Annotated in this window: 56 protein-coding genes (1 of these 56 only partly in view); 47 read left to right on the top strand and 9 right to left on the bottom strand. The window is 59.8% G+C overall.

Annotated features, from left to right (window positions below; translation table 11 throughout):
* Window positions 1–56: the start of a flagellar transcriptional regulator FlhD gene (gene flhD / locus AWX27_RS07930; RefSeq protein ID WP_033643537.1), read on the bottom strand. It extends 295 nt beyond the left edge of the window; the window shows 56 of its 351 coding nt (coding positions 1–56); it begins with the start codon at window positions 54–56; the stop codon falls past the left edge of the window.
* Window positions 57–1,404: 1,348 nt separating this feature from the next.
* Here flhD and ydgT point away from each other — a divergent pair.
* The 3 genes from ydgT to AWX27_RS07915 all read left to right on the top strand — a co-directional run bounded on the left by ydgT (window position 1,405) and on the right by AWX27_RS07915 (window position 3,354).
* Entirely contained in the window at window positions 1,405–1,620 is a 216-nt protein-coding gene (gene ydgT, locus AWX27_RS07925; RefSeq protein ID WP_004934895.1) for a transcription modulator YdgT, read from the top strand.
* Window positions 1,621–1,817: 197 nt separating this feature from the next.
* Window positions 1,818–2,237 carry a universal stress protein UspC gene (gene uspC, locus AWX27_RS07920; RefSeq protein WP_060420775.1) on the top strand — a complete coding sequence of 140 codons (420 nt, stop codon included), beginning with the start codon at window positions 1,818–1,820 and terminating at the stop codon, window positions 2,235–2,237.
* An 85-nt stretch (window positions 2,238–2,322) separates the two neighbouring features.
* Window positions 2,323–3,354 (top strand): NADP-dependent oxidoreductase, encoded by a 1,032-nt coding sequence (locus AWX27_RS07915; RefSeq protein ID WP_060420772.1) that lies wholly within the window; start codon window positions 2,323–2,325, stop codon window positions 3,352–3,354.
* 34 nt (window positions 3,355–3,388) lie between these two features.
* Here the strand turns inward: AWX27_RS07915 and pcp are convergent, their stop codons facing one another.
* Complete coding sequence (gene pcp, locus AWX27_RS07910; RefSeq protein ID WP_060420769.1) at window positions 3,389–4,036, bottom strand: pyroglutamyl-peptidase I; 648 nt, start codon at window positions 4,034–4,036, stop codon at window positions 3,389–3,391.
* A 97-nt stretch (window positions 4,037–4,133) separates the two neighbouring features.
* On the opposite strand from pcp, the gene AWX27_RS07905 reads away from it, so the two are divergent.
* From AWX27_RS07905 to AWX27_RS07730, 39 genes are all read left to right on the top strand, one after another.
* Entirely contained in the window at window positions 4,134–5,066 is a 933-nt protein-coding gene (locus tag AWX27_RS07905) for a LysR family transcriptional regulator (protein WP_060420766.1), read from the top strand.
* Between the two features lie 512 nt (window positions 5,067–5,578).
* Window positions 5,579–7,924 (top strand): type VI secretion system Vgr family protein, encoded by a 2,346-nt coding sequence (locus tag AWX27_RS07900; protein WP_060420763.1) that lies wholly within the window; start codon window positions 5,579–5,581, stop codon window positions 7,922–7,924.
* A gap of 12 nt (window positions 7,925–7,936) precedes the next feature.
* Complete coding sequence (locus AWX27_RS07895) at window positions 7,937–8,326, top strand: DUF3592 domain-containing protein (protein ID WP_038876796.1); 390 nt, start codon at window positions 7,937–7,939, stop codon at window positions 8,324–8,326.
* A gap of 102 nt (window positions 8,327–8,428) precedes the next feature.
* Complete coding sequence (locus AWX27_RS07890; protein ID WP_060420760.1) at window positions 8,429–8,929, top strand: hypothetical protein; 501 nt, start codon at window positions 8,429–8,431, stop codon at window positions 8,927–8,929.
* Window positions 8,930–9,102: 173 nt separating this feature from the next.
* A complete protein-coding gene (locus AWX27_RS07885) occupies window positions 9,103–11,649 on the top strand; it encodes a DUF2169 family type VI secretion system accessory protein (protein ID WP_060420757.1) in 2,547 nt (848 codons plus the stop codon).
* The gene (locus AWX27_RS07880) at window positions 11,646–12,713 is read left to right on the top strand and encodes a pentapeptide repeat-containing protein (protein WP_060420755.1); all 1,068 of its coding nucleotides are present in this window, start codon (window positions 11,646–11,648) and stop codon (window positions 12,711–12,713) included. The genes AWX27_RS07885 and AWX27_RS07880 overlap by 4 nt, the downstream gene beginning before the upstream one ends.
* 30 nt (window positions 12,714–12,743) lie before the next feature.
* A complete protein-coding gene (locus AWX27_RS07875) occupies window positions 12,744–13,379 on the top strand; it encodes a DUF3540 domain-containing protein (protein WP_060420752.1) in 636 nt (211 codons plus the stop codon).
* A 16-nt stretch (window positions 13,380–13,395) separates the two neighbouring features.
* Window positions 13,396–13,788: a DUF4150 domain-containing protein gene (locus AWX27_RS07870; protein ID WP_004934933.1), complete on the top strand. Its 393-nt coding sequence runs from the start codon at window positions 13,396–13,398 to the stop codon at window positions 13,786–13,788.
* A gap of 47 nt (window positions 13,789–13,835) precedes the next feature.
* On the top strand, window positions 13,836–14,336 hold the full coding sequence (gene tagV / locus AWX27_RS07865; protein WP_019452982.1) for a type VI secretion system accessory protein TagV: 501 nt from the start codon (window positions 13,836–13,838) through the stop codon (window positions 14,334–14,336).
* Between the two features lie 29 nt (window positions 14,337–14,365).
* A complete protein-coding gene (tssJ, locus tag AWX27_RS07860) occupies window positions 14,366–14,896 on the top strand; it encodes a type VI secretion system lipoprotein TssJ (RefSeq protein ID WP_060420751.1) in 531 nt (176 codons plus the stop codon).
* 40 nt (window positions 14,897–14,936) lie between these two features.
* Entirely contained in the window at window positions 14,937–16,283 is a 1,347-nt protein-coding gene (tssK, locus tag AWX27_RS07855; protein ID WP_033638522.1) for a type VI secretion system baseplate subunit TssK, read from the top strand.
* Window positions 16,284–16,304: 21 nt separating this feature from the next.
* Window positions 16,305–17,507 (top strand): DotU family type VI secretion system protein, encoded by a 1,203-nt coding sequence (locus tag AWX27_RS07850; RefSeq protein WP_080432899.1) that lies wholly within the window; start codon window positions 16,305–16,307, stop codon window positions 17,505–17,507.
* Window positions 17,507–21,142 (top strand): type VI secretion system membrane subunit TssM, encoded by a 3,636-nt coding sequence (tssM, locus tag AWX27_RS07845; protein WP_060420746.1) that lies wholly within the window; start codon window positions 17,507–17,509, stop codon window positions 21,140–21,142. The genes AWX27_RS07850 and tssM overlap by 1 nt, the downstream gene beginning before the upstream one ends.
* Before the next feature lie 18 nt (window positions 21,143–21,160).
* Window positions 21,161–21,880: a type VI secretion system-associated protein TagF gene (gene tagF / locus AWX27_RS07840; RefSeq protein ID WP_060420743.1), complete on the top strand. Its 720-nt coding sequence runs from the start codon at window positions 21,161–21,163 to the stop codon at window positions 21,878–21,880.
* 23 nt (window positions 21,881–21,903) lie between these two features.
* A complete protein-coding gene (gene tssA, locus AWX27_RS07835; protein WP_060420740.1) occupies window positions 21,904–22,935 on the top strand; it encodes a type VI secretion system protein TssA in 1,032 nt (343 codons plus the stop codon).
* A gap of 121 nt (window positions 22,936–23,056) precedes the next feature.
* Window positions 23,057–23,593, top strand: coding sequence for a type VI secretion system contractile sheath small subunit (gene tssB / locus AWX27_RS07830; RefSeq protein ID WP_047730442.1), 537 nt, complete (start codon window positions 23,057–23,059; stop codon window positions 23,591–23,593).
* Between the two features lie 3 nt (window positions 23,594–23,596).
* Window positions 23,597–25,102 carry a type VI secretion system contractile sheath large subunit gene (gene tssC, locus AWX27_RS07825; RefSeq protein WP_060420737.1) on the top strand — a complete coding sequence of 502 codons (1,506 nt, stop codon included), beginning with the start codon at window positions 23,597–23,599 and terminating at the stop codon, window positions 25,100–25,102.
* Between the two features lie 67 nt (window positions 25,103–25,169).
* Window positions 25,170–25,553 (top strand): Rap1a/Tai family immunity protein, encoded by a 384-nt coding sequence (locus AWX27_RS07820; RefSeq protein ID WP_060420734.1) that lies wholly within the window; start codon window positions 25,170–25,172, stop codon window positions 25,551–25,553.
* The gene (locus AWX27_RS07815; RefSeq protein WP_060420731.1) at window positions 25,550–26,041 is read left to right on the top strand and encodes a T6SS effector amidase Tae4 family protein; all 492 of its coding nucleotides are present in this window, start codon (window positions 25,550–25,552) and stop codon (window positions 26,039–26,041) included. Before AWX27_RS07820 ends, AWX27_RS07815 begins: the two co-directional genes overlap by 4 nt.
* A gap of 26 nt (window positions 26,042–26,067) precedes the next feature.
* A complete protein-coding gene (locus tag AWX27_RS07810; protein WP_060420904.1) occupies window positions 26,068–26,496 on the top strand; it encodes a T6SS amidase immunity protein Tai4 family protein in 429 nt (142 codons plus the stop codon).
* Between the two features lie 195 nt (window positions 26,497–26,691).
* Entirely contained in the window at window positions 26,692–27,174 is a 483-nt protein-coding gene (locus AWX27_RS07805) for an Hcp family type VI secretion system effector (RefSeq protein WP_038876771.1), read from the top strand.
* A 60-nt stretch (window positions 27,175–27,234) separates the two neighbouring features.
* Window positions 27,235–27,720, top strand: a complete 486-nt coding sequence (locus AWX27_RS24460) for a type VI secretion system amidase effector protein Tae4 (RefSeq protein ID WP_072265414.1) — start codon at window positions 27,235–27,237, stop codon at window positions 27,718–27,720.
* The gene (locus AWX27_RS07800; RefSeq protein ID WP_060420730.1) at window positions 27,717–28,076 is read left to right on the top strand and encodes a T6SS amidase immunity protein Tai4 family protein; all 360 of its coding nucleotides are present in this window, start codon (window positions 27,717–27,719) and stop codon (window positions 28,074–28,076) included. The genes AWX27_RS24460 and AWX27_RS07800 overlap by 4 nt, the downstream gene beginning before the upstream one ends.
* Window positions 28,077–28,181: 105 nt before the next feature.
* On the top strand, window positions 28,182–28,694 hold the full coding sequence (locus tag AWX27_RS07795; RefSeq protein WP_230201186.1) for a T6SS amidase immunity protein Tai4 family protein: 513 nt from the start codon (window positions 28,182–28,184) through the stop codon (window positions 28,692–28,694).
* Window positions 28,695–28,712: 18 nt separating this feature from the next.
* On the top strand, window positions 28,713–29,060 hold the full coding sequence (locus AWX27_RS07790) for a T6SS amidase immunity protein Tai4 family protein (RefSeq protein ID WP_207188331.1): 348 nt from the start codon (window positions 28,713–28,715) through the stop codon (window positions 29,058–29,060).
* Between the two features lie 243 nt (window positions 29,061–29,303).
* Window positions 29,304–31,040, top strand: coding sequence for a type VI secretion system-associated FHA domain protein TagH (gene tagH, locus AWX27_RS07785; protein WP_060420725.1), 1,737 nt, complete (start codon window positions 29,304–29,306; stop codon window positions 31,038–31,040).
* A complete protein-coding gene (locus AWX27_RS07780; RefSeq protein ID WP_015378289.1) occupies window positions 31,040–31,813 on the top strand; it encodes a PP2C family protein-serine/threonine phosphatase in 774 nt (257 codons plus the stop codon). Before tagH ends, AWX27_RS07780 begins: the two co-directional genes overlap by 1 nt.
* A 28-nt stretch (window positions 31,814–31,841) precedes the next feature.
* A complete protein-coding gene (locus AWX27_RS07775) occupies window positions 31,842–32,828 on the top strand; it encodes a double-strand break repair protein MRE11 (RefSeq protein ID WP_060420722.1) in 987 nt (328 codons plus the stop codon).
* Window positions 32,829–32,843: 15 nt separating this feature from the next.
* Complete coding sequence (locus AWX27_RS07770; protein ID WP_060420720.1) at window positions 32,844–33,665, top strand: type VI secretion system accessory protein TagJ; 822 nt, start codon at window positions 32,844–32,846, stop codon at window positions 33,663–33,665.
* A 2-nt stretch (window positions 33,666–33,667) separates the two neighbouring features.
* Window positions 33,668–34,243: a type VI secretion system baseplate subunit TssE gene (locus AWX27_RS07765; protein WP_038876749.1), complete on the top strand. Its 576-nt coding sequence runs from the start codon at window positions 33,668–33,670 to the stop codon at window positions 34,241–34,243.
* A gap of 4 nt (window positions 34,244–34,247) precedes the next feature.
* Window positions 34,248–36,134, top strand: coding sequence for a type VI secretion system baseplate subunit TssF (gene tssF / locus AWX27_RS07760; protein ID WP_060420717.1), 1,887 nt, complete (start codon window positions 34,248–34,250; stop codon window positions 36,132–36,134).
* Window positions 36,131–37,201, top strand: coding sequence for a type VI secretion system baseplate subunit TssG (gene tssG, locus AWX27_RS07755; protein WP_048234377.1), 1,071 nt, complete (start codon window positions 36,131–36,133; stop codon window positions 37,199–37,201). Before tssF ends, tssG begins: the two co-directional genes overlap by 4 nt.
* A gap of 56 nt (window positions 37,202–37,257) precedes the next feature.
* On the top strand, window positions 37,258–39,912 hold the full coding sequence (tssH, locus tag AWX27_RS07750) for a type VI secretion system ATPase TssH (RefSeq protein ID WP_060420714.1): 2,655 nt from the start codon (window positions 37,258–37,260) through the stop codon (window positions 39,910–39,912).
* Between the two features lie 49 nt (window positions 39,913–39,961).
* On the top strand, window positions 39,962–41,407 hold the full coding sequence (locus AWX27_RS07745; RefSeq protein ID WP_060420711.1) for a serine/threonine protein kinase: 1,446 nt from the start codon (window positions 39,962–39,964) through the stop codon (window positions 41,405–41,407).
* A gap of 143 nt (window positions 41,408–41,550) precedes the next feature.
* Entirely contained in the window at window positions 41,551–43,479 is a 1,929-nt protein-coding gene (locus tag AWX27_RS07740) for a type VI secretion system Vgr family protein (protein WP_060420708.1), read from the top strand.
* Between the two features lie 98 nt (window positions 43,480–43,577).
* Window positions 43,578–44,108: a hypothetical protein gene (locus AWX27_RS07735; protein ID WP_154618172.1), complete on the top strand. Its 531-nt coding sequence runs from the start codon at window positions 43,578–43,580 to the stop codon at window positions 44,106–44,108.
* Entirely contained in the window at window positions 44,059–44,598 is a 540-nt protein-coding gene (locus AWX27_RS25030; protein ID WP_127554720.1) for a hypothetical protein, read from the top strand. Before AWX27_RS07735 ends, AWX27_RS25030 begins: the two co-directional genes overlap by 50 nt.
* A gap of 22 nt (window positions 44,599–44,620) precedes the next feature.
* Window positions 44,621–44,971, top strand: a complete 351-nt coding sequence (locus tag AWX27_RS25025; protein WP_072265415.1) for a hypothetical protein — start codon at window positions 44,621–44,623, stop codon at window positions 44,969–44,971.
* A gap of 257 nt (window positions 44,972–45,228) precedes the next feature.
* The gene (locus AWX27_RS07730; RefSeq protein ID WP_060420702.1) at window positions 45,229–45,981 is read left to right on the top strand and encodes a hypothetical protein; all 753 of its coding nucleotides are present in this window, start codon (window positions 45,229–45,231) and stop codon (window positions 45,979–45,981) included.
* Between the two features lie 166 nt (window positions 45,982–46,147).
* On the opposite strand, the gene sbmC is transcribed toward AWX27_RS07730, so the two are convergent.
* The 5 genes from sbmC to rclC all read right to left on the bottom strand — a co-directional run bounded on the left by sbmC (window position 46,148) and on the right by rclC (window position 50,028).
* Window positions 46,148–46,615, bottom strand: coding sequence for a DNA gyrase inhibitor SbmC (gene sbmC / locus AWX27_RS07725; RefSeq protein ID WP_060420699.1), 468 nt, complete (start codon window positions 46,613–46,615; stop codon window positions 46,148–46,150).
* 23 nt (window positions 46,616–46,638) lie between these two features.
* Window positions 46,639–47,481 (bottom strand): tryptophan 2,3-dioxygenase, encoded by an 843-nt coding sequence (gene kynA / locus AWX27_RS07720; RefSeq protein ID WP_025303311.1) that lies wholly within the window; start codon window positions 47,479–47,481, stop codon window positions 46,639–46,641.
* Window positions 47,482–47,628: 147 nt separating this feature from the next.
* Entirely contained in the window at window positions 47,629–48,966 is a 1,338-nt protein-coding gene (rclA, locus tag AWX27_RS07715; RefSeq protein ID WP_060420696.1) for a reactive chlorine resistance oxidoreductase RclA, read from the bottom strand.
* 37 nt (window positions 48,967–49,003) lie between these two features.
* Window positions 49,004–49,387: a DUF302 domain-containing protein gene (locus tag AWX27_RS07710; protein WP_060420898.1), complete on the bottom strand. Its 384-nt coding sequence runs from the start codon at window positions 49,385–49,387 to the stop codon at window positions 49,004–49,006.
* A 68-nt stretch (window positions 49,388–49,455) separates the two neighbouring features.
* Window positions 49,456–50,028 carry a reactive chlorine resistance membrane protein RclC gene (rclC, locus tag AWX27_RS07705; RefSeq protein WP_089186115.1) on the bottom strand — a complete coding sequence of 191 codons (573 nt, stop codon included), beginning with the start codon at window positions 50,026–50,028 and terminating at the stop codon, window positions 49,456–49,458.
* 137 nt (window positions 50,029–50,165) lie between these two features.
* On the opposite strand from rclC, the gene AWX27_RS07700 reads away from it, so the two are divergent.
* The 5 genes from AWX27_RS07700 (at window position 50,166) to AWX27_RS07680 (ending at window position 54,992) form a co-directional block, all read left to right on the top strand.
* Window positions 50,166–51,041 carry a cupin domain-containing protein gene (locus AWX27_RS07700; protein ID WP_060420690.1) on the top strand — a complete coding sequence of 292 codons (876 nt, stop codon included), beginning with the start codon at window positions 50,166–50,168 and terminating at the stop codon, window positions 51,039–51,041.
* Between the two features lie 159 nt (window positions 51,042–51,200).
* Complete coding sequence (locus AWX27_RS07695; RefSeq protein WP_060420687.1) at window positions 51,201–52,238, top strand: LacI family DNA-binding transcriptional regulator; 1,038 nt, start codon at window positions 51,201–51,203, stop codon at window positions 52,236–52,238.
* Between the two features lie 270 nt (window positions 52,239–52,508).
* Window positions 52,509–53,744 carry an MFS transporter gene (locus tag AWX27_RS07690; RefSeq protein WP_170310536.1) on the top strand — a complete coding sequence of 412 codons (1,236 nt, stop codon included), beginning with the start codon at window positions 52,509–52,511 and terminating at the stop codon, window positions 53,742–53,744.
* 20 nt (window positions 53,745–53,764) lie between these two features.
* On the top strand, window positions 53,765–54,526 hold the full coding sequence (locus AWX27_RS07685; RefSeq protein ID WP_060420684.1) for an SDR family NAD(P)-dependent oxidoreductase: 762 nt from the start codon (window positions 53,765–53,767) through the stop codon (window positions 54,524–54,526).
* Window positions 54,527–54,575: 49 nt separating this feature from the next.
* The gene (locus tag AWX27_RS07680) at window positions 54,576–54,992 is read left to right on the top strand and encodes an RbsD/FucU domain-containing protein (protein WP_060420681.1); all 417 of its coding nucleotides are present in this window, start codon (window positions 54,576–54,578) and stop codon (window positions 54,990–54,992) included.
* 8 nt (window positions 54,993–55,000) lie between these two features.
* On the opposite strand, the gene umuC is transcribed toward AWX27_RS07680, so the two are convergent.
* Complete coding sequence (umuC, locus tag AWX27_RS07675; RefSeq protein WP_060420678.1) at window positions 55,001–56,287, bottom strand: translesion error-prone DNA polymerase V subunit UmuC; 1,287 nt, start codon at window positions 56,285–56,287, stop codon at window positions 55,001–55,003.
* A 180-nt stretch (window positions 56,288–56,467) separates the two neighbouring features.
* Window positions 56,468–57,178, bottom strand: a complete 711-nt coding sequence (locus AWX27_RS07670; RefSeq protein WP_230200942.1) for an energy transducer TonB — start codon at window positions 57,176–57,178, stop codon at window positions 56,468–56,470.
* Window positions 57,179–57,267: the final 89 nt, after the last annotated feature.

The following is a 57,267-nucleotide window of genomic DNA, read 5'->3' as shown; positions in this document are numbered from 1 at the left end:
AGTAAATATGACAAATTGATGTCATAAATATGCTTAAGTAATTCAGACGTACCCATATTCCCCATCCCGACAGACTATGTTTAAAAACATACGCTGGGTGATAAATTTTATCGCCCGTGACCTGGGTTGTTTCCCAAAGTTGGCAAATTAATCTCTCAAAAACGACTGCTATAATTTTCGCCAATCGCTAAATTCGACCACTGTTCAGTATTTGCTACGAGCGTAAACCAACGTGTATGGATGTACAGCATTCTGCTTCGATAGTGTTTAGTCACCATGAAACTATTTTTACAAATTTAATAAGATTATTCCTAAAGCAGCGCAACTCTACCCCCGAACCATTAGCACACACAATGTAAGTGAGAGGCAATTTTAAATACAATGTGACATAGATCACAAAAATAAAAAATATTTAAGCCAAATACCCCCAAATACGCACATTTATTGACCACCATTTTGCTCACAAAACAGACACAGGTAAAAAAACGTCTTAAAAACAATGTTTATCAGCCAAAAAATTATCTTTTTTAGATCAATTCGAACAAAAGCATCACCAAACCAAAATAACAGAACAAAAATCTGCATGTAGCCGACAAACTCAGCATAAATAACCAGTTAAGCCGCTAAAAAATATCCAAGCTGAAAAATAACCGCTGTAAACTATAAGGTTATTAGCTATCAGATTTGACTTAAGCCCCCCGCTTGAGGCTGTTCTAATTTTCAACATCAGGTGATTAAGGCTTATCAATGATTCGCTGGCGTAGTGAACAAGCAAACAGACGTAACGATATGTTTCCGTATCAGCACGGCGAAAGAATGGTCTTTTTACGTTAAATCACCCCTAAAACGGCATATCGGCAGCACACCCTAAAACTTTAATGCTTTTTTATTTCTTTTCTGTCGCCGTTATAATTATTCCGCAGGTGAATAGATTATTAACCCGCCCCCGTTTCCATCCTTTCATTGCGATAAAATAAAACGCAGTTTTGTTTTACTCCCCCCAATCTTCAGCGTCAGGGAGGTGAAACCTCAACGCAAGCGGCAATGACAAACACCGCGTAATGCCGTTGCGCCTCTTAGGGCGGGTGAAAAAAACGCCGCAAAAGCGACAGCGCGAACTGGCGCGCAGCAGGAACAGCGGCGCTTCTGCCGTCATCCGCGCAGCCTCGTCCTGAGACTTTCCCTATTTCTTCATTTATCAGCAGGATGAGATTGCTGATGACGCACTTGCATATTATGATTTATCGAAGCGCCGCCGCAGGCGACGCCTCATTATTACCCAGTGCAATTTATCTACTTGAAATGATTTTTGTCAGGTCGTACATCACTGCCTCGGCGGCGTCGCCGTGAGCCGCTGATGTGTTATTCACCCGGCTTTAACTATTAACAGGCTATATTTTAATCATGACCGATACGCTCGAATATTTGCTGACATTCCGTAAATGCTCCTCTTTGGACAGCCTGGAAAAGGTGTACGACAAACTGAACTATTCCATTGAAAATGATACAGAAATGAGCAACATGTACCGCGCCGCCGACCACCGTCGCGCCGAGCTGGTTGCCGGTAAATTGTTCGATCTGGGCAAGGTGCCGAAAACGCTGTGGGCGCAGGTGCTTTAATTCAGCGAAATTACGTGCGGCAACGGTTTTATCTTTTATTGCTATATAACCGGGCAAACGCCGCTTTTATTGCCGCGCGTGATGCGAAACACATTTATTACGCCCATCAGGTTCTACCCTTTATCCGAGCGCAGCATGTTCTCTAAGGCCACCGACGCGGCAGCCTGAAACACGGCGGAAACAACAAGGAGTGGGATATGGGGTATCAAAACGTTCTGGTCACCGTCGCCGTCGCGCCTGACAGCCACCGCCTGGTGGAAAAGGCCGTCTCTATCGTCCGCCCCTACGCCGGCAACATCACCCTGTTAAGCACCCTCGCCAACCCGGAAATGTACAACAATTTCGCCGGGCCGATGCTGGGCGATTTGCGCACGCTGATGGAGGAGGAAACCCGGCTGTTTATGGAAGAGCTGCGTCAACGCGCCGGTTACCCGATTGCTGATATGCTGATCGTGCACGGCGAACTGGGTGACAGCCTGGAATACGCCAGCCGCAGCAGGCCGTTCGACCTGCTGCTGTGCGGCAATCACCGCGACGGCATGATGAACAAAGTCTCCTGTTCCGCCGCCCGCTTCATCAATATCAGCCATATTGACGTACTGATCGTCCCGCTCTAAGGCTAAGCACATTCGGTAACGTTGCCTTGCCGCCCCTGAACTAGGCTTAACGAACCTTGTTTGTCGCAATGCAAAGGAGCTCTCGATGTCCCCTTCTCAACAGAACCGCCGCTTCCTGCTGGCCTCGCGCCCCCACGGCGAACCGACGGCGGCGAACTTTCGTCTCGACACCGTCCCCGTGCCGCAGCCCGGCGCGGGACAGCTGTTGTTGCGTACCGTTTATCTGTCGCTGGATCCTTATATGCGCGGGCGCATGAGCGATGCCCCTTCTTATGCGCCGCCGGTCGAGATCGGTCAGGTGATGGTGGGTGGCACGGTCTCGCGCGTGGCGGTCTCACAGCATCCCGACTTCAACGTCGGCGATTGGGTGCTGGGTTATGACGGCTGGCAGGATTATGCCCTGTCCGACGGCAGCGGCCTGCGCAACCTCGGCCCGCACCTGCCGCACCCTTCCCGCCTGCTGGGCGTGCTGGGCATGCCAGGGTTTACCGCTTACATGGGGTTACTCGATATCGGCCAACCGCAGGCGGGTGAAACGCTGGTGGTGGCCGCCGCCAGCGGGGCAGTCGGTTCGGTGGTCGGCCAAATCGGGAAGCTGAAAGGCTGCCGCGTTGTCGGCGTTGCCGGCGGAGCGGAAAAGTGCCGCTATGTGGTGGAAGAATTGGGTTTCGACGCCTGCATCGATCACCGCGCGCCCGACTTTGCCGAGCAATTGGCCGCTGCCTGCCCGCAGGGCATCGACATCTATTATGAAAACGTCGGCGGTGCGGTGTTCGACGCCGTGTTGCCGCTGTTGAACGCCAAAGCCCGCATTCCGGTCTGCGGCATCATTGCCCATTACAATGCCACCGGATTACCCGCCGGACCGGACCGTTTGCCGCTGCTGGAGGGGCTGATCCTGCGTAAACGCATTCGTATGCAAGGCTTTATCATCTTCGACGACTACGGCTCTCGCTTTGATGAGTTCCTGCAACAGATGAGCAGTTGGGTCGAGCAGGGGAAAATCAAGTTCCGCGAGGACATCGTCGACGGGCTGGAACAGGCGCCGCAGGCGTTTATCGGTCTGCTGCAGGGCAAGAACTTCGGCAAGCTGGTGATCCGCGTCGCCGACGAGTAACCGGTAACAGGGCGTGGTACACCACGCCCTGCTTTTAATGCACGGCACCGTCGCCGAATCGCGCATCCTCCTCTACCGTCAGCGTCACCTGCACGATAGTGCGCACCGCTTCCACCATCGTCGCCAGCGCCATACTCGGCTTGCCCGGATGCGCCGCCGCCAGCGTGTGGCTGTACGGAATATGCACGAATCCCCCCCTGACCTTCGCGTGCTGCGTCTCCAGATAGTGTCGCAGACCGTAAAAGATATGGTTGCAGTTATAAGTGCCTGCCGTATAAGACACCCCCGCCGGGATCCCCTGCCGGCGCAGCTGCTGCACCGCGGCCTTGACGGGCAGCGTACTGAAATAGCCCACTGGCCCGCCGGCGACTACCGGTACGTCGATCGGCTGCTTACCGGCATTGTCGGGAATGCGGGCATCGATCAGATTGATGGCCACCCGTTCCAGCGATATCTCAGCGCGGCCCCCGGCCAGCCCCAGACAAATTACCGCCAGCGGCTGCAATGCCTCGATCGCAGCGATCAACTGCAGGTTGGCCTGGCCCAATACGCAGGGCAGCTCGAGCACCGCGATCTCCGCGCCGGCGATCTGCTCACCGGCCAATGCCTGCGCGACCTGCCAGGAAGGGTTCACCGCGTCACCATCGAACGGCTCAATGCCGGTAACCAAGACTTTGTTCATCATTTCTCCTGACTGAAGGCCAAATTCGTGTGCCACCAGCCTAGAGAACGCAGTATGATTCTGGAAATGGATTATCTGTATATAGAGTATTCATAAAATGAATTTAGCCAACGTCGATCTCAACTTGCTGGTGGTGTTCGAGGCGTTGTATCAGACGCGCAACGTGACCGCCGCAGGCCGGCGTCTCAACCGCGCCCAGCCCTCCGTCAGCAATGCCTTGGCGCGGCTGCGCACGCTGCTGAACGATCCGCTGTTTGTTCGCAGCGGCGGCGGCATGGCGCCCACGCCGCGCGCCCATCAGCTTATGCCGCAGATACGACAGGTGCTTGAACAGATCCACCTGGCATTGGCACCCCCTGCCCGTTTCGATCCGGCCACCGCCGGGCAACGGCGCTTTACGCTGGCGGCCGGCGACTATGCCGATATCTTGCTGTTGCCCGCCATCATCAGTCGGTTGCGTCAGACAGCGCCCGGCATTGATATTCGCGTTTCGCGCTTGGATCGTCACAATATTTACCGGCAGCTGGATCGTGGCGAGGTGGACATCGCGCTGGGAGGACATCTTTCCGGTACGGAAAGCCACTATGTGCGCACGTTGTTTGAAGAGCATCTGGTGTGCATCGCCAGCCGTTCGCACCCACAGCTGGCGGATGGCCGCTGGGATCTGGCGCGCTATCTCAGCCTGCCGCATGGGCTGTACGCACCGGCCGACGACGGCTCTGCCAGAGGATTAGTCGACCGTCGCCTGGCGGAAATCGGCGGCCAGCGGCGCGTCGCCGTAACCTTTTCGCATATTGTCGCTCTGCCGGCCGTGGTCGCCGACAGCGATCTGATCGCCACCCTGGCCGCCAGCGTGGCTCGACGCTTTTCCGATCCGCAACGCGTACGTTTTCTCCCGCTGCCCGACGAGTTGACCATCGCCCCCTTTCCCATTGAACTGATCGCCGGCCGGCAGGCGCAACGCGACCCGGCCTTAATCTGGCTCTGCGAACTGATCGGCCAAATTCCCTTCGATTTCTGCCCGGCTTAACGCCAGCACTCGCTGCATTTTCAACCGTTCAAACCCGCACCTCAGGCCCCGCCGCTGGGCCTTTTTTCGCCCACCAAATAGGAATCATCCGAATTCACATTCGATAAATTTATATATTTGATCATCTTTAACTGGCAAATGGTAAGGATAAAAAACAGTCAGTGACTTTTTTTACGAAAAAAAAGAGTTGTTTTATAAACACGTTGGTTTAAGTGTTACAGATTTACTTTTTGGTATTACCAATTTCCCAATAATTTGAGATAAAAAATGACCTGCTCGCATCTATATGTTTTAGATAATAAAAAGCAAGATCGTGAGCAAGTTAACGAATTGAGCATTGATCCACAAGGCTATTTTGCAAATGCAGAGCTCTATTGTAGACTGCACAAATCGTGCCTTTGTGTAAACTTTGTTAAATCTTTCGTCAGTTCCTGTCTCAATTCGTGACAGATACGCCATCGGGATCGCGCGTCAACTCTCGTGCGGTAGCTATGCCTAAACCGGGGAATAGTATGGATCGCCTTATCATTGCGCACACGCCTTTGCCCGCCCATCAGCTGTTGTTCCGAAGCCTTTCCGGTGAGGAAAAACTGGCCGGGCTGTTCGAATTCGACGTCGAGCTGCTCAGCCCCGACAATCGGCTCGATCTGAAAGCACTGCTGGGACAAAAAATCACGCTGGAGCTGCGGGGCAATCCGTTGGCGCCGCGTTATCTCAACGGCAATATCACGCGCATGACGCTCTCCGGAAGAGAAGCCGGCGGCAACCGTTACTATATCTACCGCGCCGTGCTGCGCCCCACGCTGTGGTATCTGACGCAAAACCGCGACTTTCGCATCTACCAGGAAAAGACCATTCCCGACATCCTGACTCAGGTGCTGGGGCAGTATCAGGTGAAAATCGATAATCGCCTGAGCTACGACTACCGCATCTGGGGATACTGCGTGCAGTACCAGGAGAGCGATTTCGACTTCATCAGCCGCCTGATGGAACACGAAGGCATCTATTACTATTTCACGCACCAGCAAGACGGCCATACGCTGGTGCTGGCTGATGCGCCGTCGGCACATCAGGAACTCGCCGGCTACGCCAGCATTCCCTATCAGCTCGCGGAAGGCGGCCTGGTGGAAAATAAAGACAGCATCAACAGCTGGAGCGTCTCGGACGCCATTACGCCCAGCCTGTATAGCCTGGACGACTACGATTTTCGCAAACCGCGCGCGCGGTTGCTGGAGGCCCGGCAGAATCCCGCCTCGTTCGCGCAGGACAAAGCCGAGGTGTTCGACTGGCCCGGGCGTTATACCGATCACGCCCATGGCCAGTTTTACGTCAAGGTTCGCCAGCAGGAGTTCGAAGCGCAGCATGAACAGATGAGCGGCGAAGGCAGTTCGCAGGGCATTGCCCCCGGCTACCGTTTCCAACTGAGCCAGGCGCCGCGCACGGAAGACAACCAGGCCTACCTGGTCGTCAGCGCGCATTACTTCATGCAGGAAAACAGCTACGCCAGCAATGATAACGACGCCGGCGAGCAACGTACCGAATTTCAGGTCGTCCCGGCGGGCATCAACTGGCGCCCCGCACGCACCACGCCCTGGCCGAAAACCCATGGCCCGCAAACCGCCGAAGTGGTTGGCCCGGAAGGCGAAAGCATCTGGACCGATAAATATGGCCGGGTGAAACTCAAGTTCCGTTGGGATCGCCACGGCAACGGCAATGAAACCAGCTCCTGCTGGGTGCGCGTCTCCAGCGCCTGGGCCGGCTGGAAATACGGCGGGATTCAGATCCCGCGCGTGGGTGAGGAAGTGGTGGTCGACTTTATCAACGGCGATCCGGATCGCCCGATCATCACCGGCCGCGTTTACAACGAAGACAGCATGCCACCGTGGGATCTGCCCGGCGACGCCACCAAAATGGGCTTTATGAGCCGCAGCAAAGGCGGCGGCACCGATAACGCCAGCTTCCTGTTCCTGGAAGACGCGCCCGGCAACGAATCTTTCGACATGCACGCCGAACGCAACATGAATATGACGGTGGAAAACGACAAGAACGTCAACATTGACGGCAGTCGCACCACCTCCATCGGCCGCCTGCAGGACGACACCGTCACTGGCGACGCCACATTCCTGTACAAAGCAAAACGCACCACCACCGTCAATGGGCTCGAAACCGCCAACCTGAACGCTCACCAGACGGTGAACATCAAAGGCGGCCGCGACCTGACGATTATCGACGGCGGCGATAAGATTGACATCACCGGCAATCAGTCCTTCAAGCTTGACGGCGCGCAGACGCAAGACATCACGCAGACGCAACATGTGACGGTGAAAGGCAATCAGACCCTCGACATTACCGAGGGGCAACAGACCAGCACCATCAACAAGGGGCAGACGGTCAACATCACCGCCGGCGGCCAGCACACCACCATCACCGCCGGCGGGCAAACCACTACGGTCACCGCAGGCGGTCAAACGCTGACGGTGGAGGCTGGCGGCCAGACCACCGATATCACGGGGAATGTCAAAGAAACCTACAAAAACGATCAGCAAACGGCCATTAGCGGTTCGCTCACCATCACGGCAAAAACCATCAACATTACCAGCGAGGACGGCGTTTCTATTTCGGCGCCCACCTGGAAAGACAACTGCCATGGCTATAAGTGGACCGCGATAGGCGCCAACCTTGCCTTAACGGGGCTGAGCGTCAAGCACACGATGTTCGATGTTTCCCATAACCCGCTTTCGATCAGCAAAACCAATTTCAAGCTAAGCAACGATCCCATGACGTTCACGCAGCTTGGGGCCTTGATAACCAACGGTTCTTTGCGATTGAGCAGCAAGGCGCTGGCGATCTTTTTATAAGTAGGGATGCCCATGTCAAAAGCCAAAAATATCTTCACCGTCATCGGTTTGATTTTATTGGCCCCTATCCTCAGCCTGGTGGGTTTTTTCAAATTCATCACGGTCGATATCTGGGGCTATTTCAAACATATCGGTTCTTCTCTCAGCGTGATGGAAAACGGCGTTTCCGCCTCCGGGCAAATCGTCAGCATTCGCCAGACCAATCTCTGGGACGGCAACCGACCGGTCTGTGAAGTCGAGATCAAGTACATCGCCCAAGACGGAAAGAACCATACGGCGGTGGCGAAAGGCCCGATCAGCGTCGTGGATCTGCCGCGATATCAGCCGGGTCATTTCACCGCGATAAAGTACGACCCGAAGAACCCCAAGAAAGCGGTGATCGAAGAGCTTTCCCGGCTTTGAGCGAAAATATACCTTTCAATCGACGCGATCCGGTTTCTACGTGCTGAAAGCGACTTGTCGTCCATCAGTTCGCTAAATCACCTTGCATAAGGAAGTGTCACGATGGGCGCGTTTATTGCCTTTTCGACGCAGGACAGTCTTTGGGGACAAATCCTGTTTACCTTCTTTGGCATCCTGGTTGGCTGCGTCTTGCTCGCCGCGATCGGCAAAATCTTTTTGTCGGCAAGCCGGGCAGCGGCGTTACCTGTGCGGCTGCTGATCTTTGTCGTGCTGATGCTGGCGCTCCTGAAATACAACCAACAAGTGATGTCTGCGGTGAATGCGCCCGCAGAACTGATCGGGTTCCTGATCCTGCCCGGTTTTTTGATGAGTTACCTGGGTGCGGCGGCCCCCGGCAGACTGGCACTGGCGATAGAGCTGGGCTGTTTTGCCGTACTGGCCGCGCTGTTGATTCTGGGCACCGCCGACATCGGCTTTTTTGCGCCCTATCATCTGGAAAGCGCCGGCCAATTTATCGCCAAGACGATCGCCGCGGCGTTGTCCGTAGCCACCGTGCTGCTGGTTCGCGGAATAAACGGGAAAGACAGCGCGCTGTCCTCTTGATCATCCATTTCGAAGCGGGGCTCGCTCCCCGCATTAACGATCGGCGCTGAACGCCGCATCGTTTTCTTCATCTGTTGTGACATAGCCTGATATCTATTAAACCGAAAAACGGATTGTTTTTGAGCAAGCAGCCTGGCTGCCGGCTGATATCCACAGGAAGCTTTACACACACAATGAAAGTCGTAAAACCTCTGCGCCTAAGCGCGCTTCATCGCCCCTTCTCTTGGCAAGGGCAAAATCATCTGGGCGTTTCCGTTTTGGCCTTGGCCGATATGGGGGCTTCCCCGCGCCTGCGCCCCGAACCGGAGCTGTGGCAGCTGGCTGCCGAAGAACTCACGTTGAGCGGCGGCGTGCTCGACCTGGCTATCCCGAAAGCCTGTGCGGAGTTTCTCGCCACCGGCAACGCCTACACCCACCATCAGCAAGACAAAACCGCCTGCGCCGTGAAGATCCAGCTGGATTCGCTGGAGAAAACGCTGGTGGTTTTCGGCGATCGCCATTGGATCAACGATCGTCCCTCCACTCCCCTTCCTTTTGCAGAAATGCGTCTGGACTGGCGCCGGGCTTACGGCGGCACCCAGTTCGCCGATAATCCACACGGCATCGGCGCCACTCCAGAAACATTTCCGCAAGGCCGTATCCATCGCCTACCCAATGTCGAGCCGCTGCAGGGGCGCCTTACGTCGCCTCGGCATAGCGCACAACCGGCAAGCTTTGACGCGTTGGATATCACCTGGCCGCGTCGCTTCTCCCGCATTGGTAAAAACTACGACGCCGACTGGTTGAAAAACGGCTTTCCCGGCTTCGCCAACGACATCGACTGGCGCCTGTTCAACATGGCGGACGGCGATCAGCAGTTTCCCCAACGCGACACTCTGCCGCCCCAGGCCGCCTACCGGATATGGAACATGCATCCGTCGGAGCCGATGCAGCAAGGGCATTTACCGCCGTGGCGCGCACGCTGCTTCATCAACCGGCTGCGCGGCGGCGAAGCACATTTCGGGGAAATCACGATGCGCCACACCACCGTGTGGTTCTTTCCCCATCGCGAACAAATGCTGTTGATCTACCAGGGCAACCTTCCCATCAATGAAGACGATGCCGCAGACGTCATGCAGCTCATGCCGGCGCTGGAAATTGAGGGTAAAAGCCGCAGCGTCGCTCATTATCGGCAGGTGCTCGATCAGCGGCTTGATAAAGAGCATGGCGCTCTGCACGCTTTTCGTGAAAAAGATTTGCTGCCGGAGTGCTGTATCGGCCCCTGGCTGGATACGGAAACGCCGACGCAGCAAAGCCCGATGGTGGAAAACATCGCCGCCTACGAACATCACCAACGCGAACAACACCGCCAACGTCTGCAGCGCGAAGGCCGAGACATCGACGACATGTTTCCCGCGCCGCCAGCGGAACCGATGCCCTCTTTGGAGAGGTTGGCCGAGTTTGTCGACGGCATGGAACAGCGCGCTGAAGCGCATTACCGTGAAATCCTTGATGGCGCGCAGGCAAACGGCATTGATATTGACGGCCCAGGCCCCGCCGGCCTTTCCGGCGCGGAAAGCTACCAACAGCAGCGCGACCAGCTGTTTCAACAGGCGCGTCAACGCCCCGACGCGTTTAGCGACAAGCAGCTGGGGGAAAGCGAGCGCGCGCTGCACCAGATGTATTTAATGTCGGCACAGGCGCAAAACCCGGCGCTGCGTTTAAGCGGCGATCTGGCGCAAATCATTCGCCAACGCGTCACCGCTGCGATGCAGCGCGATAAAGATCTCAGCGGCCTGGACCTTACCGGCGCCGATCTGTCCGGCATGGACCTCAGCCATGCCACCTTGCGCGGCACGTTGCTGGAAAACGCCAATCTGCGCCAAACCCGGTTGGTGGGCTGTGACCTTCGCGAGGCGATGTTGGCGCGCGCCGATCTCAGCGGCGCCGTCTTGCAGCAGGCGGATCTGAGCCACGCCTCTTTGGCCCTGGCGAAATGCGAAGCGACGGATTTCGCCGGCGCGCAGCTGCACGAAACCAACATTCAACAAACCTTGTTTCAACGCTGCGATTTCACGATGGCGTCATTGCGCGATTTGCTGGGATACGAAACCTTGCTCGGGCAGTGTGACTTCAACCGCGCCACGCTGGCCAACATTACGTTGATGGAACTGCAGCTGGAGCAGCTGATATTCAGCCACGCCCGGCTCGACAAAGTCAGCTTCATCAAATGCCGGCTGCTGGCGGTGAACTTCGATCGGGCGCGGCTGGAGAGCTGCGCCTGGGTTGATACCGAGACGCAAAGCCTCAGCTTCCGCGCCGCACGCCTCACCGCCTGCGCCTTCGCAGCGAAGACGCTGTTGCCGCAGGCGGATTTCAGCGACGCGACGCTGAACCAGTGCAATTTGCGCCAAATGCCGTTGCAGCGGGCTAATTTCAGCCGTGCGCGCCTTGATAACTGTGACCTGTCGGAAACCCGGCTGAACGAGGCCGATTTCCGTCAGGCCAACGGCAGCGGTAGCCTGTTCATTCGCAGCGATCTGTCCCAGGCCAACCTGCGCGACGCCAATTTCATCGCAGCGATCCTGCAAAAATGCGTGCTGTCAGGCGCCGACCTGCAGGGCACCAATCTGTTCCGGGCCGATTTGTCGCAGTCGCAGGTGGATCGGGCGACCCGGCTCGACGGTGCCTATACCGCCAGGGTGAAAACATTGCCTCGCCATAACGGGAAGGAAGTATGACCTCAAAACCTGAGCAGATACGCCAGCGCGTGAAACGCGGCGAGCTGATTGCCGGTGAGGATTTGCACGGCCTGTCATTCGCCGGTATGGATTTGGCCGGCGGCATGTTCAACGAGTTGAACCTGAGCGGCGTGAACTTCTCCGATTGCGATCTGCGCGACAGCGTCTTCAGCGATTGCCGGCTCGAACACTCGCAATTTGCACGAGCGAACCTGAAGCAAACGGCCTTCAATCAGTGCGCCATGCCGGGCGGCCGCTTCTGCGAGAGCCATATCGAACTGACGATGTTCAACGACTGCCGGCTTGAACAGAGCGACTTCAGCCGACTGCCGCTCAATCAAAGCCACTGGATGTCATGCCAATTGGCCGGCGCGAACTTTTCCGCCACTCAGCACGATCGCACCACCTTTTACGAAAGCCCGCTCGACGGCGCCGCGTTGAATCATGCGCGGCTATCCCTTGTCACGTTCTTTCGATTAAACCTCTGTAAAACCGAGTTTGAAGGGGTAGATTTCGACCGCGTCACGTTTTTCGAATGTGACCATCGCGGCAAAAGTTACGCCGGGCAGCGCCTCATCGCCTGCCAGTTTACCGATAACCAACTGGACGACGTCGATTTCAGCCAGGCGACGCTGCGCCAGAGCAATTTCAAGGGCGCTTCGCTGCGGCGTGCCAACCTGACGGGCGTGCAAGCGCAGCAGTCGCTGTGGCTGGAGGCCAATTTGACTCAGGCGCAGTGCCGCAGCGGGCAGTTCGATCAGGCGATCTTCAGCGAAGCGACGCTGGATGCCGCCAACTTCAGCCAGGCGCGCCTGTATCAATGCGTGTTCCAGCGCAGCCGTGCGGCACGCTGTGATTTCAGCGACAGCGACCTGACCTACGCCGATTTCTGTTATGCCGACATCGGCGCCGCCGATTTCCGGCGCGCGCGCTTTATGCGCACCCGCATGCACCGCGCCCACCAGCAGCAAACGCGCTGGGGCGATCGCAGCGGAATTCTCGAGCGCGACGAAGAACTGTACGCCGCCGAAACCTGGAGCGCACAGCGCCAGAGCCGAATCTGAATGCATTGACCACTTCACGAGGGGATCACCATGAGCGTTGCCAACACAACTCGCGCCGTCAACATCGCACCGCCCCAGCAGGCCGCCGGCCAGGTCGTCAACCTGTTGCCGGACGGCAGCCTGGTGGTGGAGTGCGAAGGCCGCGGCTGGCATTGCCGCCGGGCGGCGAGCTGCCTGCTGACACCGGCCCTCGGCGATAACGTGCTGGTCGCCGGCTGCGGCCACCAGCTGTGGGCGATCGCCGTTCTCGAACGTGCGGAGCCGCAAAGCGCAGCGCGGCTCTGCGTCACAGGCGATCTGCAAATTGAAACGCCGAGCGGTTCACTGTCGCTGCACAGCGCGCAGGCGCTAAAGCTGAGCGGCGACGCCATGACGCTGCAGGCCAACAGCGGCGACTGCCACGTCGACAAGATGAAATACAGCGGCGAGGAACTGTCGGCCTTCGTCAGTATCAGCCGCCTGGTCGGCAAGCGCTGCGAGTCGCTGTGGCATTCGGTCAGCCAGATCAGCCATTCGCTGTTCCGTAAAGTGCGCCAAACCGAGCACGTGCGCGCCGGGCAGCTGGATTATCAGGCGGAAGACTACGCCCGCATTCATGCCCGCAACACGCTCATTACCTCAAAAGACATCACCAAGCTGGATTCGGAACAAATCCACGTCGGATAACCTGCGGAGGCCTTTTATGTTTGCCAACAGCCAAATGATCGGCGTGGACCTGGCGTTTCCCGACGTCTGTCTGACGCCAAGCCCGGCGCCGGTGCCCGTGCCCTACCCGGATATCGCCCTGGCGCCGACCGCCATCCCGAATGCGTTCAACATTCTGTTCGTCGGCACCCCGGCGCACAACATGGCGACGGTGACGCCGCTGACCAACGGCGACAACCCCGGCGTGGCCACCGGCGTCGCTTCCGGGACGGTGATGGGGCCGTCCCGCCACCTGACCGGCGCCTTTACCGTATTGCTCAAAGGCACCCCGGCCACCCGGCTGACCAGCCTCAGCCTGCAGAATTCCACCAACGCGCTCGGCATGCGCATCGTGCCGAGCCAATTAAAAGTGTTGCTGCTTGCGCCCTGATGACGGCGCCTTATTACACAGCCATTCAATCAAGAAAAGAGGACATTGTGAAAACACGGATTACCCTGACGCTGTTGACCGCCCTGACGCTTGCCGGTTGTTCCACCCCGCCGCCACCGCCGCCGGCACTCAATAACGACGCTATCGTCAGCAGTGAAGTCAACGGCGTCACGCTGCAGCACCGCGCCGCGGTGAGCGCGCCGAAGCAGTTCAAACCGATCGGTGAGGAGTACCGCAGCCTGTACGCCGCCAGCATCATGAGCAGCCCGAATTATACCGGCACCGCCGTCGGCAGCCTGGACAACGCCGCCGCGTTCTACGCGCTGGGCGAAGTGGAAAACAACTGGCTGGCGATCTCCGCCATCCGCGGTGGCGATCTGGTGGGGTATATCCAGGCCAACGCCGGCGTACCGGAAGCGCGCTACAAATCGACGCTGCGCAAAGATCTGCCGCGCCGCGCACGCGCCGCCAAACAGGACTGCGTCAAAGTCGGCGGCGACAGCAAGGCGTGTAAAAACGCCGGTTCAGCTACCTGGATCCTCCAGTAGTCAGCACGCCTGCGGGCGACGAGATTCCCATGATGACGACTCCTATCGCTTCCCGCTGGTGCGGGATGCTGTTTCTGCTGCTGGGCGCGTTGGCGCTCGGCGGCTGCATGTCTTCCGCCAAAAGCGTGCCGTCGCGTTACAGCCTGGTGTTCGATGCCGATCGCCAGGTCAACGCCGCCGCCGGCGCGCAACCGGCGCCGATCAAAATCCGCGTGCTGCTGCTGCGTTCGGATGCGGAATTTATGGATGCCGACTTCTTCAGTCTGCAAAACGACGCCAAAAGCGTGCTCGGCAACAGCCTGCTGGACAGCGATCAGTTCTTCCTGACGCCGGGCCAGGCCGGCAAGAAGCTCGGCGGGCAAAGCGCGTTGGATGCGCGCTACATCGGCGTAATCGCCGAGTATCAAAATCTGGACGGCAAGACCTGGCGCATTTCACTGCCGCTGCCGGAACCCACCGAAACCAATTTCTACAAGGTATGGCAATTCTCGCCGGATGAGCTGGAAGCGCATATCGTCGCGGGCGTGAATGGCCTGCGCCCCGTAAAAAAGGTCGACTGACCTACCGCTGCGCTGAAGCGAAGTAACTATAGGTGTGATGATGAAAGATGCTCATAAGGTTGTCTGGACTGAGGGAATGTTTTTGCGCCCTCACCATTTCCAGCAGGCGGAAAACTATCTCGAAGGCTATATGCGCAACTGGGGCCAGGCCCACAGCGGCTGTTTCTGGGGGTTCCTGACCCTGGATCTGGACCAAACGCTGCTGCGCCAGGGCAAGATTGCGCTCAACGCCGCCAGCGGCATCATGCCGGACGGCACGCCGTTTCGCTTCGCCGGCGCCCAGCAGGCACCCGCGCCGCTGACCATCGCCGAAAACAAGACCGGTGAAAACGTGGTGCTGGCCCTGCCGACCTATCGCGCGGGGCGTGAAGACGTGATCTTTCAGGAAAGCCCGGAGGCGCTGGCGCGCTATCTGGCTTACGAGAACGAAGTCGACGATCTCAACGCCGTCTCGGTGGGCAGCGCGGCGCTGCAGTTCGGCCGCCTGCGCCTGCGGCTGATGCTGGAGAGCGAACTCAACGCCGAATGGACCGCGCTCGGCGTGACCCGCGTGCTGGAAAAACGCGGCGACAACAGCCTGCGCCTCGATACCGCGCAGATCCCGCCGATGCTGAACTGCCAGGGCAACCCGGTACTGAAAACCTTCATCAACGATCTGCAGGGCCTGCTGCAACAGCGCAGCCAGCAGATGAGCCAGCGCCTGCTGCAGCCGGGCCGCGGCGGCAGTTCCGAAATGGTCGATTTCATGCTGCTGCAGCTGATCAACCGCCATCTTGGTCAGGTGAGCCACGCCTACCACCTCGACCATCTGCACCCGGAGCGTCTGTTCGCCGATTGGCTGCAGTTCGCCACCGAGCTCGCCAGCTTCTCGGCGCAGCGCACCCCGGAAGGGCGCCTGCCGGTGTATGACCACGACAACCTGGCGCTGTGCTTCGGCAAGCTGATGCTGTTGCTGCGTCAGGGGCTGTCGGTGGTGCTGGAAGACAACGCCATTCAGCTGACGCTGGTCGAACGCTCCCACGGGCTGAACGTCGCCACCGTGCAGGACGCCAAAATGATGCGCGATTTCGGCTTCGTGCTGGCGGTGCGCGCCGACGTGGCCGCCGAGGTGTTGCTGACCCATTTCCCGGCACAGATGAAGATCGCACCGGTCACGCGCATCCGCGATTTGGTGCAGCTGCAGCTGCCGGGCATCGGTTTGCGCACCATGCCCGCCGCGCCGCGCCAGATCCCCTATCACGCCGGCTACACCTACTTCGAGCTGGAAAAAGGCGGCGACCTGTGGAAACAGATGGAAAAATCCAGCGCCTTCGCCCTGCACCTGGCCGGCGAATTCCCGGGGCTGGACATGGAATTTTGGGCGATTCGCAGCCATACGGACCGGTAACCTATGACTCAGGAAAATAGCATGGCGCCGGCGGCCAACCCGCTGGTGGACGCCGCCAACCCGCTGCTGAACGCCATTTCGCAGATCCGCCAGTCGGCCACGCACGCCAACCCGGCGCAGCTGCGCCAACAGCTGATCGACGAAATGCGCCGCTTCGAGATCCGCGGCCAACGCGCCAACCTGCCCTACGAAGTGATCATCGGCGCGCGTTATTGCCTGTGCACCGCGCTGGATGAAGCGGCGGCGCTGACCCCGTGGGGCAGCAACAGCGTGTGGTCCGGCAGCGGGCTGCTGGTGACCTTTCATAACGAAACCTGGGGCGGCGAGAAGTTTTTCCAGCTGCTGGCCAAGCTGTCGCAAAGCCCGCGCGAGCACATCAACCTGCTGGAGCTGATCAATTATTGCCTGTTGCTGGGCTTTGAAGGCCGCTACCGGGTGATGGAAAACGGCCGCTCGCAGCTGGAAACCATGAAGCAGCGCCTGCTGCAGCTGATCCGGTCGGTGCGCGGCGGTTATGCCCCGCCGCTGTCGCCTCATTCGCTGGATCTGCCGGTACAGCAGAAGCTGTGGCGCCCGCTGGTGCCGCTGTGGGCCTGCGTGGCGTTGACCGGCTTCCTGGCTTCGCTGCTGTTCATCGCCCTCAACTGGCGGCTGGGCGACAACACCAGCCCGGTGCTGGCGGCGATTTACCAAACCAATCTGCCGCAGGTGGCGATCGGTAACCCGGCGCCGGCCGCGCCGCCGACGCTGAGCCTGAAAAGCTTCCTGCGCAAAGAGATCGCCGAAGGGCTGGTGGTGGTGCGCGACGAAGCGCAGCAAAGCGTGGTGATCCTCAAAGGCGACGGGCTGTTCGACTCCGCCGCCACCACGGTGCGCGCCAACTATATTCCGGTCATCGACCGCATCGCCGCCGCCATGAACGGCGTCAGCGGCAAGATCCTGGTCACCGGCTACAGCGACAACGTGCCGATCCGCAGCGCCCGTTTCGCCTCCAACTGGGAGCTGTCGCTGGCGCGCGCCGAAGCGGTCAGCGCCCGCTTGCAAAAGCACCTCGCCAACCCGCAGCGGGTCAAGGCCGAGGGCCGCGGCGAAAGCAACCCCGTCGCGCCGAACGATAACAAAGTGAACCGCGCGTTGAACCGCCGGGTAGAAATTACGCTGTTGGTCGCCCCGGAAAATACCCAGGCGGAAATCAACGGCTTGCCGCAAGGAACCGGAAAGTAATGCTCAGTACGTTATTCTCCATCATCACCAGCCGCCTGCTGTGGGGCTTTGTCGGCATCACCGCGCTGGCGTTCATCATCTGGATGATCGGCCCGCTGGTGGCCATCGGCGACTATCGCCCGCTGGAGCCGGAACTCAACCGCCAGATCGCCATCGGCGTTATCTACCTGATCTGGTTCCTGTGCCGCCTGATCCCGCGCCTTTACAGCGCCTGGTTCAACAGCCGTTTGCTAAGCAACCTGCGCGCCGCCGAAGCGGTACCGGCGGAAGACGGCAAGCCCGAGATTAAACAAGACGAACAGCTGGCGCAGCGCTTCGACGAAGCGGCGCAGCTGCTGAAGAAGGCGCGCTTCGCACCGGGCCAGGAGGGCGGCAAACATCGCTGGATGACCCGCTTCAGCCGCCAATATCTGTACCAGTTGCCGTGGTATGTGATCATCGGCGCGCCCGGCGCCGGTAAAACCACCGCGCTGGTCAACTCCGGCCTGCACTTCCCGCTGGCGGATCGCTTCGGCAAAGCCGCGCTGCGCGGCGTGGGCGGCACCCGCAACTGCGACTGGTGGTTTACCAACGACGCCGTGCTGCTCGACACCGCCGGCCGCTACACCACGCAGGAAAGCCAGCGCGAAGAAGATGCCGGCGAGTGGCAAAGCTTCGTCGCGCTGCTGAAAAAATACCGCACCCGCCAGCCGATCAACGGCGTGATGGTGACCATCAGCGTGGCCGATCTGCTGAGCGACAGCGCCGAAGCGCGTGCCGCCCAGGCCAGCGCGCTGCGCAAACGCCTGATCGAACTGCACGAGCAGTTGGGCATTCACTTCCCGGTCTATGTGCTGGTGACCAAAACCGACCTGCTCAACGGCTTTATGGCCTACTTCGGCAGCTTCGACAAAGCACAGCGCGACCAGATCTGGGGGTTCACCTTCCCTTACGAGCGCTCGCGGCAGCCGGACTTCAATCTGAACGCCGCCTTCGAACAGCAATACGCCCTGCTGCAACAGCGGCTGGACGCGGCGCTGCCGGATACGCTGCTGATGGAGCACGACGCGCGCCAGCGCGCTGAAAGCTACCTGTTCCCGCAGGAGTTCGCTGCCCTGCGCCCGCTGCTCAGTCAATACCTGGAACAGGTGTTCGCCACCTCCAGTTTTGAAACCCGCTTTACCCCGCGCGGTATCTATTTCACCAGCGGCACGCAGGAAGGCCTGCCGTTCGACCGGGTGATGGGCGAGCTGAACCGCTACCTGCAGCTGCCGACGGCAAACTCAGGGGCGCAGGCCAACGCGGCCTGGGACAGCGTGGGCCAGGAAGCGCCGATCCCGGCGGCCAAAGGCCAAAGCTTCTTCCTGAAAGAGACGCTGGAATCGGTGGTCTTCCAGGAATCCGGGCTGGCGGGCAGCAACCGCTGGTGGGAATACCGCAATCGCGCCCTGCACTGGGCGGGTTACATCGCGCTGGCGGTGATCCTGGCGGTGCTGGCGATGCTCTGGTTCACCAGCTACGGCAACAACAAGGCCTATCTGGCGGAAGTGGCCGCCAAGGTGCCCGGCGTCGAGCGCCAGGGGCAAAACCTGACGCAGTTGGGTAACGGCGACATGTTCTCGCTGCTGCCGTTCCTCAATAGCCTGCTGCACCTGCCGGACAGCCAGAACTTTTCGCTAGACGATCCGCCGTTCACCTACCGCATGGGGCTGTTCCGCGGCGATCAGGTGGGCGACGCCGGCAATGCGCTGTACCAAAAAGCGCTGAAAGAACTGCTGCTGCCGCAGGTGGCGCAACAGATCGCCACCACGCTGCGCAACGACAACCACGGCGATGCGGACTTCAGCTACGAAGCGCTGAAGGCCTATCAGATGCTGTATCTGCCAAAGCAGTACGACGGCAAATTCCTGCGCGCCTGGGTGATGCTCAACCTGCAGCGCAACCTGCCGCAGGGCAGCACGCAGAAACAGCTGCAGCAGATCGAATGGCACCTGAGCCAGCTGCTGGATACGCAGATCCAGGCCTCGCCTTACGCCAAAGACGAACCGCTGGTGGCGCAGGCGCAGGCCGCCATCAATCGGGCGCCGCTGTCGCAGCGCGTCTATGGCCGCCTCAAACGTCTGCTGCTGAAACAGACCGACATCAAGCCGGTCAGCCTGGTCGATTTGGCCGGCCCGCAAACCGAGCTGGCGTTCAGCCGCAAAAGCGGCAAACCGGTCACCGACGGCGTGCCGGGCCTGTTCACCTCACAAGGGTACTGGAAAGCGTTCAGCGACAATATCGACCCGGTGACCGACACGCTGCGCAAGGAAGACGTCTGGGTGTTGAACAGCCAGGCGCCGGAGCAGAAGAGCGCCGATTTGACCAAGACCATCCGCCAGCTGTACATGCAGGACTTCATCAGCGCCTGGGATGCGCTGCTGGGAGATATCCAGCTGGCCAACATCGGCAACCTGACCCAGCGCATCAGCAGCGCGCGGCTACTCTCCGGCAACCCGTCGCCGATGCGTAACCTGCTGGTCAACGTCAGCAAAAACGTCACCCTGCGCGACGAGAAAAGCGACGCCGATTCCCGTTCGCTGCTGGCCAAAACCGAAGACAGGCTGAATCAAAACGCCAACCGCACGCTGGAAGCGCTGTTCACCAACCGGCCGGCCAACGCCGACGGCGATGTGTCGGCCCAGCCGGAACAGCTGGTGATGGCGCACTTCGCGCCGCTGCTGGAGCTGGCGCAAAGCCAGGGCGAAGGCAATAAGGCGATCCCTTTCGACAGCGTGCTGAAGCAGGTCGATGAGCTGTACAGCTATCTGACGGCGGTACAGGGCGCGGCCAACAGCGGCATGTCGGCACCGCCGAGCGACATCATCCCGCGTCTGCAGGCCGAATCCGGCCGCTTGCCGGTGCCGTTCAAACAGATGCTGCTGTCGCTGGCGATCGGCGCCAGCAGCGACACCCAGCGTAAAGAGATGGAGAACGTGAAAAAGCGCATCAGCTTCGAGGTCGGCAGCTTCTGCCGCCAGGCGATCGCCGGCCGTTATCCGCTGGTGGCCCGGGCGCGCCAGGACGTGACGCCGGACGATCTGGCGCGCATGTTCGCGCCGAACAGCGGGCTGATGGACAGTTTCTTCCGCGACAATCTGCAGGGCAAGGTCGACACCACCCGCGCCAACTGGCGCTTTACTCCCGGCGTGGACGGCAAGACGCTGCCCGGCGGCGAAGGCATCCTGCGTTCGTTCCAGCAGGCGCAGCGCATCCGCGACGCCTTCTTCGCCAACGGTACCGCGACGCCCTCGTACCGCGTGACCGTGCGGCCGGTGCGGATGGATAACGACATCCTCAACCTGACGCTGGATATCGACGGCCAACTGTTCAAATACAGCCATGGCCCTCAGGTACCGCTGGTGGTCAGCTGGCCGGGCACCCGCAATACCAACCAGGTGCATTTGCAGCTGGCGCTGGCCAACGGCACCACCGCCAGCCTGGTGACCAGCGGGCCATGGGCGCTGAACCGCCTGGTGGACATGGCGCAATCCTCGGGCACCGGCGGCCTCGGCCGCCAGGCGACGTTCAATCTCGACGGCCATCGCGTCACGCTGGAGTTCACGCCCAACAGCATCCGTAATCCGTTCCAACTGCCGGCCTTCTCGTGCCCGTAGCCCCGAAAGGACATGATCATGAGCACTGATTCAAGCGCCCCGACGAGCCTCGGCTGGTACGGAAAACTTCCTTCCGCCGGCGATTTTCTGCAGCGCCGCCTGCCCGATCCGGTGGTCAACAACTGGGCCCACTGGTTCCATAACGGGCTGGTGAATTTGCAGCGCGATGCGCAGGGGCCAAACGGCCACCCGTTCAGCAACGCACCGGTGTGGAACTTCGTGATCCCCGCCACGCTCGGCAGCCCGTACGTGCAGATGGGCTGCCTGTTGCCGGCGCGCGATCGCGTCGGGCGGCGCTACCCGATCTGCGCGCTACGCCTGTTCAGCCTGCAAGAATGGCGCCCGCAACAGCTGAACATGGCGGCGAGCTGGTACCAGCAGCTCGGCCATACCCTGCTGAACGGCGTGCGCAACGGCTTCTCCGCCGAACAGATCGACCGCACGCTGCAGGCAATCCCGGCGCTGCCCAGCCCACCGGCGGAAACGGATTCCGAGATATTGTCGATTATCGGTTTTCAGCATCCGGACGTGCCGGGTCTCGGCTGGCAACAGGCCGCCGACTGTTTCGATCCGGCGCAGTACACCAGCTTCTGGTGGACCAATCAGGCCGACGGACACCCGCTCTACACCCACGTGCACAGCGGCAACCTCACCGTGCAGCTGTTTTCACTGCTGTTCGAGCCCAACGGCTGGGCACGCCCCGGCCGCGGCGGCCAGTACCCGCAAATGTTTGATTAACATCGTTCGTTGAAGGAAATTCTATGGCTATCGACACCGATACCCTGCTGGCCCCGGTTGACGCGGACAATCCCTGCGGCGACAACCTGGAATACGACGCCGACTTTCTGGCAATGGCGCGCGCCGCCACCGGCAAGGCCGAACAGCAGTTCGGCAGCACCATCATTCCGGAAGAAGCGCCGGATTGGGTGCAGGTCGAACGCCTCGCGACCTCGCTGCTGGCGCGCACCAAAGACCTGCGCGTCATGCTGTATCTCACCCGCGCCTGGACCCAGCTGCGCGGGTTGCCGGGCTACGCCGACGGGCTGACGCTGATCCACCAGTCGATACTCCGTTACTGGGATGCTCTGCAACCGGCATTGGAGTTCGACGGCGAAGCCGACCCGCTGTTTCGCATCAATGCGTTGGCCGACCTCGGCGACAAAGCCGCGCTGGCCGCCAGCGTGCGCACCGCGCCGCTGCTGAAAAGCGCCGCCGGTGAAATCTCGCTGCGCGATGCCGGCGCCCTGCTCGACGGCAGCAAGCAAGAGTGCCCCAACTTTCCCGGCGGCCGCGCACGGTTGCAGGATGAGCTGGCGCAGCAGGGCCGCCCCGAAGGCGCACTGGTGACGCACATCGCCCACACCCTGGGCGCCATTCGCAGTGAAGTGACCCGCCATCTGGGGGAAAGCGCCCTGCCGGAAATGGGCGCGCTGACCAAGGTATTTTCTCTGGTGGCGCTCGCCGGCCAGAGCGATGCCCCGGCCGCCGCCGAACCCGACGCCCCGCCGGAAACCGCCGCCCAGCAACAACCGGCTGCGATGCAAAACGCCACGGCACCGCTGAACTGGCGCAGCGCGCAGATCCAGTCGCGCGACGACGCCCAGCTGATGCTGGACAAGGTGAAAAACTATTTTCGTCTTCATGAGCCGAGCCACCCGGCGCCGCTGATGATCGATCGGGTCCAGCGGCTGATTACGTTGGACTTTATGCAAATCGTCCGCGATTTGGCGCCCGATGGGCTTAACCAACTGGAGACCATTCTCGGTCGCCCCGACCACGAGGAGAACAGCTAGCCGCCGACCTTTGTTCTCTTGACGCATCCGATACCGTCTGCCCCGGCGCAGACCCGAATCAGAACCTGACTCTCCCAGCCGGACGAGGCGCGTTCCCAATCGCCATTAGATGGAGTAAATCATGTCAAACTCGAAATCCCGCAGCGGGCAGAAATTCATCGCCCGCAACCGCGCGCCGCGCGTACAGATTGAATACGATGTCGAAATTTATGGCGCAGAGCGCAAAATCCAGCTGCCGTTCGTGATGGGCGTGATGGCGGATCTGGTGGGGAAAGCGGTCGATCCGCAAGCCAGCGTGGAAGAACGCAAGTTCATGGAGATCGACGTCGACAACTTCGACGAGCGCATGAAATCGCTGAAGCCGCGCGTCGCTTATCAGGTCGATAACACCCTGACCGGCGAAGGCAAGCTGAACATCGATCTGACCTTCGAAAGCATGGAAGACTTCTCCCCTGCCGCTATCGCCCGCAAGGTCGACTCGCTGGGCAATCTGCTGGACGCCCGCACCCAGCTTTCCAACCTGCTGTCTTATATGGACGGTAAGAACGGCGCCGAAGAGCTGATCTCCAAGATCCTGCAAAACCCGGCGCTGCTGCAATCCCTGACCGACGCGCCGAAGCCGGCGGTTAACGACGACAACAACGAGCGTGAGGATTAATCGATGAGCAACTCGCCTCAGCAACAAAATGCGTTGCAGACCACCGAGACTTTTTCCAGCGATGAATTCAGCGCGCTGCTGAACAAAGAGTTCCGGCCGAAGACCGATCAGGCCAAAGAAGCGGTCGAGAACGCGGTGAAAACCCTGGCGCAACAGGCGCTGGAAAACACCGTCACCGTTTCTTCCGACGCCTACCGCACCATCCAGGCGCTGATCGCGGAAATCGACGAAAAGCTGTCGCAGCAGATCAACCAGATCATTCACCACGACGACTTCCAGAAGCTGGAAGGCGTCTGGCACGGCCTGCATTATCTGGTCAACAACTCCGAAACCGACGAGATGCTGAAGATCCGCTTTATGAGCATTTCCAAACAGGAGCTGGGCCGCACGCTGAAGCGCTATAAAGGCGTGGGCTGGGACCAGAGCCCGATCTTCAAGAAAGTCTACGAAGAAGAGTATGGCCAGTTCGGCGGCGAGCCGTTCGGCTGCCTGGTGGGCGACTACTACTTCGATCACAGCCCGCAGGACGTGGAGCTGCTGGGCGAAATGGCCAAGATCGGCGCCGCCTCGCATTGCCCGTTCATCGCCGGCACCGCGCCGAGCGTGATGCAGATGGAGTCCTGGCAGGAGCTGTCCAACCCGCGCGATCTGACCAAGATTTTCCAGAACACCGAGTACGCCGCCTGGCGCAGCCTGCGCGAGTCGGAAGACGCGCGCTACCTGGGCCTGGTGATGCCGCGTTTCCTGGCGCGCCTGCCCTACGGCATCCGCACCAACCCGGTGGACGAGTTTGACTTTGAAGAAGAAACCGACGGCGCGACCCACGGCAATTACACCTGGACCAACGCCGCCTACGCCATGGCCGCCAACATCAACCGTTCGTTCAAAGAGTTCGGCTGGTGCACCGCCATTCGCGGGGTGGAATCCGGCGGCGCGGTGGAAAACCTGCCGTGCCACACCTTCCCGAGCGACGACGGCGGCGTGGACATGAAGTGCCCGACCGAGATCGCCATCAGCGATCGCCGCGAAGCCGAGCTGGCCAAAAATGGCTTTATGCCGCTGGTGCACCGCAAAAACTCCGACTTCGCCGCCTTTATCGGCGCGCAGTCGCTGCAGAAGCCGGCGGAATACTACGATGCCGACGCCTCCGCCAACGCCCAGCTTTCCGCGCGCCTGCCGTACCTGTTCGCCTGCTGCCGCTTCGCGCACTACCTGAAGTGCATCGTGCGCGACAAAATTGGCTCCTTCCGCGAGCGCGACGACATGGAACGCTGGCTGAACGACTGGATCATGAACTACGTGGACGGCGATCCGGCCAACTCCTCGCAGGAAACCAAGTCGCGCAAACCGCTGGCTGCGGCGGAAGTGCAGGTGGAAGAGATCGAAGACAACCCGGGCTATTACAGCGCCAAGTTCTTCCTGCGCCCGCACTACCAGCTGGAAGGCCTGACCGTCTCCCTGCGCCTGGTGTCGAAGCTGCCTTCGCTGAAGCAAAACGACGCGTCCTGATGGACTGAAGTCAGGCCGCGAGAGTGCGGCCTGGCTGATACATCAACCTCATCACAGGGAAAGAAAGATGAAGACAAAACGGTTTTATCTGGCATCGCTGTTGGCTGTCGTCTGCTCGCTCTCCGCCGCGCCGCCAGCTTTCGCAGAGCAGGCATCGATAGCGCATTTGACGTCCGATGATGTCAATCTGCCAGGCAGCGACTTTTTCCGTTTCTATCGCAGTGCAGATAAACAGGAAAAAGAGAAAGCGCGGATTTATTTGCTGGGCGTGCTGGACGCGACGGAAGGAAAAAGCTGGTGCCAATACAGCCAGCTACAAACTGTCACTCTGCAGGAGTTTGTGTTCGAATTCTTTAATAAACTTCCCGCTGCGCGCCTACACGAAAGGGCTGCCCCCCTGATTGAAGAGGCTCTGGCGACTCGCTTCCCCTGCAAAGGAGGCAAAGCATGAAACCTTTATATCGTCAGCTAAAAAGCAGCCATTACTCCTCTGATTACTCTAGCCCGGGATATTTGGCAGCAGAAGCCGTTTACGCCGAGATTGGTTATGAGCTTGATACGCTTCTAAAGCAAAACCCTGGTTATGCCAATACCTGTGCCGTCCGCATGAGCCTGGCGCTGTTGAAAGCCGGCATCAGCTTCAAAGGCCGCCTGCCAATCAAAAAAGGCACCTATAAGGGTAAAACGATTGAGCCTGGAGCCAAACTGCTGGCCGATCAGTTGCATCGCTCCAGTAGTTTTGGCAAAGCCAACATTTTCTTTAATGCTCCAGATGCAGAGAAGGGTATCGGCAATAAAAAAGGCGTCGTGTTCTTCAATAAAATAACCAACTATGATGGCGGACACATTGATCTTATCGAACCAGAAAACTCGCTATTGACCTGCCATTCCCATTGCTATTTTAACTGCAAAGAAGTCTGGTTTTGGGAATTAAGCTAGTGTTCCATCGGCTGACCAGTAAAAGCATGAGGTTTGGTTTAACTGCATGCTTGCTTATCGCCTCATTAAGGTTGCAAGCAGCGCCAAATCAGGATCCTGTGGCATTTATCAAACAGCTGCCTTATCACCAGGTCGTAAAAGAACTGGCATTGTCTCGCTGCCTGGCACAGGTCTCCGATTCGGATAAGGCATTCTCTCTTGATGCAGCCAGAACGGCGAATGCGATGAGAGAATGGATGCCATTCGACATCGAATCAGGTGATGAGAAAATCAATGTTCTCATCGGAAAATATAAATCCAGAATCAATGAGTTTCACAGTGAAACTAAAGACAGGAGTCAAGGCGTCACCTTGAACTGTCTGCGGTTGTACCATAGTTCTGAATTGGACAAGCTTTCCCGACAGCTCATTGCAGGCAATCCAGATCGCACGTGGAATCAAGATAACGCGAAATAATTAAGCATTGAGCCATTAGCACTTAATAGTGGCTCGGTAACCCGTACCGATAGTTTTCGGTATTTAAGAAGGTGCATGGCACAAGGATATAAATTGGTAATGCATTACCACACTTGCAATTCCTGCTGCTATTACCTGAGTTTTTCAACGTAACGTTAATACTACTGTTAACCCTTAATAAAGAGTGAAGAAACTATGGCTATTGATATGTTCCTGAAAGTTGAAGGTGCCAGCGGCGAATCCAAAGATTCGAATCACAAAGGCTGGACCGACATTACTTCTTTCTCCTGGGGCGCTTCTCAACCGGGCAATATGGGCGTTGGCGGCGGCGGTGGCGCCGGCAAAGTGTGCTTCAACGATCTGCACGTCAACGCGCTGATCGACAAGTCAACCCCGGCCTTGCTGAAACACTGCTCAAGCGGCAAACACCTGACCAAGATTGAGCTGTCGGTTTGTAAGGCGGGTGGTAGCCAGGTTGAATACGCAAAAATCACCCTGGAAGACGTGCTGGTCACCGCCGTGCAGTACACCGGCGCAGGCGGCGAAGATACCGTGGGCGTCACCTACTCCTTCCAGGCGGCGAAAGTGAAACAGCAATACTGGGAGCAGAGCGACAAAGGCGGCAAAGGCGCCGAAAGCAGCGCAGGTTGGAACATCAAGGAAAACCGCGAAGCTTAATCTGCATGCCCCCCCGGTTACGGCCGGGGGTTCATAACATGGATACAATGGAGAGTCAGGATGAAAAAACCTCTATTTGGGCCCGCATGGATTCGTTTTTCTGAAGTCAATATCAATGTAAAAAAAGTGGGTGCATTGATTGGTGGAAAAGTAGAAAGCAATATTGAGAACGGTATTTTTGAAAATGCTTGTCCTATTCGAATGAGTTATGTACTCAACTATACAGGCATACCAATTCCCTCTAACTCCGGTTATGCGACTGTGTCTGGTAAAGATAAAAAATGGTATCTTTATCGTGTTAACGATATGATTCTCTTTTTAGAAAAGAACTTCGGCAAGCCTGATATCACGGTGAAATCCCCTACACCAGTTAAATTTTCAGGTAAAAAAGGGATAATGGTTATACAAGGAAATGGCTGGCGAAATGCCAGAGGACATGTCACATTATGGAACGGTGACATTTGCTCTGACTCTTGTCATTTCATGGGGGATCCTGAGAATGGATCTTTTGTTCCTGAAGTCGCATCACTTTGGATATTAAAATGAAGACTACCCACATAGCCCTTGCTCTTCTTCTCGTTTCCCCTATGCTGCTTGCGGAAGATATAAAAATAGAAAACTTACCTCAAAGCGAAATTTATGAAAATTGGCTGGTTAGCCGCTGTATTGGGAAGTCTACTGACTCAGAAAAAACCAAGCAAGATGCTTTCCGTTCCGCTTCCGCCTATTTAGAATTCAGTAAACTCCCCATGGATGCATTCGAACAAGGCGAAAAACTGGCTGAACAGTACGCAAATAAAAATAGTCAAGGCTCAGTTAAAGGAAGTTATCATACTTTAGATTGCCTTTCGCTTCAGAGTTCCAGTGAGGCTAAAGCCATCTTCAAACGTTACTCTAATTAATAATTAATATTGTAGGTTGCAATTTTATAAAATCATCAACTTAAGCAAATTAGAGTTTTATTAATTATTTTCACTGGGTATTAGCCATCAAGCATTGAGATACTCATGCGCTGGTTATCTATTACTCTGCACAAACCATACGGATTTTGGAGTGTTGAGATGAAAAGAATCCTTATCTCCTTTTTTTGTCTATATGCCACTTGCGCTATAGCGCAGAAAAATCAAGAAGAGTCGATTGAAAAGTGGCCGCCGCAAGCGGCATACAGAAGCTATTTGCAAAACTACAAGGATATTGCTCTAACCTACTGCATTTCCGTCGCTTATAAGACATCACCAGAAGCCAGCAAAGATGCAATTGCCTCATCGAATGGAATCGATGCTTGGTCATACTATGCAATTCGTGATGAAGAATCCCCTATAATTGCACTGACAAAGCAGTACTTGCAAAAGAATTACAATGCTAAGGACGGAAAAAGCCGCTTAGACTTAATGAAGTGCATGGATATGTACCATAGTGAAGATCTTGACAAACTCGCGAAAGACTATGTACAGAGCCCTAATGATAATTGGGTGAAAGACAATCCGGTTAGAGTGAATGAAAAACCGTCTCGGAAATAACCAGTGAAAAGAATCTTACTGGCTGTGGCCATAGCCGTAACGTTGAACGCTAATGCAGCAACAAAAATTGACTACTCCCCTGCCGAATACCTCAAAAACTACGCGCTTAGCGTTTGTATCGCCGAGGGGTACTCAGCAAAAGAAGTCAAAAACGATGCCGCCGCCACCGCCAGGGGTTACATGGAGTTCGGCGATTATTCTCTGGAAGCGCATACCGCTGTCAGGGCGCTGGCAAAAGAATTTCTGGCAAAGCACTATGACAGCATGTCTGGGGAGCCGATGACGATGGCAAAGTGCATCGATCTTGTACATAGCCAAGCGTTGCAAGCCATCATCAAGAAGTACCAAGGGAAAGACGACAACTGATATCAGAATTAGTTATGAGAGAGCCGTTACCCTTGAGATGTTCAACGGAATTTCATTTCACCTTCTTATTCCATAATTCTTTCAATTAATAACAAAAGCATTTCGTAAAATTAAGACTACAACAAGCCTTAGTGAACGAGTTAAGAAACAACTTAACGGCTTGCCAAAATATCCGCCAATTTTGGCAAGCCAAAGATCGAATCATTAATTATTGCACTACCTCCTAATCAGCAGGAATGCCTTATGCGATTTTCCATTGTAAAAAATAAAAGCGGCCAGGTTCCGCCGCAGAGCAGTTGCGATTTTCTGCCGCCGGGCGGCACCATCGGCCGCAGCGTGGACAACAACCTGGTGCTGCCGGACGAAGAGCGCGCCATTTCCCGCCTGCAGGCGATCGTGCATATTTCCGCTGACGGCGAATGCCGCATCACCAACCGCGGCAACGTTACCCGCGTGCTGCTGAACGACATTCCGCTGGAACGTGGCCGCCAGGTTGAACTGCAGGACGGCGACGTGCTCGGCATCGACGATTACCAGATTGAAGTCAGCGCGCTGCACCAGCACGCCGCGCCACAGGCTCAACCGGTGGCCAAGGCCGCCGCCGTTGCCGCTGCTGCGGCCCCAACAGCCGCCGCCAAAGAAAAATCCGCCGCGCCAATCCCCAACGAAATCTGGGACAGCCTGGTGGAAGAATTTACCCCGAATGCGCCGGCCGCCGTCACGCCGCCGCCGGTCGCCAATCCTGGCAACCACCCGCTGCTGGATACCCCCGCTCGCGAGCTGAACCCGGCCGATCCGCTGGCACAGCTGGCGGGCGATGTCGATCTGCGCCAGCTGCAGCAGCAGCAAACCGATCCGGCGGCGCTGTTCAACACCGACACCACCTTTGAGCGCGAACACATCCTGGCCGATACCACCCCCAGCGCGCTGCTGGCGGAGCAGGCTGCGCCAGCGCGGCCGGCAACCCCGGCTCAGAATGCGCAGCAACCGGAGCAAGAGCTGGATCCGCTGGCGCTGTTCGGCGGTTCATCCGCTCCCGCGTCGCCCGAGACGCTAAACAGCAACGATCCGCTGGGGCTGCTGATGGGCGGCGCCGTGCCGCTGGCTCAACCGGACGAGCCGGTACAGCCGCCCGCGCCGCCGTCTCCGCCTCCGATCGCCGCACAACCGCAAGCGCCACGCCCAGAGCCGACGCCGCCACCCGTGCAGACGCCTGAGCCACAGCCCCAACCCGTGCCGCAGTTCAACCAGCAGGAACCGCCTGCGCAACCGCCGCGCCCGCGCCAGGGCAACCGCCTTGGCATCGATCCGGTCGCCTACCAGTCCGCTCAACGGCAGCACGCCGCCGCGCCGAATGGCGACACCTTAGAGGGGCCGCTGCTGACGGCGCTGTTGCAAGGCATCGGCCTCGACGATCTGCAGCCGCAGCCGCACTTCGACGAACGGCAGATCCGCCAGGCCGGCCGCCTGCTGAGCCTGTTCTCGCAGGGCACCGTCGCCCTGCTTTCATCCCGCTCGATCCTCAAGCGCGGCGTGAAGGCCGAGATGACCATGATCCTCGACGAGGCCAACAACCCGTTCAAGCTGCTGCCTTCGGGCAAAACGGTGCTGATGCAGATGTTCGGCAGCCAGATGCCGGGCTTTATGCCGCCGGAGCAGGCGGTGCGCGATGCGCTGATCGACCTGCAGGCGCACCAACTGGGGATGATCGCCGGCATCCGCGCCATCATCGCCGCCATGCTGCAGTCGTTCAACCCGGAGCGCCTCGAAGAGGAAGCGCGCAAGGAAGGCGTGGCGCCGCGTCTGTCGCTGCCCGCTAACCGCAAGGCTGCGCTGTGGGACTACTTCGTGAAGAACTATCAGCAAACCTCCGGCGAAATCGAGGACGATTTCCACACCCTGTTCGGCGAAGCCTTCCTGCACGCCTATGACGTTGAAGTGAATCAATACAAAGACTCACAGACCAAACCGGACGCGTAATGAATATCACCATAGCCTCTACCTCCAACCAGGGCGGCCGCGCCTCCAACCAGGATCAGACCGGCGAGGTGCTCGGCAACCGCGCCGCCTGCTTCGTGGTGTGCGACGGCATCGCCGGCTTTCCGGGCGGCGATATCGCCGCCAAACTGGCGCGCGACACCATTTTGCAAAACTTCGACGGCGAAAAGCACCTGAACGCCCAAAGCATTCGCCAGCACATTACGCGCGCCAACGCCGCCATCCACCAGCAGCAGCGGCAGTCGGACGAATACAGCAAGATGGGCACCACGCTGGTCAGCCTGTTTATCGATCGCGATTACCAGCTGGCCTACTGGGCGCACGCCGGCGACAGTCGCCTGTACCTGTTCCGCCGCGGCTACCTGCATGCCGTCACCACCGACCACAGCCTGATCCAGCAGATGCAGGACGCCGGTTATCAGACCAACGGCATCAACAGCAACCTGCTGTATTTCGCGCTGGGGCTGAACGAAGAGCGCGACGCCACCTACAGCGACGTGCTGCAGCTGGAAGACGGCGACGTTTTCCTGCTGTGCACCGACGGCTTCTGGCACAGCTTCAGCCAGGCCGAACTGGAACAGTCGCTGCACATGGTCAACTCCCCCAGCGAGTGGATCGCCCTGATGCAGCAGGCATGGAAGAAAAACAATAACAGCGATAACTACAGCGCTATCGCCGTCTGGATTGGCTCACCGCAGGAAACCACCCTGCTGCATTCGCTGGCGGATGCGGAACGGTTTCTGAGCCGCGACTGAGCAGCGCACATTCACAGCAAGGTTCACTATGAAATATTGGATGCCGGGGCTCGTCGCCCTGATGGCGGTACCGACCGCGCAGGCGATGAACTATCGCCTGGTTTACTCCCCCAGCCAGAAGCTGGAAGTGTTTATCGATGACGTCAAAAACAGCAATCCCGAAAGCTGGTGCGGCAAGAGCATCCCGCTGCGCATCGTCTCGGCGCAAAGCCAAGATCCGGCGGTGCTGAACGACTTTCTGCCGCGCGTCGGCAATCTGTTGGAAAAGCAGTGCCCGAAAGCCGGCCACCTGCCCTGGACGCTGACCGACAAGCGCGGTGAAAAGCTGGCCAGCGGCGAAGCCGCCAAAGCTCGCGGCTGGAAACCGGTGGTCAAACAGGAGGCCGTCGAGCAGCCGGAAACCCCGCCGCAGCCGGCGATCCCTGCGGCGGTAGCCGTGACCTCTCCGCAGGCGGACACCGCGCCGCCTCAGCGTTTCAACCTGCCGCAGGGCTGCCACTTCCGCACCTTCTGGCATGACGACGCCAACGGCGGCGCGCTGTTCATTCCCGCCAGCGACGCGCTGCGCTGCGGCGAGGACGGCTGGCTGCAGGGCAGCGGCGCAGTCACGCTGCAACAGGGCGGCCAAACCCTCTCGCCGACGTTGTGGTTCCTGCAGGGCTATCCGCTGGCGCAGCTCAACGGCGGCGATCGCGCGCTGACCGTCGTCAGCGCCAACGCCCAACGGCTGGTTCTGGGCGGTAACCCGCAGGCGCCGGGCAGCTTCCTGCTGCTGAGCTTCGAACCGAAGCTGCACGCCTGGGCGTTCAACGGCGAAGCGATCGTTGAAATGCCGCGCGTCGATGCCGCCGACGAGAACAAGGTCAAACAGCGCCTGCAGCAGGCGCAAACCGCCTGGCAACCGCTGCTGAGCGCCCCCGCTCCGCTGACCTTCAAGCTGGTGGAAAAGCTGGCCGCAGACCGGGTCGATCCCGCCAGCGGCAGCTACCTGTCGGTTAACGGCGCCACTCACTGATCATAAGGAAAGCCTGTGAAATCATTAGCAAGCATGCTGCAAGGCCAGTCGATCGGCGCGGCCATCACCGCCGTCGAAAACGAGATCAAGGGAAAACCGGCGGATGCCGACCTGCGCGCCGCGCTGGTGCAACTGCTGTGCCTGAGTGGCAACTGGATGCGCGCCAACGCGCAGCTGAAATCCTGGCAGGCGCTGAAACCAATCGCCCAACCGACCACGCTGCTGCTGATGCAGTCGGTCAACGCCGAGCTGCAACGCCAGGCGGTGTTCGCCGGCACGGCCGCGCCGGCGCTGCTGCGGCAGGATCAGCCCTGGCTGAAACTGATGGTGCAGGCGCTGCATCAGGATGCGCAAGGCGCAGCCGAACAGGCCCAGGCGCTGCGTGACGAAGCGCTGGAGGCCGCCCCGGCCGGCGCCGGGCGGTTAACGCTGGCCGAAGGCGACCAAGAACGGCAGCTGAGTTTCGACTGGCTGACCGACGGTGACGGCCGCCTCGGGCCGGTGTGCGAGCTGGCGCTGAACGGCGTTTACTACTGGCTGCCGTTTGCCGACATCGCCGCGATCCAGTTCCAGGCGCCGCAGAGCGCCATCGATCTGGTGTGGAGCCACGCGCTGGTGCGCCTCACCGACGGCCGCGAACAGGTGTGCCAACTGCCCGCCCGTTATCCGCTGGCCGAAGGCAGCGACGACGCGCTGCTGCTCGGCAAACGCACCGAATGGGAACCGCTGGGCGACGGCACCCACTATGCGGGGCTGGGCCTGAAAACCTGGCTCAGCGAAAGCGACGAATTCCCGCTGCACAGCCTGCGGCAGCTGAGCTTCGACGCGAGCGCCTGAACATGAACGATAAGCGCCCACCCCACTACGACGGCGGCGATCTGCGCCGCCAGGGCTATCGCTATCGTCAGGACAGCGAGCGCCTGACGTCGCGCGACAAAATGCAGCCGGTGCTGCTCGACATGCTGACCGACGACGAACCGCAGAAAAAGCAGGAAGCACAGGTGCGCAACCTGGTGTCGCACAGCGAGCTGCGCCGCCGGGTGCTGCGCGATCTGCAGTGGCTGTTCAACTGCGTCAACAGCGAATCCAATCTGGATCTCGGCGACTTTCCGCAGGTGCGGCGCTCCACCCTGAATTACGGCATCGCCTCGCTGGCGGGCAAGCGCATGTCGGATATCGAATGGCTCGACATTCAGCGCGCGCTGACCGAGTCCATTCTCCATTTCGAACCGCGCATTTTGCCCGAGGGGCTGCAGGTGCGCTGCATCTCGGACACCGGCTCGCTGGAGCTGCACAACGTGCTGTCGATCGAAATCAAGGGCCGCCTGTGGTGCGTGCCCTATCCGCTGGAGTTTCTGTTCCGTACCGACGTGGATCTGGAAAACGGCCACTTCGATCTGAAAGACATAGGGTAAGGCGATGGACAGTAAACTTTTAGACTATTACAACCGCGAGCTGGCCTATCTGCGTGAGATGGGCGCCGAGTTCGCCGAACAGTACCCGAAGGTCGCGGGCCGTCTCGGCATGCGCGGCATCGACGTGGCGGATCCCTATATCGAGCGCCTGATGGAGGGCTTCGCCTTCCTCACCTCGCGCGTGCAGCTGAAAATGGACGCCGAGTTCCCGCGCTTTTCTCAGCGCTTGCTGGAGATCATCTACCCCAATTACCTGTCGCCGACGCCGTCGATGGCGATCGCCGAGCTGCAGCCGGACAGCAGCAAAGGCGACATCAGCAACGGCTTCGTGGTGCCGCGCGGCACCATGATGGATAGCCAGACGCTGAAGAAAAGCGGCATCACCTGCAGCTATACCACCGCTCATGACGTCACGCTGCAGCCGGTGCGCATCGCCGGCGTCGAGCTGGGCGGCATTCCGGCCGATATCCCGCTGGCCTCGCTGGGGCTGCAGCACAGCGGCTGCGTCAGCGCGCTGCGCATTCGTCTCGAGTGCTACGAAAGCGTGACGCTCAACAACCTGCAGCTGGACCAGCTGATGTTTTACCTGGCCGGGCCGGACATGCAGGCGCAGCAGCTGCTGGAACTGCTGATGCAGCACAGCGTCGGGCTTGTCTGCCAAACGGTGGAGGCGCAGCCACAGCGGCGCGCGCTGGCGCTGGACGGGCTGCGGCAGGAGGGCTTCGCCGCCGAACAGGCGCTGCTGCCCAACGACCTGCGCAACTTCGAAGGCTACCGGCTGCTGCAGGAGTACTTCGCCTTCCCGACGCGCTTCCAGTTCTTCAGCGTCAACGGCCTGCGCCCGCTGCTGCAAAGCGTGCGCGAAGGGAAAAAGGCGCTGCGCCAGTTCGAGATCGTGGTGCTGCTGGATCGGCACGACGCCGCGCTGGAACGGGTGGTCGACGCCGCCCATTTGGCGCTGCACTGCACGCCGGTGATCAACCTGTTTCCGAAGGTCGCCGAACGCATCGCGATCAACGAAAAAAACCACGAATACCATCTGGTGGTCGACAATATCCGGCCGCTGGATTACGAAGTATTCTCGGTGCAGCGGCTCGGCGGCAGCGCCAGCGAAAAACGCTACGAGCAAGAGTTTCGGCCGTTTTACAGCACCCTGAGCGCGGACGACGGCAACTATGGCGCCTACTTCTCGCTGCGGCGCGAACAGCGCACGCTGTCGGAGCACGCCCGCCGCTACGGCACCCGCACCGGCTATGCCGGTTCGGAAGTGTTCGTGTCGCTGGTGGACGAGCGGCAATCGCCGTGGCACAGCGATCTGAAATACCTCACCGCCGACGTGCTGTGCACCAGCCGCGACCTGCCGTTGATGCTGCTGCAACAGGATCAGGGCAACTTCGTGATGCCCGACTCGATCCCGATCAAGCAGGTCTCGCTGCGCAAAGGCCCCACTCCGCCGCGCCCGGCGCTGGCCGAAGGCATGATCACCTGGCGGCTGATCAGCCAGCTGCAGCTGAACTACCTCAGCATGATGGACGGCGATCCGGAACAGGGCGCCGCCAGCCTGCGCCAGCTGATGGGGCTGTACGGCAACCTGAGCGAACCGGCGATCGCCAAACAGATCCAGGGCGTGCGCCACTGCAACCTGCGGCCGGTCTATCGGCGAGTGCCGGAGCCGGGCCCCATCGTGTTCGCACGCGGCATCGCCATCGATCTGACGGTCGATGAGCAGGCGTTCTCCGGCAACAGCCCTTACCTGCTCGGCAGCGTGCTGGAGCGCCTGTTCTCACGCCTGGTGGCGATGAACACCTTCACCGAGATGACGCTCTCCAGCCAGCAGCGCGGCGAAATCGCCCACTGGCAGGCGCGCATGGGCAAAAGGACGCTGATATGAGCGCGGAGATGATTGCCACCGAACTGGCGCCGCCGCAGATCAACGCGCTGTATCGCCTGCCGGACGACTTCTGGCCGCGGCTGCGCAGCGCGCCTTACAAGCACGATCTGTTTCAGCTGCTGCGCCGTATCGACGCCCAGGGCGGCCAACCCTACCTGCTGGGGCGCGCGCCGCTGCCGCGTCACGAGATGCTGCGCCTGGGCCAGGAGCCGTCGCTGTCGTTCGCGCCCTCCACGCTGGCGCAGGTGGCGCCGCGCGCCAACAGCCCGCTGCACGACGTCTCGATCTTCAGCTTCGGCCTGTTCGGCCCCAACGGACCGCTGCCGCTGCACCTGACCGAATACGTGCGCGAACGGGTGTACCACCATCAGGACACCACCCTGCTGGCGTTCACCAACCTGTTCCATCACCGGCTGACGCTGCTGTTTTACCGCGCCTGGGCCGACGCGCAGCCGACGGTGTCGCTGGATCGCCCGGACAACCGGCGCTTCGACGAATACCTGTCGAGCCTGATCGGCATCGGCCAGCCGGCGCAGCAGGAACGCGACAGCATCAACGCCCACGCCAAACATTTTATGGCCGGTCATCTGATTCGCCACAGCCGCGATCCGGAAGGCCTGAGCAAGATTTTGCAGCAGTATTTCAAGGTGCCGGTGCGTATCGTCGAGAACGTGCCGCACTGGCTGCGGGTGGAGCCGCGCGAGCAGGCGCGGCTCAAGGCCGGGCGCGGTGCGCCGCGGCTCGGCGAGTCGGCCTTTCTCGGCATCGCGGTGCGCGATATTCAGCACAAATTCCGCATCGAGCTGGGGCCGATGCCGCAGCGGGACTATGACCGCTTCCTGCCCGGCGCCGACCTGTGCCGGCAGCTGCGCGACTGGGTGCGCCAATACCTGGGCATCGAGTTCGTCTGGGAAGTCCGTCTGATCCTGGCGAAGGAACAGGCGCACGGCCTCCAGCTCGGCGGCGCGCAACGATTGGGCCTGAGCAGCTGGCTGGCCGACGATCGGCGGCAACGCGATCTCGACGATCTGATCTTCAGCCCTGAACCGCTGGAAAATCCGTTCTGACCCTATTTCGGCCGGCGCCCTGCGGCGCCAGGCCACTCTGAGACCTGAGGAAAACCATGTCTGAAATCAGCCGCTCGGTATTATTTGGCAAACTGGATAGCCTGTTATTCACCTCTCTGGAAAGTGCGACGGCGTTTTGCAAGCTGCGCGGTAACCCCTACGTCGAACTGGCGCACTGGCTGCATCAGCTGATGCAATCGCCGGACGGCGATCTGCAGCAGATCGTCCGCCACTTCGCGCTGGACGAGGCGCAGCTGGCGCGCGACATCGTCGAGGCGCTCGACCGCCTGCCGCGCGGCGCCAGCGCCATCTCCGATCTGTCCGAGCACATCGACAGCGCGGTAGAACGCGCCTGGGTCTATGGCTCATTGAAATTCGGCGCGGCGCGCATCCGCGGCGGCCACCTGCTGCTCGGCATCCTGAAAACCTACAGCCTGCGCCATCTGCTGAAGGCCATTTCCCCGCAGTTCGAGCGCATCAACGCCGATCTGTTGATGGAACAGTTCGCCGCCATCACCGCCCACTCGGCGGAAAACGCCCAGGATGCGCCGGCGGAAAGCAGCGCCGAGAACGTATCCGGCGCGCCGCGCAGCGGTGAAAGCGTGCTGGCGCAGTATGCCCAGGACCTGACCGCCAAAGCGCGCAACGGCGAGATCGATCCGGTGGCCGGCCGCGACGAAGAGATCCGGCAAATCATCGATATCCTGATGCGCCGCCGCCAGAACAACCCGCTGCTGACCGGCGAGGCCGGCGTCGGGAAAACCGCGGTGGTGGAAGGCCTGGCGCTGCGCATCGTGGCCGGCGACGTGCCGCCGCAGCTGCGCGACGTGAAGCTGTGCCTGCTGGACATCGGCATGCTGCAGGCCGGCGCCGGCGTCAAAGGCGAGTTTGAAAAACGGCTGCAGGCGGTGATCGACGAAGTGCAGTCCAGCCCGACGCCGATCATCCTGTTTATCGACGAAATTCACACCCTGATCGGCGCCGGCGGCGCCCAGGGCACCGGCGACGCCGCCAACCTGCTGAAACCGGCGCTGGCGCGCGGCCAGCTGCGCACCCTCGGTGCCACCACCTGGTCGGAATACAAGAAATACATCGAGAAGGATCCGGCGCTCACCCGCCGTTTCCAGGTGGTGCAGGTACACGAGCCAAGCGAAGACAAGGCGCTGCTGATGCTGCGCAGCACCGTCAGCCCGCTGGAGCAACACCACCGCGTGCTGTTGCTGGATGAAGCGGTAGACGCCGCGGTGCGGCTGTCGCATCGCTATATTCCGGCCCGCCAGCTGCCGGACAAGGCGGTGGCGCTGCTGGATACCGCCTGCGCGCGCGTGGCGGTCAGCCAACACGCCGAGCCTGCCCAGGTCGAAGACTGCCGCCACCGCATCGATGCGCTGCAAATAGAGTTGGATATCGCCCGCCGCGAGGCCAAGGTGGGCATCGGCGATCCCCTGCGCCCGCAGGAGATTGAAGCCCAGCTGACCGCGCTGCGCCAAGAGTTGGAACAGTTGACCGACCGCTGGCAGCAGGAGCTGGCGCTGATCCAAGAGATCATCACACTGCGCGCCCAGCTGCACCGGCAGGAAGAAGAGTCTACTGAAGAAGAGACGCAGGCGCGCCCTGACGCCGACGCGCTGCGCGCCCAGCTGGGCGAACTGCAGCAGCAGCTGAGCGCGCTGCAGGGCGAGGCGCCGCTGATCTTCGCCGCCGTCGACGCCAACATCGTGGCGGCAGTAGTGGCCGACTGGACCGGCATCCCGCTGGGCCGCATGGTGAAAAACGAGATTGAGGCGGTGCTGCAACTCTCCGACACCCTGAACCAGCGCGTGATCGGCCAACGCCATGCGCTGGATCTGATCGCCCGCCGGGTGCGCACTTCGCGGGCGCGGCTGGACGATCCGAACAAGCCGGTCGGGGTGTTCCTGCTGGCCGGGCCGTCCGGCGTCGGCAAGACCGAAACCGCGCTGGCGCTGGCGGAAACCCTGTACGGCGGCGAGCAGAACGTCATCACCATCAACATGAGCGAATTCCAGGAGTCGCACACCGTTTCGACGCTGAAAGGCGCGCCCCCCGGCTATGTCGGCTACGGCGAAGGCGGCGTGCTGACCGAGGCGGTGCGCCGCCGCCCATACAGCGTGGTGCTGCTGGACGAAATCGAGAAGGCACACCCGGACGTGCATGAGATCTTCTTCCAGGTGTTCGACAAGGGCTGGATGGAGGACGGCGAAGGCCGCCATATCGATTTCCGCAACACCATCATCATCCTGACCTCCAACGTCGGCACCGAGCTGATCGCCGGGCTGTGCAGCGATCCGGAGCTGCTGCCGGAGCCGGAAGCGCTGAGCGGCGCGCTGCGCCAGCCGCTGCTGTCGGTGTTCCCGGCCGCCTTGCTCGGCCGCCTGCTGGTGGTGCCGTATTACCCGCTGACCGACGCCACGCTGGGCAACATCGTGCGCCTGCAGCTGGGGCGCATCCAGCGTCGCCTGGCGGAGAATCACGACATCGTCTGCACCTTCGACGACGCGGTCATCGAGCAGATCGTCAGCCGCTGCACCGAGGTGGAGTCCGGCGGCCGCATGGTCGACGCCATCCTGACCAACACCCTGCTGCCGCAGATCAGCCACACCCTGCTGACCGGCAGCGCCAACGACCAGCGCTATCGCCAGCTGCATATCGCGCTGCAGAACCACGAATTCATTTGTCAATTTCAGGCATAACGCCGCGGCCGCCGAGACGGCGGCCCTTTGAACACAGAGAGTCATCACTATGTCGGGAACCGGGATAACCAAACCGAATTCGAACAGCCTGCCGAGCGGCTATCGGTTCAACGAATTCGAGATCCAGGAAGCGATCGGCGAAGGCGGCTTCGGCATCGTCTATCGCGCCTACGATCACCAACTGGAACGCACCATCGCTATCAAAGAGTACATGCCGACCTCGCTGGCGAAACGCAACGACGATCTCAGCATCGGGCTGCGCGGCGAGCGCTTCGGCAAAACCTTCCAGGCCGGGTTGAACAGCTTTATTCAGGAGGCGCGCCTGCTGGCCCGCTTCTCGCACCCCGGCCTGCTGCACGTGCTGCGCTTCTGGGAAGAGAACGGCACCGCCTACATGGGCACCCAGTTCTACAGCGGCACCACGCTGAAGAACCTGCAGGCGCAGCAGCCGGAGAAAATCGACGAGGCGTGGATCCGTCGGCTGCTGCCGCCGCTGTTCAGCGCCATCAACACCATCCATCAGGAAGGTTACCTGCACCGCGACATCTCGCTGGATAACATCCAAATTCAGGAGAGCCAGCTGCCGGTGCTGCTGGACTTCGGGTCGGCGCGCAAAGAGATCGGCAACCTGTCGGACGAAACGGAGATCATGCTGAAGCCGGGCTTCGCACCGATCGAGCAGTACACCGAGAACAGCGACGGCGAACAGGGACCCTGGACCGATATCTACGCGCTGGGCGCCGTGCTGCACACGCTGATCGTCGGTTCGCCGCCGCCGGTCAGCGTGGTGCGCAGCATCGAAGACAGCTATCAGCCGCTGGCCGAGCGTCGCCCCGCCGGTTACTCGCCGGAGCTGTTGCGCACCGTCGACCGCGCGCTGGCGCTGAAGCCGGAAGACCGCCCGCAGACCATCGATGAAATGGCCGAGCTGTTACATCTGCCGATCGCCGATGAAAACGAAATCATCAGCACGCCGGCCGCCGCGCCGGAGAACCTGCTGGTGGCCGCCAACCCGGCCGCTGCAGCCGCAGCCGCCGGCGCCGTTACCGCGCGCAGCACCCGATTCTCGCGGCCGATGATGGCCGGCGCCGGCGTCGCGGCGCTGCTGGTGATCGGCGCCGTCGCCTGGCTGAGCGGCGGCAAGGACGATACCCAGGCCGTAGCGCAAAATACCGAGGCGTCACCGGCGCAGAAAACCCTGACGGAGCAGCCGAGCGCGCCGCAAACCGCGCCATCTGCGCCGGTGGAACCTGAAAAGGCGGCGCCGCCACCGCAGCCGGTGGCGCTGGTGTATTTCAAACTGCAGCCGGGCGAACAGGTCAGCCTCGACGGCAAGCCGCAGCAGGTAACGCCGGGTGACAACGGCTTCGCCAGCCTGAATCTGGCGCCGGGCCGTTATCAGCTGGAGATCCGCCACAACGATCGGCTCCGCCGGCAGCAACTCAGTATCGACACCGCCGGCACCTGGCTGGTCAATCCGGCCACCGCCGGTTAATTCCGTTCTGAAGCCCCGCCGCGGCGGGGTTTCACCTATTTCATGAGACTGACGCACCGCTGCCCACCCTCATTGGCCGCGCGGCAAGGCCGCTGCAACGCTGGGGTAAGCAGAACACGACGTCAATCACAGAGGACGTTCTCATGTTGGATCGCATTATTGCGCACACGCCGCTGGGCCAGGAGCAGCTGCTGTTCCGCTCACTGGACGGCATCGAAGCGCTTTCCACCCCTTTCGACTTCTCTATTGAATTGCTGAGTACCGACGCGCGGCTCGATCGCAAAGCGCTGCTCGGCCAACCGCTGACGCTGGAGATCCCGACTCAGGGCTTTCTCAGCGCCCCGCGCTACCTGAACGGCAAGATCACCGCCATCGCCGTCAGCAGCGAAGAGATCGGCGGCACCCGCTACGCGGTGTATAGCCTGCACGTGCAGCCGGATCTGTGGCCGATGACCAAGGATCGCAACTTCCGCATCTTCCAGGAACAGACGGTGCCGCAGATCGTCAAGACCCTGTTGGCGGAGCACAACGTGCAGCTGGAAGATCAGCTGACCGGCGACTATCGCCTGTGGGGCTACTGCGTGCAGTACAACGAAAGCAGCTTCAACTTCATCAGCCGCCTGATGGAGCTGGAGGGCATCTATTACTATTTCAAACACGAGATGGGCAAACACACGCTGGTGCTCGGGGATGCGCCCCACCACCACCAGCCCTATCCCGGCTACGAGATGATTCCCTATCACCTGACGCCGTCCGGCGGCAGCACCAGCGAGGAAGGCATCAGCCAGTGGACGTTGTCCGATCGCGTCACGCCGGGCATCTACAGCCTGGACGACTACGATTTCCGCAAGCCGAACGCCTGGCTGTTCCAGGCGCGGCAAAACCCGGTCTCGCCGACGCCGGGGCAGATTGACGTCTACGACTGGCCGGGCCGCTACACCGAGCATCAGCAGGGGGAGTTCTACGCCCGCGTGCGCCAGGAGGCCTGGCAGGCCGAACATCAGCAGATCCGGGGCACCGCCACCGCGCTGGGCATCGCTCCCGGCAGCACCTTTACGCTGTATAACGCCCCGCACGCCGACGACAATCGCGAGTACCTGACGCTGCAGGCCAACTACCATCTGAAAGAGAACCGCTATGCCAGCGGCGATGATCAAAGCAGCGAACACCGTATCGACTTCATCGTGCTGCCGGCGGACGTGCCCTGGCACCCGCCGCAGCAGGCCACCTGGCCGAAAACCCACGGGCCGCAGACCGCCCGGGTGGTCGGCCCGGCCGGCGAATCAATTTGGACCGACAAATACGGCCGCATCAAGGTGAAATTCCACTGGGACCGCTTCGGGCCGAAGGATGACGGCAGCTCCTGCTGGGTGCGCGTCTCCAGCGCCTGGGCCGGCCAGGGCTACGGCGGCGTGCAGATCCCGCGCGTCAACGACGAAGTGGTGGTGGACTTTATCAACGGCGATCCGGATCGGCCGATCGTCACCGGGCGCGTTTATAACGAAGCCAGCATGCCGCCGTGGGCGCTGCCGGCCGCCGCCACCCAGATGGGCTTTATGAGCCGCACCAAGGACGGCACCGCCGACAATGCCAATGCCCTGCGCTTCGAAGACAAGGCCGGCGCCGAACAGGTGTGGATCCAGGCGGAACGCAACATGGACACCCAGGTCAAAAACGATGAGAGCCACACCATCAATAACGACCATACCCACCTGGTGGGCGGCAACCAGATCAAACGGGTGGTGCTCAATCAAGCCACCGGTGTCAAAGGCGATGCCTCCGCGCTGACCGGCAAAACCCGCAGCGACGCCGTGGTTAACGCCTTTACCCTCGGCTCCGGCGAATCGCTGCGGCTGGAGTGCGGCGAAAGCGTGATCGAGCTGCTGGCGAACGGCCAAATCAACATCACCGGCACCAGCTTCAATATCACGGTGAAAGAGGACGGAGCGATCAATACCGGCGGCCAGCTGGATCTCAACCAGCCCGGCGGCGCCGCACGCACCGCCGCACCGGGCGGCGGCCATCAGGCGGCGATCCAGGGCGCCGTCGATCAGCTGTTCCCTAAAGAGTAGCCAAGTGGTACGCCGGGAAAGCCGGTTAACGCCGCCCCCGGGCGGCGGCAGCGGCGCCGGCTAAACCGGCTGCCGCTGTAACCCCTTTTAGCAACGAGGTGAATGAGCTGGCGGCAAAGTCACCGACGTTGAGCCGCGATCTAGATAAACTCAAAGCTCAAGGCTGGGGGATTAAACCCGGTACAATGGGAAAAGGAACCTTTGTCGAACGCCAAGATCAAGTGATTGTTATTGATAGCAACCATTTGCATAATCCCCTTGAGACCGTGCAATCCCTCGCTCATGAGAGCGGACATGCTCTCTACACGCCAAAAACGGATCTGACATCTCGTGAGACCTACCTCAACAGTATGTTACGTGATGAAGGGGCCGCAACGCTTAAAAACATTGAGGTTCAACGCGAAATTTTCGCTAATACGGGTACTGACATCGGTATTGCTGGCAACCCTGAAAATCAAGCGGCCTACAATGAAATTTATGAGAATCTAAAGAGTGGTACAAAGACACGGCAACAAGCTGAAGAGAGTATAGGTAGGATTTTTGGCCGAGGGGAACGCACCTCAAACACGGGTGAGCTGTATGAAGACTATTATGGCGGATGGTATGATAAATACGTCTCTAAAAAATAAATTTATTTTATCCACTCTACTCACATCAAGCTTATGTTTTGCACAAGGTGGTAATATGGAAAACACAAATCTATGGGAGTTTATTGAAAAAATTAATCATCAACTTTCTCTTCCCCATCCAAAGTTAGACACACTCATTCCGCAGCCGTTAGACAATTATGATGAGAATGAATATGTTAAATTCTATAGATCTTCCGGATTCTCTATCAGCGCAGATGTAAAAGTCACCCAACTGACATTTAGAACCCACAAGTCATCAGGCAACAAGATAGTTTTACTTTCCATGGATCTTTCCGGTTATTGTATCGAGCTAAAAACGGTCAAAAAGCACTACCCAAACCTGACATTCAGTGACTTTCCTCGGGGCCACTCCGTGGATGAAGTAACCAGCCTTACGACCCCACCTGATGAGCACGGTAAAACGATTACATTTAGTTTTGCGGAAAGAAACCCAGACTGCCTGAGTAAAGTCACATTTAACCTGGAATGAGTTCCCCGTAAAGACGGCTTATATGAACAAAACACTTCTCTTTTTACTGTTTATCACATTCAACACCATGGCGGCCGTCAACTGCAGCACACTAGACCAAGCAGCTCAGACTCACTCAACGCATATTGAAAACTCAAATAATGGGTTTTCTGTTATCGGCAAAGGACGTTTATATTTTCACTCTGCCCCCGACTTAAGATGTAAAAGAAGTAAGGTATTTATTATACCTAACGATAAGGTCAATGCTTACCTCGACTACCACGGTTACTATTACGTTATGTACTTCAATCGTAAAGGAGAACAAGTTGAGGGATGGGTAGATAGCAACCGACTAAAGGAAAACAGTACGGGTATAGATCCGATAGAAAAATAAATTTTTACTCTCACTCGTCTGCTCACGATGCTTAAACCAAGCGGAATAACAATCACAGGCTGAATCGATATATCCCATCGATTCAGTCCAGCGTGTCATCAATTATTCTGACATGGGGAACGAGATGATAAAAATACACACCTCCTCTTGTTTTTATAACACTCAACACAATGACGGCGGACAACTCCCGCCTACCAGACCAAGCCTCTAACCTCACTCCATCAGAAGAATTTTTAAAGTTATCAAGCGAGTGATTTATGTTCAAAAAGATCTTATTACCTGCATTATTTACTGCTTCTTTACTCTGTTCCATTGAATCCACAGCAGCGATAAACCTGTTGCAATATAACAAAATTAGCACAGTAAGCGGGCTTGTTAACGATAAAGCAGTCACTGACAGTCTCAAAAGCACACTGGGTCAGGACTATGAGAAATACATCAGCAATTTTGATGTTTTCGGTGAACCTCATTCAGTCCCTGGCGGGGGGTTATTTGCTGAAGGCTGGCTGAAGGATCTTTACCTGGAAAGTGCCTCTGCTTTGGTCATCAATCCCGATGGGAAAATTTATGCTGCCTGGGTTGTACCTGACTCTGATGTCATAAATTACAAATCTTCTGATAAAGATGCCCCCATGAATAAGGAGATTCAGCATTGGGCTGAACGCTTCAAAAACATGCAATTCGCCACAATCAACGAAAGAAAAAAGATGAGGGCGACAAAAGAATATTTTGATACGCAGTCATTCTCTATCAAACTCACGACCATTTGCTCCAGTAAAGGCGATTGTAATGATGCAACTTACTATGGAAAACGTAAAAAAGATGGCGCCGCTTTAACTTTACAGGGCAAAGCGACACGAGCTGATTGCAATACAGCCCCATGCCCAATCATTGGTTATGAATTTAAAAACGCCTCAACAACTTATATGCTCAGTAAAATTGATAACACCCTGACAGTCATAAAGGATGGTAAAATATTAATGAATCAGAAAGGGGAGTGGGTGAAATAGTCACCGAATAATCTCCAAGCAGTAAGATGGGCCTTGGCCGATATGTAAATACCGCCATCGGGATTATCCCCCATCTTTCCGCCGCTCCTTCATCGAACAGGAATGACAATCACAGGCTGAATCGGCACATACTATCGATTCAGCCTTCCTTCGCATCACCCCACCCTCACCACTTCTTCACCGTCTGGTAAATATCGAGGTCGAAATAGCCGTCGGCTTCGCAGTCGTTGAGATAGTGTTCGTAGCTCACCCCCTCAACCGGCTGGTAGCCGCTGGCCGGCAGCAGCTTCTGATAGAACTCGCCCCACACCCGCTCGAAGTCGCCATCGCTGATGCGCACGTGGTAAACCGCATACTGCCCGGCGGGCAGCGTCTGCACGGTCACGCCCTCGCTGCCTGCCGGCAGCGCGAAATCGTCCGCCACGCTTATCACTACGTCGGCACGCAGCTTTTCCGGCGCCACTTCCGCCGGATCGTCCCAATACAGTACCAGCCATTTGCCGAACGGCACGCCGTGGCGCTGCCGCCATGCCAGCAGTTGCTGCGAGCCCTGCGGGATCGTCTGCGGATACGGCCCCACGACTCTGACCCCCACCACCTTCTCCGCCGCCTTATCGATAATCCTCACGCTCATCGCCCTTATCCTCCCACATTATTTCAGGCGCCAATTTCGGTGCGCACGTCCAGCAACTCGGGGAAAAAGGTCAGGTCCAACGCCTTTTTCAGGAAGCTGACGCCGCTGGAACCGCCGGTGCCCGACTTAAAGCCGATGATCCGCTCCACCGTTTTCATATGGCGGAAGCGCCACAGGTGGAAGCTCTCTTCGATATCCACCAGCTTCTCCGCCATTTCATAGGCTTCCCAGTAGGTTTGCGGGTTGTCGTAGATCACTTTGAACGCCGGCAGCAGATCCGGGTTGCGCTGGTAGGGCTGCGTCCAGTCGCGCTCGAGGCACTCCTGCGGGATCGGCAGGCCGTGGCGCGCCAGGTACAGCAAGTATTCGTCGTACAGGCTCGGCGCTTCGAGGATCGCCTTCAGCGCCGCGTGTTTTTCCGCATCGCTGCTGAACACCGCCAGCATCGCCGCATTCTTGTTGCCGAGCAGGAACTCGATCGAGCGGTATTGATGCGACTGGAAGCCCGACGAGCTGCCCAGCACGTCGCGAAACTCGACGTATTCCGACGGCGTCAGCGTTTCCAGCACCGCCCACTGTTCGAACAGCAGCCGTTGGATCTGTTTGACGCGCGCAAGGATTTTGAAGCAGTGGCTGAGTTTGTCCTGCTGCACCAGCCGCACCGCCGCTTGCAGCTCGTGCAGCATCAGCTTCATCCACAGTTCGGAGGTTTGGTGCTGTATCACGAACAGCATTTCGTCATGATGCGGCGGGTTGGAGAGCGGGTGCTGGCAGTCCAGCAGCGAGTCCAGGCACAGGTAGTCGCCGTAGCTCATGCGTTTGGAAAAATCGGTGACAATCGCGCTTTCTAATTCCCGTTTGTTCATCTGTGATCTCCGTTGCGCCCAGCGCCCCATCGGCCTGGAACGTGCCGCAAAGAGAAAACAATAGTACAGAACCCGCCGCCCCGAAGGGCGATAAACGAGAGGTGCTTCGCAGATCTCACTCATCTGCGCCGCCCCTCTCGCCCCGCTTTACCCTATCAACCCAAACAGATCGTTGAGCGACTCGCTCATGGTCGGATGGGTAAACAGCTGATCGCGCAGCCGGGTATAGGGCAGCCCGGCGTCCATCGCCGTTTTGACGATGTTGATCATCTCGTGGGCATCGCGGCACAGCAGCGCCACGCCGAGGATCTGGCCGGTCTGCGCATCGACCACCGCCTTCAGCAGGCCGCGCGTGTCGCCCAACACGTGGGCGCGCGGGATCGCCGCCGCCGGCAGCGTGGCGACCTTAATGTCGCGCCCCTGCTGCCGGGCCTGATCTTCGCTGAGGCCGATGCGCGAGAAGCTGGGTGTGATGAACACCGAGTAAGGCACTGCGCCGCGATCGGCCGTGCTGCGTTTACCCGCGCCGAACAGGCTGTCGCGCACAATGCGGAAATCGTCCAGCGAGATATAGGTAAACTGCGGCCCGCCGTTGACGTCCCCCAGCGCCCAGATATGCGGCACGCTGCTGCGCAGCTGCGCATCCACCCGCACGGCCCCACGCTCATCCGTCTCAACGCCGGCGCGCGCCAGCTGCAAACCGGCGGTGTTCGGCACGCGCCCGGCCGCCACCAGCAGCGCATCGAACGACTGCACGCCGCCCTGATGCACCACCTCAACGCCCCCTTCCACATCGCGCACCTGCTTCACGCCGGCGTTAAACGTGAAGCTGACCCCGGCGTCGCTCAGGATTTGCTGTATCGCCTGCGCCATATCGCGGTCTTCCCGGCCGAGCAACGCGCCCGCCTCTTCGAATACCGTTACGGCGCTGCCGAACTGCGCGAACATCGAAGCGAACTCCAGCCCGATATAACCGCCGCCGATAATGCCCAACCGCGCGGGCCGCTGCGTCAGCTGCAGCAGGCCGGTGCTGTCGTAACTCCGCTGCGAACGATCCAACCCGTCGATCGCCGGCCGGCGGCTGACGGCCCCGGTATTGATGAAGATGCGCTCGCCGCTCAGCACCTGCGTTCCCGCCGCACCCTGCACGCTGATGCGGTGCGGATCGATAAACTCCGCCCGTCCGTCGATCACCGTGACCTGTTCAAGCCCCGCCAGGTTTTGGTAGTTTTTCTCCCGCAGCAGGCCGGTCACCTGCCGCTTGCGCGCCATCGCCTGGCTGAACGCCTGTTCGCCCGGCCCGTGAAGCTCGGCATCGTGCACCAGCGTTTTGGTCGGGATGCAGCCGATGTTGATGCAGGTGCCGCCATACATCTGCGCCGACGCCTCCACCATCGCCACGCGCCATCCCTGCCCGGCCAGAAAGGCCGCCAGCGTTTTGCCGGCCTTGCCAAAACCGATGATAATCGCCTGATAATCGTACATTGTGTCGCCTCGTCTCGTGATGTTTATCGCCGTTCTATCAGCGTATTGCGGCCTCAACTAACCGCTCCAGCGGCCTCAGCGCCGCGATCTGTCGTTCGTCGGCCCCGGCGCTCCGTTTCAGACTTTCCGCCGGGTGGTAGCTGACCTGCGTTTTGCCCCGCTCGTCTTGCGCAATCAGCACCCTGAACGGCAGATCCAGCGCCAACGCCGGCCGCGCCAGCATCAGCGGCGTGCCCGCCAGCGGGTTGCCCAGCACCAGCACCGTGGTGGGCGGCATCGTCAGATGATGCTCACGCGCCGCTCTCGCGTGATCGAACTCGGCAAACAGCGTCACGCCCTTCTGCTCGGCCGTGCTGATAATGCGCTGACGCGTTTCCTGATAAGCGTAGGCGCTCTCTACCGTTCGGGTTTCTTGCCCCATTGTCCCCTCCGCCACTGCAGAACAGGCCAGCAGCATCAGGCTGCCGGCCACCGCCCGGTTCATGACGCTCATGCGACCTTCCCCCGCCACTGTTTCTCGAGCACACTGCGCGCCGAATCCGCCATGATCATCACCGCACCCGCCAGCATCAGCGTGTCCTTCAGCACCAGGCGCCCGGCGCCGGAGAGATAAGGGAAGCCGTGATGCGCATCGCCCAGCGCGGGCACCCAGGCCTCCGGGGTGGTGATCAAAAAGGTCAGCGTCACCAGCGGCGTGCAAAAGGAGAGCATGCCGCCCAACAGCCCCAGCCATTTGGAGAACGGGTTGGCGAGCACCAGCAGCGCGATCGCCACCTCCACCACGCCCAGGCCGTTGGAGAAGCCATAGGTATTGTTGGCCTGCTGCCAGGCGCGGGCGGCGAGGTTCAGTTCGCCTTCGTGCGTCAGGTGCGCCTGATAGTCCTGCGGCATGTCATAGAAAAACGACATCAGCGGGCTGTTGGCGACGAACGGCGTGATGCTGTCCGCTTCGTAAGGGATGAATTTGAGCAGGCCAATCCATAAGAAGACGATGGCGATGCTGAGGCGAATCAGCGTTAATCCCAGCTTGTCGCCCTTGCTCAGAAAGAATAGTATTTTCATTACCGGCTCCATGTCATTGATAACTCATGCATCGCAGCGGCGCCCTCCGCATCGCTGCACTATCGAACCGATCTTAGTGCTTCGCATTACGCCGGCCCATTGCCGAAACAATCAGCTTCTTAGCCAGGAGTCTCAAAATGGATCCGCTCAGCCAACTGTTGATGCTTAACGACATGCGCGGTTACGTGGCGCGTGATTGCCATTTCAGCGGCGAGTGGCGCTCGCCGCATGCCGCCGGGGAGTGGAGTCAGATCCGCTGGCACATGGTGCTGGCGGGCAGCTGTCGGCTGGAGATCCCCGGCGGCCGCCCGGTACCGCTGGAGCAAGGCAGCCTGCTGTTCTTGCCGCACAACTCCGCCCATCGCCTGCTGCCGGAGGGGGCCGACAGCGCCACGCACCTGCTGTGCGGCATGCAAATCTTGCCGCACAGCGCATCGCCGCTGCTGGCGAGCCTGCCGGAATGTTTGCTGTTCAACAGCCGCCAACAGGGGCAGTTGACGCTGCTGCAGGCGACCGGCCAGCTGCTGAGCGATGAGTTCAGCCAACAGGGCCAGGGGCACAACGCCATTGTCAGCCAGACCATGGCGCTGCTGTTCGCGCTGGCGATCCGCGCCTGGCTGGCCCAGCCGAATCAGAGCGGCAATCTGGTCGCCGCGTTGCTGCATCCGCAGTTGGGCAACGTGGTTGAACAGATGCTGCGCCGCCCGCAACACCCCTGGACGCTGGTGGAACTGAGCGAACGGGCCCATATGTCGCGCGCCAACTTCGCCCGCGTCTTTCGTCAGGTCACGCAGCAAACGCCGCTGCAGGCCCTCACCGCCATCCGCATGCAGCTGGCGGCCCGGCTGCTGGCGCGCCAGGCGTTGCCGCTGAGCCGTATCGCCGAACAGGCCGGCTACTCGTCGGAGGTGGCGCTGCATAAAGCCTTCACCCGCCACTTCGGCCTGACGCCGGGAAAATTCCGCCAGCAGGCCGCCGAGACACCGCCGGACATTTGCCCCATCTCGGCATAACCTCCCGCCCCGCCTTACTGTTTAGTAAACAACGCGGCCGCCGCCTGACGATTCTCACAAATGCGCGATCCCATGCGCGCGGCGCCCCGGTTGCAGCTTGCCTGCGGCCGGCTTCCCTTATAGATTGCAGGCTAACGGCAGGCAGCAAGGTATCGGCAAATGGCAAATATTCGTGATGTCGCACGGTTGGCCGGCGTGTCCATCAGCAGCGTGTCGAACCTGCTGAATAACCGCAGCCACCAGATGAGCGCACAGACCCGTGAGCGCATCGAACAAGCGATGGCGACCCTGGGATACCGGCCGGCCCGGGCGGCGGCGGTGCCCGCACCGCAGGCCAAGATCATCGGCCTGCTGCTGCCGTCGATCGTCAACCCGAGCTTTTCGGCGCTGGCGCATGCGATCGACGGTGCGGCGCGGGCTCACCGCTACCGCGTCTTGCTCGGCAACGCGTACCGCCAGGAACAGGAAGAGGCCGCGTTTATCGACGATATGTTCCTGCATGGCGTGCGCGGCATCATCGTGGCGGCGAGCGACATTCGCCAGACCCATTTTGTTCGGGCCGCCGAGCGGGGCATGAAGATCGTCAGCTACGACAATCCGTTTCCCGAACGGGCAGCCATCGATACCCCGCTGTTCGACAGCGTCTCGATGGACAATGTCGCCGCCGGGCGCCTGGCCGCGCAGCACCTGCTCGAACGCGGTTGCCGACACATCGTGTTCGCCACCGAAGCGACGCTCACCGTCGGGCGCAGCCACAAAATCGACGGTTTTCTGAGTGCGCTGGGGCACAGCCTGAGCGAACGCCAACGGGTGATCGAAGGCAAAGCCAACAGCGCCTACGGCGACACGGAAATGTTTGAATTGGGGCTGACGCTGGCGCCGCGCGTGCTCGCGCTGACGCCGCGCCCGGACGGTATCGTGGCGATTAACGATGCGCTGGGCATCGGGCTGATGGTGGGGGTGCGCGCCGCCGGCGTCCAGGTACCCGCAGACATCTCGGTGATCGGCATCGATAATATCGCGCTGGCCGGCCTGGCCGAACCGGGGCTGACGTCCGTCAGGCCGCCGCTGGCGGAGATGGCGCAGCTGATGGTCGAGCGCCTGATCGGCCGCATCAACAATGATGCGCAACCGCCCGGCGAGTTTCTCTTCCCGCCGACGGTCATCAGCCGGCGCTCGGTCAAAGCCGCCGGCTAACTGAAATAACAGCGTCTTCCCAGGCGATGCGCAGCGGCATCGTCCGGATCGGTGTCAGCCAAAAACAAAGGAAAAGGCCGTCGCGCTTAAGGGATGCCCGCGCCTCAATGAATCAGCGTCGTGCCGTTATTTAACGTTCAGCTCAGGGTTATGGGCCGGGCCTCTATTATTCCGATTAACCACATTGGAAATATCAAAATGAAAATAAGCAAGCCGCAGGATATTGAACGCAGCGCTATCAAGAAATTGACGCTGCATATTGTCCCCCTCATGATTTTATTGTATTTCCTGGCCTTTCTCGATCGCAATAACATGGCCTACGCCGCCAAAGCGCTGGAAGATAACCTGGGCCTGACCGCCTCGGCCTTCGGCTTCGCCTCCGGGATTTTCTTTATCGGGTATTTTCTGTTTGAAATACCCAGCAACGCCGGCACCATTAAATTCGGCCCGCGCATCTGGTTCGCCAGAATATTAATTTCCTGGGGCATCTTCGCGACCCTGCTCGGCTTTGTACGCACGCCGCTGGAGCTGTATATCTGCCGTTTTATGCTGGGCGTGTGCGAAGCCGGATTCTTTCCCTCGGTGGTGTATTACTTCACGGTGTTCTTCCCGGAAAAATACCGCACCAAAATTCTCGGCATGTTCATCATCGTCCAGCCGCTGTCCAACGCCGTCGGCTCGCCGATTTCCGGCTTTATTCTCAATATTCAGCATGATTGGTTCGGGTTCGCTCCCTGGCAGCTGCTGTTTATCCTCGAAGGGCTGCCGCCGATCGTCATCGGCCTGCTGATCCCGTTCCTGATCAAGAACTCGCCCAAGGACGTCGGCTATCTGAACGTGGAGGAAAAGGCCTGGCTGATGAGCAACGCCGGCCGCTCCAAATCCGGCTCTAAAATCACGCTGGGCGACTTCCTGAAAGGGATTAAAAACAAGAAATACCTGCTCTACGCACTGCTCAACTTCGGCATGGTGTGCGGCATTTATGGCTTCGGCACCTGGCTGCCGTCGATCATTACCGCCCTTTCCGGCAGCGATATCTTCCGCGTCAGCCTGCTGGCGCTCATTCCCTACGGCCTGGCCGCGCTGCTGGTGTACCCGTGGAGCCTGTGGGCCAGCAAAACCAAAAAGCTTGGCGTGTTCGCCGGCCTCAGCATGGTGGTCGCCGCTATCGGCCTGATGGGGGCGGTGACATTTTTTAAATACGATCCGCTCGTCGCGCTGTCGTTCCTGTGCATCGCCGCCATCGGCATCTACACCGCCGTACCGCCGTTTTTATCCATGCCCGCCAACATTTCCACCGGCGCGGCCGCGGCCGCCGGGCTGGCGGTGGTCAGCTGCATCGGCAATATCGGCGGCTTCGTCGCGCCTTATGCGGTGGGCGTATTGAACGATCTGACCGGCAGCAGCGCGCCGGGGCTGTTTTTCCTGGCCTCGTGCCTGCTGGCCACCGGGTTGATCTGCATTTTCTACTGCGCGAAACAGCGTGAAGGCGTCATCAATGCTTAACGAACAATAAGGAGTCAATCATGGGCGATCTTGCAGGCAAAAAGGTCTTTATCACCGGGGCGGAACAGGGCATCGGCCGCGCCACCGCAGAGCGGTTGATCAAGGCCGGTTGCGACATCTATTTTCACTATCACAGCGACGAAAGCGGCCCCAAAGCGCTGGTGGCGCTGGCCCATTCATTGGGGCAAAAGGCCGCTTACGGCTACGCCGATCTCATCGATACCGACGAAACGCTGCGCTGCGTCTCGGCCGGCGCCGAGTTTCTCGGCGGCATCGACATTCTGGTCAATAACGTCGGCGGCATCGTCGGGCGCAAATGGTTGGGCGAGATCGAACGCGCCTTTTGGCAAACCGTAATCGACGTGAACATGACCACCATGCTGAACGTGACCCAGAGCGCGCTGCCGTTCCTGAAGGCGGCAAACGGCGCCAGTATCGTCAACCTGGCCTCGCAGGCCGGCCGCGCCGGCGGGCACTCCGGCTCGCTGGTCTATTCCGCCACCAAGGGTGCGGTGCTCACCTGGACGCGCTCGTTGGCAGCGGAGCTGGGTGAATACGGCATCCGGGTGAACGCGGTGGCGCCCGGCCTGATCCTCGGCACCCGTTTCCATAATCGCCACACCACCCAAGCATCGGCGGAGGAAACCGTTCGCGCCATTCCGCTGGGCCGCGCAGGCACGCCGGACGACGTGGCGCGTGCCATCGCCTTCCTAGCGGCGGAATACGACGGCTTCATCTCCGGCGCCACCCTCGACATCAACGGCGGCATCTACCGCATGTAGTTCAACCGCGGGCGGCACGGCTGCCGCCCTCTCATTCAGGAATCGCTTTATGATCAAATCCGCCATCACCCACCCGCCGCTGCTCGCCGCGCTGGCGCAATGCGGGCATAAAACTCAGGTGCTGATCGCCGACGGCAACTACGCCTGCGTGACCCACGCGCCGAAAGACGCCACCGTGGTCTATCTGAACCTGGCGCCCGGCACACTCGCCGCCCCGCCAATCCTGGAAAAACTGCTGGCCTGCATCAACGTGGAAAGCGCCACGCTGATGGCCTGCCCGCCGGACTTCACCAACACCATCGAAGCCGAATACCGACAGCTGCTGCCGGCGCATTGCCCGGTAGAACACCTGCCGCGTGAGGATTTTTATGCGGCGGTCAAATCGGATCGGACGCTGCTGGTGATCGCCTCCGGCGAACAGCGCCGCTTCGCCAACCTGCTGCTGACGGTGGCGCCGGTGGTGTGACACGCGAATTATTTTTCGTCTGAAAACGTCCCCAACCGCACCACCGGAATGTCCGCCAAGCGAGTGGTGTAGGCCGGCGACAGCATGTCGCGCTTCATTTGCCACGGCTTGACGATCCCCTGCCCGGCGAACCACACGCGCCCGCGTCCTTCCTGATTCAGGCGATCGAGGGTCGCCATCAGCCGCTCGCTGTTGCGGCGCGGCGGGCAGTCGTCGAACAGATCGATCTGCGCCATGGCGGCGGCGCTGAAATCCCCCAGCACCACGCCGCCCTTCAGGTAACGCCGTCCTTCCTGCCAGATGCTTTCCAGCGCACGCACCGCCATGGCGATGATGTCGCGGCTGTCGTTGCTCGGCGTTTGCAGCCGGGCGGTGCCCATATTGCTGTAATACCCCTCGCCCGCCGAATGCGGGCTGGTTTTGATAAACACCGACACGTTGCGGCAGTAGCGCTTTTCCTGCCGCAGCTTTTCGGCGGCGCGTTCGGCATAGCTGCAGATCGCCTCACGCATATGCGGGTAGTGCGTCAGCCGCTGGCCGAACGAGCGGGAGCAGATGATCTGCTCTTTGGCGGCCGCCTCATCTTCCCACCGCAGGCACGATTCGCCGCGCAGCTCGCGTATCGTGCGCTCCAGCACCACGCTGAAGGTTTTACGCGCCAGCCGGGTATCGCAGTCCGCCAGCTGCAGCGCGGTGTGAATGCCCATCGCCTGCAGCTGGCGAGTCAGGCGGCGGCCCACGCCCCACACCTCTTCCACCGGGAGCAACGCCAGCAGTTTGCGCTGGCGCGCCGGATCGGATAAATCCACCACACCGCCGGTACCGCGCCATTTCTTGGCGGCGAAGTTGGCCAGTTTGGCCAGCGTTTTGCTCGGCGCAATGCCGACCCCGACCGTCAAATGCAGCTCGCGCCGGATGCGATCGCGCACCCGCTGGCCGAACGGCTCCAGCGCTTCGCAATGCGCCACGCCGTCCAGCCGCAGAAAGGCTTCGTCCAGCGAGTAGATCTCCACCGCCGGCGCCATCTCTTCCAGCGTGTCCATCACCCGGCGGGACATGTCGGCGTACAGCGCGTAGTTGGAGGAGAACACCGCGACGTTGCGGCGGCGCATCTCCTCTTTGATTTTGAAATAAGGCGCGCCCATCGGCACGCCCAGCGCCTTCGCCTCGGCGCTGCGGGCGATCACGCAGCCGTCGTTGTTGGACAGCACGATCACCGGCCGCCCGCGCAGATCGGGCCGAAAGATGGTCTCGCAGGAGGCATAGAAGCTGTTGACGTCTACCAGGGCGAACATGGTTGCCGACCTTTCATCGTCAGTGGGTTGTTATTCATAACGGCACCAGATTACTGTTCATACATACAGTATTTGTATTTTTCTGGCGACGATCAAGTAGAAACCACCCCATCGCTGCTATCCGTTTGATGCGCTTTGGCTTTTAACTCAGCCTCCGTTTACCTGGAGCCGAGTTTTTCATTAATGGCGAACTTCACGCAGATCGAAACGAATCGGAATGGTCACGCTGAATTCCGCCTGCCCCGCTGCGATCTCGTTGCCGGGTGCGGGCAGTGGAGAAGCGCGCTGCGGTAACTGAAGCGCCTCCCGGTCGAGCGAAGCAACCCCACTCGATCGCAATAGCTTCACGCCCAGCACGTTCCCCTGTCGATCCAACGTCACGGCAACCTGAACAACCCCCTGGCGCTGCTGGCGTACCGCCAGAGCCGGGTAGCGTTTGAAACGGCTCAAATGCGCCAACAGTAGGCCGCTCCAGACCGAGGCATCCTGACTCAGCTGCGACGCCACGCTGGTTTGCGGCGCGGCAACACGCTTTCCATCCAGAGACGGCGGCGCGCTGGTGCTTGATGCTCTTGAGCTTGCAGACGCTATTTTTTCCTGTTCCTCCTGCCTTGGGCGCGGCGGTTCCGTTTTCGGTCTGATGGGGTCGTTCCGTTGTCCTTTAGCCTTGCTCTGCCGCTCCGTCGCACGCGGCGCATGAATCAGCGGAGGCATCGCCGCCTCCGGTTCCCGATTGGCCTGCCGTTGCGCCACCGCCTGCACCTGGCGCACGCCGGTTGGCATCGGCTCTGCGTTGGGGGTCGATTCCGCCTGCTCGGCAACCATCATCAACACCATCGGTTGCGCCGCGGGCAGCAACGGTGGCACCAGGTGATAACCAAGGCCAAGCAACAACGCACCATGCAGACCCAACGCCAACACATTGGCGGTAGCCCAGCGCAATCGCCCGCCTGTAGGCGGTAAAGATAAATCGGCAGGTA

The organism is Serratia sp. 2880STDY5682894 (assembly GCF_001537385.1).
In the GTDB taxonomy this organism is placed as follows: Bacteria; Pseudomonadota; Gammaproteobacteria; order Enterobacterales; family Enterobacteriaceae; genus Serratia; species Serratia nevei.
This window is presented reverse-complemented; position numbering and strand designations above follow the sequence as displayed.

Excerpts from the sequence above, each read along its gene's own strand:
- ydgT (WP_004934895.1), top strand. The coding sequence starts at position 1,405 with ATGACCGATACGCTCGAATATTTGCTGACATTCCGTAAATGCTCCTCT.
- uspC (WP_060420775.1), top strand. The coding sequence starts at position 1,818 with ATGGGGTATCAAAACGTTCTGGTCACCGTCGCCGTCGCGCCTGACAGC.
- AWX27_RS07915 (WP_060420772.1), top strand. The coding sequence starts at position 2,323 with ATGTCCCCTTCTCAACAGAACCGCCGCTTCCTGCTGGCCTCGCGCCCC.
- pcp (WP_060420769.1), bottom strand. The coding sequence starts at position 4,036 with ATGAACAAAGTCTTGGTTACCGGCATTGAGCCGTTCGATGGTGACGCG.
- AWX27_RS07905 (WP_060420766.1), top strand. The coding sequence starts at position 4,134 with ATGAATTTAGCCAACGTCGATCTCAACTTGCTGGTGGTGTTCGAGGCG.
- AWX27_RS07900 (WP_060420763.1), top strand. The coding sequence starts at position 5,579 with ATGGATCGCCTTATCATTGCGCACACGCCTTTGCCCGCCCATCAGCTG.
- AWX27_RS07895 (WP_038876796.1), top strand. The coding sequence starts at position 7,937 with ATGTCAAAAGCCAAAAATATCTTCACCGTCATCGGTTTGATTTTATTG.
- AWX27_RS07890 (WP_060420760.1), top strand. The coding sequence starts at position 8,429 with ATGGGCGCGTTTATTGCCTTTTCGACGCAGGACAGTCTTTGGGGACAA.
- AWX27_RS07885 (WP_060420757.1), top strand. The coding sequence starts at position 9,103 with ATGAAAGTCGTAAAACCTCTGCGCCTAAGCGCGCTTCATCGCCCCTTC.
- AWX27_RS07880 (WP_060420755.1), top strand. The coding sequence starts at position 11,646 with ATGACCTCAAAACCTGAGCAGATACGCCAGCGCGTGAAACGCGGCGAG.
- AWX27_RS07875 (WP_060420752.1), top strand. The coding sequence starts at position 12,744 with ATGAGCGTTGCCAACACAACTCGCGCCGTCAACATCGCACCGCCCCAG.
- AWX27_RS07870 (WP_004934933.1), top strand. The coding sequence starts at position 13,396 with ATGTTTGCCAACAGCCAAATGATCGGCGTGGACCTGGCGTTTCCCGAC.
- tssJ (WP_060420751.1), top strand. The coding sequence starts at position 14,366 with ATGATGACGACTCCTATCGCTTCCCGCTGGTGCGGGATGCTGTTTCTG.
- tssK (WP_033638522.1), top strand. The coding sequence starts at position 14,937 with ATGAAAGATGCTCATAAGGTTGTCTGGACTGAGGGAATGTTTTTGCGC.
- AWX27_RS07850 (WP_080432899.1), top strand. The coding sequence starts at position 16,305 with ATGGCGCCGGCGGCCAACCCGCTGGTGGACGCCGCCAACCCGCTGCTG.
- tssM (WP_060420746.1), top strand. The coding sequence starts at position 17,507 with ATGCTCAGTACGTTATTCTCCATCATCACCAGCCGCCTGCTGTGGGGC.
- tagF (WP_060420743.1), top strand. The coding sequence starts at position 21,161 with ATGAGCACTGATTCAAGCGCCCCGACGAGCCTCGGCTGGTACGGAAAA.
- tssA (WP_060420740.1), top strand. The coding sequence starts at position 21,904 with ATGGCTATCGACACCGATACCCTGCTGGCCCCGGTTGACGCGGACAAT.
- tssB (WP_047730442.1), top strand. The coding sequence starts at position 23,057 with ATGTCAAACTCGAAATCCCGCAGCGGGCAGAAATTCATCGCCCGCAAC.
- tssC (WP_060420737.1), top strand. The coding sequence starts at position 23,597 with ATGAGCAACTCGCCTCAGCAACAAAATGCGTTGCAGACCACCGAGACT.
- AWX27_RS07820 (WP_060420734.1), top strand. The coding sequence starts at position 25,170 with ATGAAGACAAAACGGTTTTATCTGGCATCGCTGTTGGCTGTCGTCTGC.
- AWX27_RS07815 (WP_060420731.1), top strand. The coding sequence starts at position 25,550 with ATGAAACCTTTATATCGTCAGCTAAAAAGCAGCCATTACTCCTCTGAT.
- AWX27_RS07810 (WP_060420904.1), top strand. The coding sequence starts at position 26,068 with ATGAGGTTTGGTTTAACTGCATGCTTGCTTATCGCCTCATTAAGGTTG.
- AWX27_RS07805 (WP_038876771.1), top strand. The coding sequence starts at position 26,692 with ATGGCTATTGATATGTTCCTGAAAGTTGAAGGTGCCAGCGGCGAATCC.
- AWX27_RS24460 (WP_072265414.1), top strand. The coding sequence starts at position 27,235 with ATGAAAAAACCTCTATTTGGGCCCGCATGGATTCGTTTTTCTGAAGTC.
- AWX27_RS07800 (WP_060420730.1), top strand. The coding sequence starts at position 27,717 with ATGAAGACTACCCACATAGCCCTTGCTCTTCTTCTCGTTTCCCCTATG.
- AWX27_RS07795 (WP_230201186.1), top strand. The coding sequence starts at position 28,182 with ATGCGCTGGTTATCTATTACTCTGCACAAACCATACGGATTTTGGAGT.
- tagH (WP_060420725.1), top strand. The coding sequence starts at position 29,304 with ATGCGATTTTCCATTGTAAAAAATAAAAGCGGCCAGGTTCCGCCGCAG.
- AWX27_RS07780 (WP_015378289.1), top strand. The coding sequence starts at position 31,040 with ATGAATATCACCATAGCCTCTACCTCCAACCAGGGCGGCCGCGCCTCC.
- AWX27_RS07775 (WP_060420722.1), top strand. The coding sequence starts at position 31,842 with ATGAAATATTGGATGCCGGGGCTCGTCGCCCTGATGGCGGTACCGACC.
- AWX27_RS07765 (WP_038876749.1), top strand. The coding sequence starts at position 33,668 with ATGAACGATAAGCGCCCACCCCACTACGACGGCGGCGATCTGCGCCGC.
- tssF (WP_060420717.1), top strand. The coding sequence starts at position 34,248 with ATGGACAGTAAACTTTTAGACTATTACAACCGCGAGCTGGCCTATCTG.
- tssG (WP_048234377.1), top strand. The coding sequence starts at position 36,131 with ATGAGCGCGGAGATGATTGCCACCGAACTGGCGCCGCCGCAGATCAAC.
- tssH (WP_060420714.1), top strand. The coding sequence starts at position 37,258 with ATGTCTGAAATCAGCCGCTCGGTATTATTTGGCAAACTGGATAGCCTG.
- AWX27_RS07745 (WP_060420711.1), top strand. The coding sequence starts at position 39,962 with ATGTCGGGAACCGGGATAACCAAACCGAATTCGAACAGCCTGCCGAGC.
- AWX27_RS07740 (WP_060420708.1), top strand. The coding sequence starts at position 41,551 with ATGTTGGATCGCATTATTGCGCACACGCCGCTGGGCCAGGAGCAGCTG.
- AWX27_RS25030 (WP_127554720.1), top strand. The coding sequence starts at position 44,059 with ATGAAGACTATTATGGCGGATGGTATGATAAATACGTCTCTAAAAAAT.
- AWX27_RS25025 (WP_072265415.1), top strand. The coding sequence starts at position 44,621 with ATGAACAAAACACTTCTCTTTTTACTGTTTATCACATTCAACACCATG.
- AWX27_RS07730 (WP_060420702.1), top strand. The coding sequence starts at position 45,229 with ATGTTCAAAAAGATCTTATTACCTGCATTATTTACTGCTTCTTTACTC.
- sbmC (WP_060420699.1), bottom strand. The coding sequence starts at position 46,615 with ATGAGCGTGAGGATTATCGATAAGGCGGCGGAGAAGGTGGTGGGGGTC.
- kynA (WP_025303311.1), bottom strand. The coding sequence starts at position 47,481 with ATGAACAAACGGGAATTAGAAAGCGCGATTGTCACCGATTTTTCCAAA.
- rclA (WP_060420696.1), bottom strand. The coding sequence starts at position 48,966 with ATGTACGATTATCAGGCGATTATCATCGGTTTTGGCAAGGCCGGCAAA.
- AWX27_RS07710 (WP_060420898.1), bottom strand. The coding sequence starts at position 49,387 with ATGGGGCAAGAAACCCGAACGGTAGAGAGCGCCTACGCTTATCAGGAA.
- rclC (WP_089186115.1), bottom strand. The coding sequence starts at position 50,028 with ATGAAAATACTATTCTTTCTGAGCAAGGGCGACAAGCTGGGATTAACG.
- AWX27_RS07700 (WP_060420690.1), top strand. The coding sequence starts at position 50,166 with ATGGATCCGCTCAGCCAACTGTTGATGCTTAACGACATGCGCGGTTAC.
- AWX27_RS07695 (WP_060420687.1), top strand. The coding sequence starts at position 51,201 with ATGGCAAATATTCGTGATGTCGCACGGTTGGCCGGCGTGTCCATCAGC.
- AWX27_RS07690 (WP_170310536.1), top strand. The coding sequence starts at position 52,509 with ATGATTTTATTGTATTTCCTGGCCTTTCTCGATCGCAATAACATGGCC.
- AWX27_RS07685 (WP_060420684.1), top strand. The coding sequence starts at position 53,765 with ATGGGCGATCTTGCAGGCAAAAAGGTCTTTATCACCGGGGCGGAACAG.
- AWX27_RS07680 (WP_060420681.1), top strand. The coding sequence starts at position 54,576 with ATGATCAAATCCGCCATCACCCACCCGCCGCTGCTCGCCGCGCTGGCG.
- umuC (WP_060420678.1), bottom strand. The coding sequence starts at position 56,287 with ATGTTCGCCCTGGTAGACGTCAACAGCTTCTATGCCTCCTGCGAGACC.